53 protein-coding genes and 1 pseudogene (1 of these 54 cut by a window edge) are annotated in these 55996 nt (G+C 72.8%); 21 read left to right on the forward strand and 33 right to left on the reverse strand.

Going from position 1 to position 55996, the window contains the following annotated elements; all coding sequences use genetic code 11:
* Positions 1–276 (forward strand): annotated as a pseudogene (locus BM314_RS15780) (porin family protein); the annotation flags it as partial.
* A 166-nt stretch (positions 277–442) separates the two neighbouring features.
* Here BM314_RS15780 and BM314_RS15785 read toward each other — a convergent pair.
* The 4 genes from BM314_RS15785 to BM314_RS15800 all read right to left on the reverse strand — a co-directional run bounded on the left by BM314_RS15785 (position 443) and on the right by BM314_RS15800 (position 4837).
* A complete protein-coding gene (locus BM314_RS15785) occupies positions 443–856 on the reverse strand; it encodes a VOC family protein (RefSeq protein ID WP_020094093.1) in 414 nt (137 codons plus the stop codon).
* Between the two features lie 138 nt (positions 857–994).
* Positions 995–2329 (reverse strand): MFS transporter, encoded by a 1335-nt coding sequence (locus tag BM314_RS15790; protein WP_091978903.1) that lies wholly within the window; start codon positions 2327–2329, stop codon positions 995–997.
* A gap of 534 nt (positions 2330–2863) precedes the next feature.
* Positions 2864–4435 (reverse strand): ABC transporter substrate-binding protein, encoded by a 1572-nt coding sequence (locus tag BM314_RS15795; RefSeq protein ID WP_091680902.1) that lies wholly within the window; start codon positions 4433–4435, stop codon positions 2864–2866.
* 96 nt (positions 4436–4531) lie between these two features.
* A complete protein-coding gene (locus BM314_RS15800) occupies positions 4532–4837 on the reverse strand; it encodes a hypothetical protein (protein WP_091978905.1) in 306 nt (101 codons plus the stop codon).
* Positions 4838–5007: 170 nt separating this feature from the next.
* Here BM314_RS15800 and BM314_RS15805 point away from each other — a divergent pair, with 170 nt between their 5' ends.
* The 3 genes from BM314_RS15805 (at position 5008) to BM314_RS15815 (ending at position 6965) form a co-directional block, all read left to right on the forward strand.
* Positions 5008–5616, forward strand: coding sequence for a PAS domain-containing protein (locus BM314_RS15805; protein WP_091978907.1), 609 nt, complete (start codon positions 5008–5010; stop codon positions 5614–5616).
* Positions 5617–5845: 229 nt separating this feature from the next.
* Positions 5846–6085, forward strand: a complete 240-nt coding sequence (locus tag BM314_RS15810; RefSeq protein ID WP_091926932.1) for a hypothetical protein — start codon at positions 5846–5848, stop codon at positions 6083–6085.
* Between the two features lie 283 nt (positions 6086–6368).
* On the forward strand, positions 6369–6965 hold the full coding sequence (locus BM314_RS15815; protein ID WP_091978909.1) for a hypothetical protein: 597 nt from the start codon (positions 6369–6371) through the stop codon (positions 6963–6965).
* A gap of 41 nt (positions 6966–7006) precedes the next feature.
* Here the strand turns inward: BM314_RS15815 and BM314_RS15820 are convergent, their stop codons facing one another.
* Together BM314_RS15820 and BM314_RS15825 are read right to left on the reverse strand one after the other, a co-directional pair.
* Positions 7007–7255, reverse strand: a complete 249-nt coding sequence (locus tag BM314_RS15820; protein ID WP_020094086.1) for a hypothetical protein — start codon at positions 7253–7255, stop codon at positions 7007–7009.
* Between the two features lie 89 nt (positions 7256–7344).
* The gene (locus BM314_RS15825; protein ID WP_056533583.1) at positions 7345–7818 is read right to left on the reverse strand and encodes a CYTH domain-containing protein; all 474 of its coding nucleotides are present in this window, start codon (positions 7816–7818) and stop codon (positions 7345–7347) included.
* A gap of 245 nt (positions 7819–8063) precedes the next feature.
* Here BM314_RS15825 and BM314_RS15830 point away from each other — a divergent pair, with 245 nt between their 5' ends.
* From BM314_RS15830 to paoC, 6 genes are all read left to right on the forward strand, one after another.
* On the forward strand, positions 8064–8534 hold the full coding sequence (locus BM314_RS15830) for an NUDIX hydrolase (RefSeq protein WP_020094084.1): 471 nt from the start codon (positions 8064–8066) through the stop codon (positions 8532–8534).
* 203 nt (positions 8535–8737) lie between these two features.
* Positions 8738–11197, forward strand: a complete 2460-nt coding sequence (locus BM314_RS15835) for a bifunctional diguanylate cyclase/phosphodiesterase (RefSeq protein ID WP_091978911.1) — start codon at positions 8738–8740, stop codon at positions 11195–11197.
* A 138-nt stretch (positions 11198–11335) separates the two neighbouring features.
* Entirely contained in the window at positions 11336–11533 is a 198-nt protein-coding gene (locus BM314_RS15840; protein ID WP_012321181.1) for a hypothetical protein, read from the forward strand.
* 280 nt (positions 11534–11813) lie between these two features.
* Positions 11814–12389, forward strand: a complete 576-nt coding sequence (gene paoA, locus BM314_RS15845; protein ID WP_091978913.1) for an aldehyde dehydrogenase iron-sulfur subunit PaoA — start codon at positions 11814–11816, stop codon at positions 12387–12389.
* Entirely contained in the window at positions 12386–13336 is a 951-nt protein-coding gene (locus tag BM314_RS15850; protein ID WP_091978915.1) for an FAD binding domain-containing protein, read from the forward strand. Before paoA ends, BM314_RS15850 begins: the two co-directional genes overlap by 4 nt.
* Positions 13337–13339: 3 nt before the next feature.
* Complete coding sequence (gene paoC / locus BM314_RS15855; RefSeq protein ID WP_091978917.1) at positions 13340–15559, forward strand: aldehyde oxidoreductase molybdenum-binding subunit PaoC; 2220 nt, start codon at positions 13340–13342, stop codon at positions 15557–15559.
* Between the two features lie 32 nt (positions 15560–15591).
* Here paoC and BM314_RS15860 read toward each other — a convergent pair whose 3' ends face one another.
* The 8 genes from BM314_RS15860 to BM314_RS15895 form a co-directional block, all read right to left on the reverse strand.
* A complete protein-coding gene (locus BM314_RS15860; RefSeq protein ID WP_020094079.1) occupies positions 15592–15822 on the reverse strand; it encodes a DUF6894 family protein in 231 nt (76 codons plus the stop codon).
* A 205-nt stretch (positions 15823–16027) separates the two neighbouring features.
* Complete coding sequence (locus tag BM314_RS15865; RefSeq protein WP_091978919.1) at positions 16028–18634, reverse strand: TonB-dependent receptor; 2607 nt, start codon at positions 18632–18634, stop codon at positions 16028–16030.
* Between the two features lie 291 nt (positions 18635–18925).
* Positions 18926–19543 carry an SOUL family heme-binding protein gene (locus BM314_RS15870; protein WP_091978921.1) on the reverse strand — a complete coding sequence of 206 codons (618 nt, stop codon included), beginning with the start codon at positions 19541–19543 and terminating at the stop codon, positions 18926–18928.
* A gap of 162 nt (positions 19544–19705) precedes the next feature.
* Entirely contained in the window at positions 19706–22945 is a 3240-nt protein-coding gene (locus tag BM314_RS15875) for a PAS domain-containing protein (RefSeq protein ID WP_091978923.1), read from the reverse strand.
* Between the two features lie 210 nt (positions 22946–23155).
* Positions 23156–24883, reverse strand: a complete 1728-nt coding sequence (locus BM314_RS15880) for a hybrid sensor histidine kinase/response regulator (RefSeq protein ID WP_091978925.1) — start codon at positions 24881–24883, stop codon at positions 23156–23158.
* Positions 24880–25341: a response regulator gene (locus BM314_RS15885; protein WP_020094074.1), complete on the reverse strand. Its 462-nt coding sequence runs from the start codon at positions 25339–25341 to the stop codon at positions 24880–24882. Before BM314_RS15885 ends, BM314_RS15880 begins: the two co-directional genes overlap by 4 nt.
* Positions 25341–27596 (reverse strand): ATP-binding protein, encoded by a 2256-nt coding sequence (locus tag BM314_RS15890; protein WP_091978927.1) that lies wholly within the window; start codon positions 27594–27596, stop codon positions 25341–25343. Before BM314_RS15890 ends, BM314_RS15885 begins: the two co-directional genes overlap by 1 nt.
* A gap of 305 nt (positions 27597–27901) precedes the next feature.
* Positions 27902–28480, reverse strand: coding sequence for a peroxidase-related enzyme (locus BM314_RS15895; protein WP_020094072.1), 579 nt, complete (start codon positions 28478–28480; stop codon positions 27902–27904).
* A 486-nt stretch (positions 28481–28966) separates the two neighbouring features.
* On the opposite strand from BM314_RS15895, the gene BM314_RS15900 reads away from it, so the two are divergent.
* Both BM314_RS15900 and BM314_RS15905 read left to right on the forward strand, forming a co-directional pair.
* Positions 28967–30037, forward strand: coding sequence for a DUF4424 domain-containing protein (locus tag BM314_RS15900; protein ID WP_091978929.1), 1071 nt, complete (start codon positions 28967–28969; stop codon positions 30035–30037).
* 77 nt (positions 30038–30114) lie between these two features.
* Positions 30115–30951 (forward strand): lysozyme inhibitor LprI family protein, encoded by an 837-nt coding sequence (locus tag BM314_RS15905; protein ID WP_091978931.1) that lies wholly within the window; start codon positions 30115–30117, stop codon positions 30949–30951.
* Positions 30952–30982: 31 nt separating this feature from the next.
* On the opposite strand, the gene BM314_RS15910 is transcribed toward BM314_RS15905, so the two are convergent.
* Positions 30983–31948, reverse strand: a complete 966-nt coding sequence (locus BM314_RS15910) for a YiiG family protein (RefSeq protein ID WP_091978933.1) — start codon at positions 31946–31948, stop codon at positions 30983–30985.
* 289 nt (positions 31949–32237) lie between these two features.
* On the opposite strand from BM314_RS15910, the gene BM314_RS15915 reads away from it, so the two are divergent.
* Entirely contained in the window at positions 32238–32834 is a 597-nt protein-coding gene (locus tag BM314_RS15915) for an HD domain-containing protein (protein ID WP_091978935.1), read from the forward strand.
* 22 nt (positions 32835–32856) lie between these two features.
* Here the strand turns inward: BM314_RS15915 and BM314_RS15920 are convergent, their stop codons facing one another.
* The 12 genes from BM314_RS15920 to rho all read right to left on the reverse strand — a co-directional run bounded on the left by BM314_RS15920 (position 32857) and on the right by rho (position 43705).
* A complete protein-coding gene (locus BM314_RS15920; RefSeq protein WP_091978937.1) occupies positions 32857–34017 on the reverse strand; it encodes a glutathionylspermidine synthase family protein in 1161 nt (386 codons plus the stop codon).
* Positions 34017–34739: a DUF1190 domain-containing protein gene (locus tag BM314_RS15925; RefSeq protein WP_091978939.1), complete on the reverse strand. Its 723-nt coding sequence runs from the start codon at positions 34737–34739 to the stop codon at positions 34017–34019. The genes BM314_RS15920 and BM314_RS15925 overlap by 1 nt, the downstream gene beginning before the upstream one ends.
* Before the next feature lie 7 nt (positions 34740–34746).
* Positions 34747–35145, reverse strand: a complete 399-nt coding sequence (locus BM314_RS15930; RefSeq protein WP_020094066.1) for a DUF350 domain-containing protein — start codon at positions 35143–35145, stop codon at positions 34747–34749.
* 244 nt (positions 35146–35389) lie between these two features.
* Positions 35390–36295, reverse strand: a complete 906-nt coding sequence (locus BM314_RS15935) for a TIGR01459 family HAD-type hydrolase (RefSeq protein ID WP_091978940.1) — start codon at positions 36293–36295, stop codon at positions 35390–35392.
* Positions 36296–36422: 127 nt separating this feature from the next.
* Complete coding sequence (locus BM314_RS15940) at positions 36423–37655, reverse strand: extracellular catalytic domain type 1 short-chain-length polyhydroxyalkanoate depolymerase (RefSeq protein WP_056533617.1); 1233 nt, start codon at positions 37653–37655, stop codon at positions 36423–36425.
* A gap of 223 nt (positions 37656–37878) precedes the next feature.
* Complete coding sequence (gene dnaQ, locus BM314_RS15945) at positions 37879–38604, reverse strand: DNA polymerase III subunit epsilon (RefSeq protein ID WP_056533619.1); 726 nt, start codon at positions 38602–38604, stop codon at positions 37879–37881.
* A gap of 73 nt (positions 38605–38677) precedes the next feature.
* Positions 38678–38902: a hypothetical protein gene (locus BM314_RS15950; protein ID WP_244539956.1), complete on the reverse strand. Its 225-nt coding sequence runs from the start codon at positions 38900–38902 to the stop codon at positions 38678–38680.
* Between the two features lie 57 nt (positions 38903–38959).
* Positions 38960–39598 (reverse strand): dephospho-CoA kinase, encoded by a 639-nt coding sequence (gene coaE, locus BM314_RS15955; RefSeq protein ID WP_091978942.1) that lies wholly within the window; start codon positions 39596–39598, stop codon positions 38960–38962.
* On the reverse strand, positions 39595–40443 hold the full coding sequence (locus tag BM314_RS15960) for a shikimate dehydrogenase (RefSeq protein WP_091979061.1): 849 nt from the start codon (positions 40441–40443) through the stop codon (positions 39595–39597). Before BM314_RS15960 ends, coaE begins: the two co-directional genes overlap by 4 nt.
* Positions 40440–41435, reverse strand: coding sequence for a cation diffusion facilitator family transporter (locus tag BM314_RS15965; RefSeq protein WP_091978944.1), 996 nt, complete (start codon positions 41433–41435; stop codon positions 40440–40442). Before BM314_RS15965 ends, BM314_RS15960 begins: the two co-directional genes overlap by 4 nt.
* Before the next feature lie 12 nt (positions 41436–41447).
* Complete coding sequence (locus BM314_RS15970; protein WP_091978946.1) at positions 41448–42059, reverse strand: Maf family protein; 612 nt, start codon at positions 42057–42059, stop codon at positions 41448–41450.
* Between the two features lie 359 nt (positions 42060–42418).
* Positions 42419–43705: a transcription termination factor Rho gene (gene rho / locus BM314_RS15975; protein ID WP_085986776.1), complete on the reverse strand. Its 1287-nt coding sequence runs from the start codon at positions 43703–43705 to the stop codon at positions 42419–42421.
* A gap of 502 nt (positions 43706–44207) precedes the next feature.
* Between rho and BM314_RS15980 the strand changes: the two genes are divergently transcribed.
* The 7 genes from BM314_RS15980 to BM314_RS16010 all read left to right on the forward strand — a co-directional run bounded on the left by BM314_RS15980 (position 44208) and on the right by BM314_RS16010 (position 51007).
* Positions 44208–44711 (forward strand): DUF3429 domain-containing protein, encoded by a 504-nt coding sequence (locus BM314_RS15980; protein WP_091978948.1) that lies wholly within the window; start codon positions 44208–44210, stop codon positions 44709–44711.
* A 407-nt stretch (positions 44712–45118) separates the two neighbouring features.
* On the forward strand, positions 45119–46666 hold the full coding sequence (gene hisS, locus BM314_RS15985; RefSeq protein WP_056533631.1) for a histidine--tRNA ligase: 1548 nt from the start codon (positions 45119–45121) through the stop codon (positions 46664–46666).
* Between the two features lie 92 nt (positions 46667–46758).
* Positions 46759–47001, forward strand: coding sequence for a hypothetical protein (locus tag BM314_RS15990; RefSeq protein ID WP_091680942.1), 243 nt, complete (start codon positions 46759–46761; stop codon positions 46999–47001).
* A 174-nt stretch (positions 47002–47175) separates the two neighbouring features.
* A complete protein-coding gene (locus BM314_RS15995; protein ID WP_020094053.1) occupies positions 47176–48318 on the forward strand; it encodes an ATP phosphoribosyltransferase regulatory subunit in 1143 nt (380 codons plus the stop codon).
* Positions 48315–49307, forward strand: a complete 993-nt coding sequence (hisG, locus tag BM314_RS16000; RefSeq protein ID WP_091978950.1) for an ATP phosphoribosyltransferase — start codon at positions 48315–48317, stop codon at positions 49305–49307. Before BM314_RS15995 ends, hisG begins: the two co-directional genes overlap by 4 nt.
* Before the next feature lie 23 nt (positions 49308–49330).
* Positions 49331–50182, forward strand: coding sequence for a LysR family transcriptional regulator (locus BM314_RS16005; protein WP_091978952.1), 852 nt, complete (start codon positions 49331–49333; stop codon positions 50180–50182).
* 96 nt (positions 50183–50278) lie between these two features.
* The gene (locus BM314_RS16010) at positions 50279–51007 is read left to right on the forward strand and encodes a cysteate racemase (RefSeq protein WP_091978954.1); all 729 of its coding nucleotides are present in this window, start codon (positions 50279–50281) and stop codon (positions 51005–51007) included.
* Positions 51008–51017: 10 nt separating this feature from the next.
* Here the strand turns inward: BM314_RS16010 and BM314_RS16015 are convergent, their stop codons facing one another.
* From BM314_RS16015 to BM314_RS16025, 3 genes are all read right to left on the reverse strand, one after another.
* Positions 51018–51383 carry a lysozyme inhibitor LprI family protein gene (locus BM314_RS16015; RefSeq protein WP_020094049.1) on the reverse strand — a complete coding sequence of 122 codons (366 nt, stop codon included), beginning with the start codon at positions 51381–51383 and terminating at the stop codon, positions 51018–51020.
* Positions 51384–51448: 65 nt separating this feature from the next.
* Positions 51449–51880, reverse strand: coding sequence for a protoporphyrinogen oxidase HemJ (gene hemJ / locus BM314_RS16020; RefSeq protein ID WP_020094048.1), 432 nt, complete (start codon positions 51878–51880; stop codon positions 51449–51451).
* An 8-nt stretch (positions 51881–51888) separates the two neighbouring features.
* On the reverse strand, positions 51889–53079 hold the full coding sequence (locus tag BM314_RS16025) for a uroporphyrinogen decarboxylase (protein WP_091978956.1): 1191 nt from the start codon (positions 53077–53079) through the stop codon (positions 51889–51891).
* 487 nt (positions 53080–53566) lie between these two features.
* On the opposite strand from BM314_RS16025, the gene BM314_RS16030 reads away from it, so the two are divergent.
* On the forward strand, positions 53567–54397 hold the full coding sequence (locus tag BM314_RS16030; protein WP_020094046.1) for a pyruvate, water dikinase regulatory protein: 831 nt from the start codon (positions 53567–53569) through the stop codon (positions 54395–54397).
* Between the two features lie 113 nt (positions 54398–54510).
* Here the strand turns inward: BM314_RS16030 and BM314_RS16035 are convergent, their stop codons facing one another.
* From BM314_RS16035 to BM314_RS16045, 3 genes are all read right to left on the reverse strand, one after another.
* Entirely contained in the window at positions 54511–55020 is a 510-nt protein-coding gene (locus BM314_RS16035) for a hypothetical protein (RefSeq protein WP_042672382.1), read from the reverse strand.
* Positions 55021–55199: 179 nt separating this feature from the next.
* Complete coding sequence (locus BM314_RS16040) at positions 55200–55670, reverse strand: EF-hand domain-containing protein (protein WP_170868125.1); 471 nt, start codon at positions 55668–55670, stop codon at positions 55200–55202.
* A 101-nt stretch (positions 55671–55771) separates the two neighbouring features.
* A protein-coding gene (locus BM314_RS16045; RefSeq protein WP_244539959.1) for a hypothetical protein crosses the window boundary here: on the reverse strand, positions 55772–55996 show its end. It continues 1029 nt past the right edge of the window; 225 of the gene's 1254 nt are visible here — the last part of the coding sequence; its start codon lies off the right edge, out of view; its stop codon occupies positions 55772–55774.

Raw genomic sequence — 55996 nt, forward strand, 5'->3', positions numbered from 1 at the left:
GCCGGCAACGACAGCTTCCGCACCGGCTGGGCCGTCGGCGGCGGCATCGAGTACGCCCTGCCCACCGACTCGTTCCTGAACTTCTTCCGCTCCTCGGCCGTGACGCTCAAGGTCGAAGGCCTGTACGTCAACCTCGACCGCAACACCCGCAACCAGGGCGCGTTCGTCATCAACGCCGCCAACAACTTCCCGGTCGTCTACAGCGGCATCGGTCGCCGCTCCGACGAGTTCGCCGTCGTCCGCGCCGGCCTGAACTACAAGTTCGGCTCCTACTGAGATCGACCAGCGACGGTCGGGTGCGACGCTCGCATCCCGACCGTCGCACCCGACCCGAAACGCGAAGGGGCCGCTTCCCACAGGAGGCGGCCCCTTCGCCGTTCAGGCGGCCGGAATCCGGCCGGGCCTCGACCCGGACTTGACCCGGACTTGACCCGGCGCCGCCTCAGTAGCCCTTCCAGAGGCCGGGTGTGGCCAGCTCGAGCAGGTGTCCGTCCGGGTCGCGGAAGTAGACGCTGACGCCGCCCCGCGGCCAGCGGGTGCGCCCCTCGACGGCCACGCCGGCGGCCGCGAGATGGTCCTCCCAGGGCGCGAGGGCGTCGGCGTCGATCGAGAACGCGATATGGGCCGGGCCGCGGCCGTCATGGGGCGGTATGAGACCGCCCGGCGTCTCGATCGGCTGCAGGGACCCGCCCTCCGGAAAGAGCAGGAGGACGCCGCGGCCGCCGACGTCGAAGGCGCGCATGCGGAAGTCGGTGAAGAGGCAGCGCAACCCCATCGTGTCGCGATAGAAGGCCTCGGCGCGGTCGAGGTCCGCGACGTACAGCGCCGTCTCCAGGATGGCGTTGAGCTCGGGCACGGCGATCTCCTGGCGGCGGCGCGGTCACGGCCCGCGGGACCCCGTCCGGTCCGGTCCGGGCCAGTCCGGGCCGGCGCAGTGCCGGGCAGCGGCCGCACCGGGCCAACCGGCCGGTCCCGGACTCGGTTCGCCGCGGGCTCAGACGGCCGACGGCCGCGGCGCGCCCGAGTCGCGGCGCGGGGCGCGGCCCGGCACCAGCGACAGGGCGGCCGAGAGCAGGGCGAAGACCACGAGCGGCAGGAGGCTCAGGGTGAAGCTGCCGGTCCCGTCCTTGATCGCGCCGATCAGGTAGGGGCCGAGGAAGCCGCCGAGATTGCCGACCGCGTTGATGGCCGCGATGCTCGCCGCCGCCGTGGCGGGCGGCATCTGCTCGGTCGCGAGCGCCCAGAACGGGCCCTTGAGCATGTAGACGCCCATGGCGGCGATCGTCAGTGCCGCCACGACCGGGCCGAGCCCCGACAGGACCGTGCCGCCCGCGAGCCCCAGCGCCAGGATCAGGAACGAGAGCGCGAGGTGCCAGCGCCGCTCGGCGGTCCGGTCGCTGTGCCGGCCCCAGAGGACCATCGCCAGGGACGCGAAGCCGTACGGGATGCTGTTCAGGAGCCCGGTCTCGACGTTGCCGAGGCCGAAGCTCTTGACGATCTGCGGCGTCCAGAACGACAGCCCGTAGCTGCTCGCCGTCGAGCCGAAATAGATCGCGGCGAAGAGGGCGAGCCGCCGGTCGCGCAGGATGTCCCAGAGCGGCGGCTTCGCGGGCTGGCCGCTGCGGGTGTTGCGCGCCGCCTCGGCCCGGAGCTGCCGCTCCAGCCAGTCCCGCTCGGCCGCCGGCAGCCACGCCGCGTCCCGCGGGCCGTCCGGCAGGAGCCACAGGACCGCGACGGCCAGGAACACCGCCGGCAGGCCCTCGAGGATGAACAGCCACTGCCAGCCGGCGAGGCCGAACCCCGTCACGTTGAGCAGCGCGCCGGAGATCGGCGAGCCCAGGAACGACGAGATCGGGATCGAGATCATGAAGACCCCGATGATCCGCGCCCGGTAGGCGGAGGGGAACCAGTAGGTGAGGTAGAGGATCACGCCGGGGAAGAAGCCGGCCTCGGCGAGCCCCAGCAGGAAGCGCAGGCCGATGAACGACCACGGCCCCTGCACCAGGGCCATGGCGGCGGAGATGAGCCCCCAGGTCGCCATGATCCGGGCGATCCACAGCCGCGCCCCGAAGCGCTCCAGCATCAGGTTGCTGGGGATCTCCATCAGGAAGTAGCCGAGGAAGAAGATGCCGGCGCCCCAGCCGAACACGGTCGCCGAGAGGCCGACATCGTGGTTCATCTGGATCGCCGCGAAGCCGACATTCACGCGGTCCAGGAAGGAGACGAAGTAGGCGAGGATCAGGAACGGCACGAGCCGCCAGCCGATCCTGCGCATCGCCGAGCGTTCCAGGGCGGCCTCGTCCGGGGAGCCTGTCGCCAAGCCTGTCATCGAGCGTGTCCTCGTCGCGTCATGGAATCCGCGCGGCGTCGAGGGCGTCGATGCACCGCCGCGATGGCGGTGAGACGGATATCTCGGGCTTCCTCGCGGGCCGGTCATCTCTGGCGGTGACCTGTGCCGAATCTGCTTACCCCGTTCCCGATGCGGCTGGGAAGCGCTCGCGCGGCTTCGATCGATCGGACTTGTTGGAGGGAACGGCGTATTCGTGTGGCAGGATACCGTTGAACTACGCCGTGCCGGCGACACAGTAGGCTCGTGCAGCGGGGCTGTAGGGGTGCCGATGGCCTGTTCGTCTTTGCGAGCGCAGCGAAGCAACCCAGGGATGCGAGACATCGGTCAAGCTTGGCGCAGCTGGATTGCTTCGCTGCGCTCGCAAAGGCACGGAGCCAGTTCTGCGCGATCTCTGTCGCCGGACCGCGACCCTCTCCGCGTTCGGGTACCCGGAAAAGGCGCGCACGCACGGACCTGGAGCCGCTGAACCCGCGCCCACGTCCCGAGGTCTTGAAAGAGGGCGACCCTTGCGCCTCAGCCCTTCTTGACGTTCCAGAACACCGGCACGCCGTCGAGGACGCCGGTCAGGGACGGCTTGTACGAGGTCTGGTTGAAGTACTGCCCGAGGGGCAGGTAGGGCAGGTCGACGAAGGCCTGCTGCTGGAGTTCGCCGGCGAGCCGCTTGCGCGCGGCGGTGTCCGGGGCGTCCAGCCACTGGTCCCGCAGCGCCTCGATCCTCGCGCTGGTGGGCCAGCCGATCGCGGCGCTCTGTCCGGTCCCGCGCAGGAAGGCGCTGACCGCGGGATTCGCCTGGTCGAGCCCCGCCCAGAAGGTGCAGAAGGCGCTCCAGCCGCCCTGGGCGACCGGCTCCTTCTTGGCGCGCCGCTGCACCACCGAGCCCCAGTCCATGACCTGATAGTCGACGTTGAAGCCGGCGCGCGTGAGCATGTCGGCCGCCACGTCGGCGAGCGCCTTCAGGCTCGGGAAGTCCGAGGCGCCCATCAGCACCACCTTCTCGCCCTTGTAGCCGGCCGCCGCCAGCGCCGCCTTGGCGCCCGCGTAGTCGCGCTTGCTGGTCAGGGCGTCGAGGCCGACGTCGCTCGCCATGGGCAGGCCCGGGCAGAAGAAGCCCGTCGGCACGTGGATCAGCTTGGGATCGGTGCCGGTCACCGCCTGCATGAAGTCGGTCTGGTCGACGACCTTCAGCAGCACCTGCCGGATCGCCGGATTGTCGAAGGGCGGCTGGAGCTGGTTCATCCGCAGGCAGCCGATCAGGCCGGTCGGGTCGGTGATCCGCGTCGTCAGCCCGCGGAGGGTGGGCACGAGGTCGGCCGGCGGCTGCTCCCACCAGTCCATCTCGCCCGTCTGCATGGCCGAGGCGGCGGTGGCCTGATCGGGGATGACGTTCCACTCGACCCGGTCGACGTGGACGCGCTTCGGGCCCGAGGTCCATTGCGGCTCGCCGCCCTCGCGGGGGACGTAGCCGGCAAAGCGCTCGTAGACCACCCGGGCGCCGACCACGCGCTCGTCCGCCTTGAAGCGGAACGGGCCGCTGCCGACCATCTCGGTCACCTGCGTGAACGGGTCGGTCTTGGCGAGACGCTCCGGCATGATCGCGCAGATCGAGGAGCCGACCTTGCCGAGCGCGTCCGGCAGGAGCGCGAAGGGCTTCTTCAGGCGGAACTGGATCGTCCGGTCATCCGGGGCCGAGAGCTCGTCCGTGTAGGCCATGAGCGTCTGGCCCATGGCGTCGCGCTTGCCCCAGCGCGCGACGCTCGCCACGCAGTCGCGGGCCAGGACCGGGCTGCCGTCGTGGAAGGTCAGCCCGGGCCGCAGGGTGAGGCGCCACAGCGTGCCGTCGTTCTCCACCGTGTGGCCCGCCACCATCTGCGGCTGGGCGGCGTAGGCGGCATCGGTGCCGTAGAGCGTGTCGAAGACGGCGAGCCCGTGATTCCGGGTGACGTAGGCGGTCGTCCAGATCGGATCGAGCACCGTCAGGTCGGCCTGCGGGATGAACTTGAGCGTCCGGGCGGCACTGCCCTGCGCCAGCGCCGGGGTCGCGAGGGCGGCCCCCGACAGGGCCATGAAGGATCGTCTGTTCAGCATGCCGACTCGCCCGAGCGTTGCAATCGCGCTCAGGTTAGCACGCGGCGGGCCAAGCGCATCACAAGCGCATCACGGGCGCACCGGTCAGCGTGCCGGTCAGCGTGCGGCCGCCAGATCCTGCACGAGGGTCAGGACGCGGCGGCGGATCTCGGGATCGTCGATGCGCCGGTAGGCATGCAGCAGGGCGTCGGCCTCGTCGGCACGCCCGCCCGCGACGCCGGCGCCCCGCTCCGCACCCGGCGGGCCGTACAGGGAGGTGGCCGGAACCTGCAGCGCGTCGGCGATCCGCTGCAGCAGCCGCCCGGCACCCGGCGCGTGCGGCGGTGCGGAGCGCTCGAACAGGTCGTCCTCGGGCGCCGCAGCCCCGGAGGATCCGCTCCGGACAGGTGACTTCGATCCCATCGGCGGTCAGGCTCTGGCGCGCGGGCTGGCTCGAGCATTCATAATACAGAAGACCGGCAGGACGCGAGTGGCCAGCACGCAACAGTTGCATGAATGCGTCAAAGAAGTCTTGAGGTTGCAGCTACCGAACCCGTAGATCGACCGGACCGGAGCCGCACACGTACACCGCCATGCCCAAGACCAACGCGTCCGTCGGTCAGACCTGTCCCGAAGCCTTTCAGATCGCGCTCGATTCCGCCGACATGATCGGGCACTGGGCGTGGGAGCCCGCGACGGACCGGGTGCGGGTCGACGCCCTGGTGGCCCTCCTGTTCAAGGTCGATCCGACCGCGGCGGAATCCGGCATCCCGCTGGCCGTCTACGAGGAGGCCATCCACGTCGACGACCGCGACCGGGTCGACACCCTGATCCGCCGCAGCGTCGCGGCGGGGAGTTCCTACGTCGCCGAGTACCGGGTGATCTCCGTCGATGGCCGGATGCGCTGGGTCCTGGCGCGCGGCCGCTTCACCAGCGACCGTCGCGGCCGGCCGACGGGCGGGCGCGGGATCCTCGTGGACATCACGGCGCTGCGCGCGCGCGAGGCGATCGGCGGCGCGACCGCGCCCGACCTCGGCGACACGCCCCTGGACCGGGCGGTCGAGCACGCCCTCGCCGCGCAGGACGCCGTCGCGGCGCTGGGCGATCCGGCCCTGAAGGCCGAGGCGGACGCGCTGCTGATGGCGTTGGGGCGACGGCTGGCCCGACGGCAGGTCGCGGAGCGGCGGCGCCGCCTGAACTGAAGCGTGACGGCAGCGGCGCGGCGGCAATCACTAAATCCCGCCGCTAATTGTGCGCCTTGTTCGTGCAAAGCGGGGATGAACAAGCTTTCGTCAAGATAACGACTTTATTGACCGCGAGCAGGTGCGGGACCGGCAGCGGCGTTGCCGGAGCCCCGTTCTCACCCGAGCGCGTCGCGCGCGCGCCGTTGCCGTCCGGACCCGGCGGGTCCGGCTTCCCGGGATCGTCGTCATGCACTTCACCGTCACCGCACGCCTGTCCGCGCGCCGGTTCGCCTACCAGCACGCCTCGGTCCTGACCGCCCTGGATCAGGGCATGAGCCTGATCGCGGCCGGCATGGCCGAGGTGACGATCACGGACGGCAGCGGCGAGGCGCGGACGCCGGCCGCGCTGTACCAGTCCCTGTTCGGGGCGCCCGGTCCCCTGCGGCGCCGCCCGGCGCCCGCGCAGGCGCAGGCGCAGGCCGCCTGATCCCGGACGACCCGATCGCGCGCGACGCCCGCCCCGCAACAGATCGCCCCGCAGCGGATCGCCCCCTCGCCGGGCGGCGACGGGGCAGTGTCCGCAGGTGCTCGGGCGATCACGCCTTCGGTTTCACGACCCGAGGCCTGGAAACGACCGCGGCCCATCTCGACTAAAGAGAAATTTGACCAGTACGACGTCGTCTTTCTGGACAACGGCCGAGATCAGGCTTAACCTCGGTGTGTTCGTGCCGCCGACATGCGTGCTCGAATGCTTCCAAGGATCATCTTACATGAAGCGCCGCAGCGCGCGACCGTTCATGGTCGAAGTCAAGCAGACCCGTTCGGCCCGCACAACGCTGACTGCCACCGAGGCGCGGCCGCGCCCGGACAAGATCCTGTGGCCGGAACTGGCGCAGGCCGCCCTCGCGCCGCCCGCACCCGCGCCCGCCCCTCAGGCGGCACCGGCGCCGCGCCCGGAACGGAAGGTGCCGGACGCACCGGTGCGCCGCGTCCTGCCGAGCCTCATGCCGATGTTCGAGGCCCCGGCCGAGCCGGTCCTCGAAGCCGCCGACGAGGCCGCGACGGACCCCGCCGCCGAGACCGTCCCGGCGCCGCGGGCGCGGCGCGGGCGGCCGCGGGCGGCCGCGCGGGACGCGCTCCCGCAGGTGCAGACGGTGCCGTCGCGCCCGGCCGCGCCGACCGCCCCGCCGTCGGCCCCGCCCGTCGACGAGGCGCCCGCCCGCGTCCCGCCGCTGGCCGCGTCCGGTCCCACGTCCGGTCCCACGTCGGGTCAGGGCCCGTCGCCCCGGTCGACGGCAGGGCGGCGGACGAACGAGCTGCGGCTCGGCGAGCGCTGGAAGCGGCGCCTGCCGCACTTCATGCGCTGATCCCGCGCCGACGGCCGGCCGCGCCCTCGCGGCCGGCCGCGTCAGGTGAAGAACGGCCTGAAGTTCTCGAGCCATCCGCGCAGCCAGGCCTCGCAGCCCTGCCGGGCGCCCTCGGCGTCCTGGCCGTGGCCCCAGATGTCCTCGGCCAGCGGGCTCCACCAGGTCCAGAACCGGCTCGATCCGTCGTAGGCGCAGATCCCCACGACGACCGTCCCGACCCGGCCGACGAAGCGCGGGAGCGGCACGCCGGCGGTCTCGTCCTGCGTCCAGGTGATCAGGGTCCGGGGCATGCCGTGAGAACCGTGGCCGCCCCGGGATGTTCACGGGCCCGGATGTTCGAGATGTTCGACCGGACGGATCCGCCCGGCGCGTCGGGAACCTAGGCCGCCCACCGCTCCGGCACCGGTCCCGCGGCCAGCCGCGAGTTGCGGTAGCGCGCGTCGTCGGTGACCTCGCGCTCCACCCAGGGAGGGAGCACCACCGGCTGGTCTTCGCGCTCCAGTTCGATCTCGGCCAGGATCAGGCCCGCAAGGTTCCCGCCGAACACGTCGACGTCCCAGACCGCCCCGGCATGCGCGACCCGGTAGCGGGTCTTCTCGAGCCGCCGGCCGGGCGGCACGGTGGCGAGGAGCGCCGCGCCGTCCTCCGGCGCGATGGCGAACTCGATCTCGTCCCGGCTGGCGCCGCGGCGCGGGCTCTTCCACGTGATCAGCGCGCGCTCACCGGCCCGGCGGATCCGGATCGTGTTGGCCGCGTCGGTGAAGAGGTATCCCTGAACCAGGGGCGTCCCCGCCCGGCACAGCGCCAGAACCGACGGGTTCGCGATGAACTTGCGCTCGATCTCGACAGCCATGCCGCGCCTCGTGGACGTTTGACGCGTCAGCCTTCGCCGACAAGCCGGCCCGCGACAAGCCGCCTGGCGGGGATGAGCACAGCGTTACAGGCATGGCTCGGTGCCAATGCGCGCGGGCTGCAATGGGATCGTGTTAAACTTATGTAAAAGCGTGAGGAGGCCGTCGATTGCAGAAGCATCATCAGAAATCCCGCCCCTCTCCGTCCGCGAGGTCAGCGCTGAAGACGGCATCCAAGCGGCCGAACTTGAAGAAGCTGCTCCGCAAGGCGCAGGTCAAACCGCTCAAGCAGGTGGCGGCCCTGCCGTTCCGCGTCGGCGCCGACGGCCGGATCGAGGTCCTGCTGATCACCTCGCGCGATACCGGGCGCTGGATCATCCCGAAGGGCTGGCCGATGACCGGCCGCAAGGCCCATCAGGCCGCCGCGCGGGAGGCCTACGAGGAGGCGGGGCTCGAGGGGCAGATCGCCGCGAACCCGGTCGGACGGTACCATTACCAGAAGCGCTTCGACCACGGCCGCGCCTTCCCCTGCATGGTCCGCGTCTACCCGCTGCGGGTCGAGGCCCAGCACGAGCGCTGGCCGGAACAGGCCCAGCGCACCCTGCAATGGTTCGCGCCCGAGGAGGCGGCGCGCCTCGTCCACGAGGACGAGCTCCAGGAACTCCTGACGGATTTCGCGGCGCGGCCGATCGAGATCCGCGGCGACGGGCGCGGCTGACGGGCGCCGCGACGGGCACGGGCGGGCGGACCGCCGCCGCGCCCGAACATACAACTCCTGATCTGCGGCCTGACCGGCGCGCGGCGGCGCCCGGAAGAGCCTCGTCCGCATGGCGGATCGGACCCGTGTCCGGGCGGAATGCAACTTCTGATTAGTATCCGCGGGTTAAGGTTCCCGCCGTCGCAGAAGGGCGGGGCACCTCGATGTATCGCGCGTTCGCTTGCCTGACCGAGGAACATACCGGCTGGGTGGTCGCCCTGGCCGCCTGCGTGTGCTGGATCTCCTGCGCGGTGGCCCTCAAGCTGGAGCAGCGCGTCCAGGTCCGCGCCGACGGGCACGGGCCGGTCTGGCTCCTGGCCTCGGGCTTCTCGATCGGGGCCGGGATCTGGAGCACCCACTTCATCGGCATGCTGGGCTACGATCCCGGCGTGGTGCTGGGCTACGAGCCGCGCACGACCCTGCTCTCGCTGATCGTCGCGATCGCGGCCGCCACCGTGGCCTTCCTGTTCGCCCGGGCCACGCCGTCGCGCTGGGCCGGGGCGGGGGCGGGCCTCGTGCTCGGGATCGGCATCGCCTGCATGCACTTCCTCGGCATCGCCGGCGTGCGGCTGCCGGGACACTTCACCTGGGACCCCGCCATGGCCGCCACGGCGATCGCGGCGGGCTGCGGGCTCGCGGCCGCCGGCATGGCCATCCATGTCGGCAGCGCGGGCGCGCGGGCCCGGCTCGCGGCCGCGACCGTCCTGACCCTCTCCATCGCGATCCTGCACTTCCTCGCCATGGCGGCCGCCCGCGTGGTGCCGGACCCGGCCCTGGCGGTCCCGCAGCTCGGCCTCGCCCGGGGCGTCCTGGCCGGCGGCATCGCCGGCGTGATGGCGGTGATCCTGGCCTTCGCGGCGCTGACGCTGATGCTGGACCACCTGCGCCGGATCAACATCGCCCTGGCCCGGCAGGGCCGCATGCTGCGGGAGAAGACCCTGCTGCTCGACGCCACCCTCGACAGCATGGACCAGGGCCTCATCATGGTCGACGCCGGCGGCGTGGTCCGGGTCTGCAACGAGCGGGCGCTGGCGCTCCTCGACCTGCCCCGGGCGATGATGCAGGCGCGGCCGAGCTACCGGGCTGTGCTGCGCCACGAGGCGAGCCGCCGCGAGCGCCGGCGCCCGGACCGCTCGATCCGGACCTGGATCGAGCGCGGCGAGGCCGGGCAGACGCAGGTTCACGAGCGGGCGCGGCCCAACGGCCTCGTGCTCGAGATCCGCACCGTCCCCCTGGCGGATGGCGGCTTCGTGCGCACCTTCACCGACATCACCAAGCGGAAGGCCGCGGAGGCCGAGGTGGCGCGCCTCGCCCGCCACGATGTCCTCACCGGCCTGCCGAACCGGGCGCTGTTCCACGAGACCCTCGCGCGCAGCCTCGTCGACATCGTCCAGCGCGGCGGCGCCTGCGCGGTCCTGTACCTCGACCTCGACGGCTTCAAGAGCGTGAACGACAGCCTCGGCCACCAGGCCGGGGACGAGCTCCTCCGGCGCGTGTCGGCCGGCCTGCGGGGCATCGCGGGGGACGGGGCGGTGGCCCGGCTCGGGGGCGACGAGTTCGCCGTGCTCTCCGCCGGCGGCGCGGCCGAGGCCGAGGTCCTGGCCGAGCGCCTCATCGCGCTGTTCCACAGCCCGTTCAGCGTGGGCGGGCACCGGGTCGGCGTCGGCCTGAGCGTCGGCATCGCGCTGGCCCCCGAGCACGGGACGGATGCCGAGCCGCTGTACCGCCGCGCCGACCTCGCCCTCTACCGGGCCAAGGCCGAGGGCCGCGGCACGTACCGGATCTTCACCCCCGCCATGGACGAGGAGGCCGAGGAGCGGCGGGTGCTCGAGCGCGACCTGCGCCAGGCCCTCGACGACAACACCCTGAGCCTGCACTACCAGCCGCAGGTCGAGGGCCACACGGGGGCGCTCGTCGGGTTCGAGGCGCTCCTGCGCTGGACCCACCCGGTCCGCGGCAGCGTGTCGCCCAACGTGTTCGTGCCCCTGGCCGAGGAGACCGGCCTGATCGTGGCGCTCGGCGACTGGGTGCTGCGCGAGGCCTGCCGCGAGGCGGCCCAGTGGGCGCAGCCCCTGAAGGTCGCCGTCAACCTCTCGCCCCGCCAGTTCCAGAAGCCCGGCCTGCCCGAGACCGTCCTGGCGATCCTGGCCGAGACCGGTCTCTCGCCGGACCGCCTGGAGCTGGAAGTCACCGAGAGCATCATCATCAACGACATGGCGCGGGCCGTGGGCATCCTCCGCCGCCTGAAGAGCTACGGCATCCGGATCAGCATGGACGATTTCGGGACCGGCTACGCGTCGCTCGCGACCCTCCAGGCCTTCCCGTTCGACAAGCTGAAGATCGACCGCTCCTTCGTGGCGCAGCTCGGAACCGGGCCGCAGGCCGCCGTGATCGTCCGGGCCGTGCTCAGCCTCGGCCGCAGCCTCGGCATGGGCGTCGTCGCGGAGGGCGTCGAGACCCACGCGCAGATGAAGTTCCTGACCGAGGAGGCCTGCGGCGAGATGCAGGGCTTCCTGTTCGGCAGGCCGCGCCCGATCACCGACTACGCCGCCGCGGTCGGCGGTCCCGCCGGCCCCGCCGAGGAATCCGCCCGGGCCGAGCCGGGCCTCGCCGCGGTCGGCTGAGCGGGATCGCCGATCCGCCGCCGGGAACCCGCCCGATCGCTCCGACGTTGGCCCCGCAGATTGGATCACTTCTAAGGTCCAAGCTCTCGTCCCCCGCCGGGACGGCCCCCGGGCCGCCGGCCTCACAGGAGCCCGACCATGAACGCCAAGTGCGAGACCTGCCGGTTCTTCGACGAGCACAAGGGCAACGGCGCCGTCGCGCAGAACGATGCCGGTCTGTGCCGCTTCAACCCGCCGGTCAGCCAGCCCGCGCCCGAGTCCAAGGGCCTCTGGCCGGTGGTCGCCGCCCAGGACTGGTGCGGCCACTACACCGCCGAGATGACCGCGGCCGAGTAGGGGCGTCCGCCACGCGACGATCGGGGCCGGCCTTCGGGTCGGCCCTTTCGTTTGGGCGGGTCCCGGCGCGGCCCGCCGCAACTTTCGCGTCCCCGGCCGCGCCGCCCCCCTGACCATCGCGGGAGCGGGCTCTACCTTGGAGCCGATCCAGGGTGCCGCCGCTTTGCGGGATGTCTTGCCGGGATGTCTGCCGGGATGTTCCGCCGGGATGTTCCGCCCGCGGGCCCCGGCGACCGGGATCCCGTCCGCGCCTTCGTGATCTGAACCGGAGAGAGACTTGATGGTGAGCGCCGAAACCGTGCCCCAGGACCCGGGCGCCAGACCTGCGCGGACCGACGCACCGGTCCTCGCCGCCGTCACGTTCACGGTGAACGGCGAGCGGCGCACGCTCGAACTCGACACCCGCACCAGCCTGCTCGACGCCGCGCGCGAGCACCTGCACCTGACCGGGTCCAAGAAGGGCTGCGATCACGGCCAGTGCGGCGCCTGCACGATGATCGTCGACGGGCGGCGCATCAACGCCTGCCTGACGCTGGCGATCATGCACCAGGGCGCCGAGATCGTGACCGTCGAGGGCCTGGGGCAGCCTGACAGCCTGCACCCGATGCAGGCGGCCTTCGTCAAGCACGACGGCTACCAGTGCGGCTACTGCACGCCCGGCCAGATCTGCTCGGGCGTGGCCGTCCTGGAGGAGATCCGGGCCGGCATCCCGAGCCACGTCACGGCCGATCTCGGCGCGGCGCCGCCGGTGACCGAGACGGAGATCCGCGAGCGGATGAGCGGCAACCTCTGCCGCTGCGGCGCCTATTCCAACATCGTCGAGGCGATCACCGAAGTCGCCGGGAGCCGCGCATGAAGTCCTTCACGTACGAGCGCCCGGGCACGCCCGCCGCGGCCGCCGCCGCCGTCGCCGCCACGCCCGACGCCAAGTTCATCGCCGGCGGCACCAACCTGCTCGACCTGATGAAGCTGCAGATCGAGACCCCGCGCCACCTCGTCGACGTGAACGGGCTCGGCCTCGACGCGGTCGAGCCGACCGAGGAGGGCGGCCTGCGCATCGGCGCCCTGGTGCGCAACACCGATCTCGCGGCCCATCCGCGGGTGCGCGCGGATTACGGGGTCCTCGCCCGCGCGCTGCTCGCCGGCGCCTCCGGCCAGCTGCGCAACAAGGCGACCACCGCCGGCAACCTGCTGCAGCGGACCCGCTGCCCGTACTTCTACGACACCGCCCAGCCCTGCAATAAGCGCCAGCCGGGCTCCGGCTGTTCGGCGCTCGACGGCGTGAGCCGCCAGCTGGCGGTGATCGGCGGCAGCGAGGCCTGCATCGCCACGCATCCGGGCGACATGGCGGTGGCCATGCGCGTCCTCGACGCCACCGTGGAGACGATCGACGCCGGGGGCGCCGCGCGGAAGATCCCGATCGCCGAGTTCCACCGCCTGCCGGGCGACGACCCGTCGCGCGACACGAACCTCGAGCCCGGCGAGCTCATCACCGCGGTGACGCTGCCGAAGCCCGTTCCCGGGACGCACATCTACCGCAAGGTCCGCGACCGCGCCTCCTACGCCTACGCGCTGGTCTCGGTGGCGGCGATCCTGGGCAAGGACGGCTCCGGCCACGTCGCCTTCGGGGGCGTCGCCCACAAGCCCTGGCGGGTCGAGGCGGCCGAGGCCGATCTCTCGAAGGGCGCCCGGGCCGTGACCGAGCGGGTCTTCGCCGACGCCAAGCCCACCCACGAGAACGCCTACAAGCTGAAGCTCGCCGAGCGGACCCTCGGCGCCGCGCTCAACCAAGCGAGGGCCTGAGCCATGAAGTTCGACACCGCCGCGGGCCCGAACCCGATCGACCGCCTCAAGGTCGTCGGCCTGCCCACCGACCGCATCGACGGCAAGTACAAGACCACCGGCACCGCGCCCTACGCGTACGAGCGCCACGACGCGGCCCCCGACGCCGCCTACGGCTACGTGCTGGGCTCCGCCATCGCCAAGGGCCGGGTGCGCAGCATCGACACGGCCTCGGCCCGGCAGGCGCCCGGCGTCATCGGGATCGTCACCACCCTCGACACGCCGCGGATCGAGCGCGGCGTGATGAACGTCGCCTACCTGTTCGGCGGCGACGTGATCCAGCACTACCATCAGGCGATCGCCGTCGTGGTGGCCGAGACCTTCGAGCAGGCCCGGGCGGCCGCCTTCCTGGTGACGGTCGATTACGCCCCCGAGGCCGGTGCGTTCGACCTCGCCGCCGCGGCGAAGACCGCCGAGCCGGTCCCGGCCGACAGCGGCGAGGGCAGCGGCGGCAACGGCGAGGAGCGGACCGGCGACTTCGAGGGCGCCTTCGCGCAGGCCCCCGTGACGCTCGACGCGACCTACACGACGTCCGACGAGAGCCACGCCATGATGGAGCCGCACGCCACGACGGCGGCCTGGGACGGCGACCGGGTCACGCTCTGGACCGCCAACCAGATGATCGGCTGGGGCCACGGCAGCCTCGCCAAGATGCTCGGCCTGCCGAAGGACAAGGTCCGGCTCGACGCGCCCTATGTCGGCGGCGGCTTCGGCGGCAAGCTGTTCGTGCGCGCCGACGCGGTGCTGGCGGCGCTCGCCGCGAAGGCCACCGGGCGGCCGGTCAAGGTGGCGCTGACCCGCCCGCTGATCGCCAACAACACTACGCACCGCCCGGCCACGATCCAGCGGGTCCGGATCGGCGCCCAGCGGGACGGCACCATCACGGCGATCGCGCACGAGAGCGTCTCGGGCAACCTGCCGGAGGGCGATCCCGAGACGGCCGTGAACCAGACCAAGTACCTCTACGCGGGGGCGAACCGCCTGACCGCCATGAAGCTCGCCCGGCTCGACCTGCCCGAGGGCAACGCCATGCGCGCCCCCGGCGAGGCCCCGGGCCTCGCGGTGCTGGAGGTCGCCATGGACGAGTTGGCCGAGAAGCTCGGCCTCGACCCGGTGGAGTTCCGCATCCGCAACGACACGCAGGTCGTCCCGACCCAGCCGGACCTGCGCTACTCTCACCGCGACCTCGTCGGCTGCCTCAAGCTCGGCGCCGAGCGGTTCGGCTGGGCCAGGCGCAACCCGAAGCCCGGACAGGTCCGGGAGGGGCAGTGGCTCGTCGGGCACGGCATGGCGGCGGCGTTCCGCGACAACATGGTGCTGAAGTCGGGCGCCCGGGTGCGGCTCTCCGCCGACGGCACGGTCACGGTCGAGACCGACATGACCGATATCGGCACCGGCAGCTACACGATCATCGCGCAGACCGCCGCCGAGATGATGGGCGTGCCCCTCGACCGGGTCGTGGCGCGGCTCGGCGACTCGGACTTCCCGGTCTCGTCGGGTTCGGGCGGCCAGTTCGGCGCCAACTCGTCGACCGCGGGCGTCTACGCGGCCTGCGTGAAGCTGCGGGAGGCGGTCGCGCAGAAGCTCGGCTTCAACGCCACCGACGCGGTGTTCGAGGAGGGCGAGGTCCGCGCCGGCAACCGCGCCATCCCGCTCGCCCGGGCCGCCGCCGACGGCGAGCTCGTGGCCGAGGACGCGATCGAGTTCGGTGAGTTCTCGAAGACCCAGCAGGTCTCGACCTTCGGCGCCCACTTCGTCGAGGTCGCGGTGGATGCCTATACGGCGGAGGTCCGGGTGCGGCGGATGCTGGCGGTCTGCGCGGCGGGGCGCATCCTCAACCCGAAATCCGCCCGCAGCCAGGTGATCGGCGGGATGGTGATGGGCACCGGGGCGGCCCTGATGGAGGAGCTGGTCGTCGACACCAAGCGCGGCTTCTTCGCCAACCACGACCTCGCCGGCTACGAGGTGCCGGTCCACGCCGACATCCCGCACCAGGAGGTGATCTTCCTCGACGAGGTCGACCCGATGTCCTCGCCCATGAAGGCCAAGGGCGTGGGCGAGCTCGGCATCTCGGGGGTCGGCGCCGCGGTCGCGAACGCGATCTACAACGCCACCGGCATCCGCGTGCGCGACTACCCGATCACCCTCGACAAGCTCCTCGACCGCATGCCGGACGCGGCCTGACAGGGGTGCGGGGACGTCCTGCCGGGCGTCCCCTACGGGTCCACGACGTGGAAGCTGGCCCGGGCCCGCATCACGAGGCGACCGTCCTCGTCGTAGGCGCGGGCGGTGAAGTCGTTCACCCCGGTCTCCTCGCCCTCGTCGTGCAGGAGCGCCGTCAGGGTCCGGCGCAGCAGGTCCCGCAGGGCGGCCCGGTCCGGGAGGACCGTGCCCTCGTCGTCCCGGACGGCGACGTGGTCGGCGGTGTCGATGAAGTAGCGCGGCATGGGTGTCTCCAGGATCGGGATGACCGGGACGGGAGCGCCCGCAAGCCTCGCCGGCGGCCGATCAGGGATACAGATCGGGTCGGCGGCCGCACTCATCTGGGTTTGAAAGACCGGGCTCATCGTCCGGGCGCGAAGGCGCGCGGGCTCGAACGGAAGAGGGGCCGCGGATCCCGCGGCCCCTCGCATCATCGTTCCGTGGACGGGCTCAGTACTTCCGGATGATCGGCTCCGGCGCCATCGGGACCGGATCCGCCCCGAACCGGTAGGTCAGGCCGGCGTAGATCGAGAGCGGCTGCGCCAGGGTCGTGGTCCGCGGGTCGTTGATCGACAGGTTGCCGGCGACCGCGCCCGTCTCGGCGAAGGTGCCGAACGTGGCGTAGCGGTTGTTGGTCAGGTTGGTGACCAGTCCGAAGATCTCCAGGTTCTTGCTGACCTGATACTTCGTCGTCAGGTTCATCACGTAGTAGGCCGGCAGCTTGCGGTTGAGGTTCGATTCGTCACCCCGGTAGTAGGACGACGAGAACGCCGAGACGTTGAGGCCGAAGCGCCAGTTCGGGGTGATGCTGTACTCGAAGCCCGCCTTGATCTGGTGATCGGGGATCAGCGGGATCTTGTCGCCCGGCCGGACGCGGATGCCGCCGTTCGGGATCACGTCGCCGCCCACGGCGCCGCCGGCCGCGCCGGTGCTCGCCAGCGGGTTGTTGGGCGACGAGAGGGTCGCGTTGAACTGGAAGGTCGCGTCGACCAGGGCGTAGTTGGCGTAGACCAGCAGGTCGGGCATGACCGCGTACTCGGCGCCGACCTCGATGCCCTGGCGCCGGGTCGCCGGTACGTTGATGTAGTAGGCGCGGGCGGCGTTGCCCGCGACGGCGACCTGGTAGAGGTCGTTGCTCAGGTCGGTGCGGTAGACGCCGGCCTTGTAGGTGAGGGCGCCGCCCGACAGGAAGGCCGGGATCACGCCGCGGAAACCGGCCTCGTAGGTCCGGCCGGTGACCTGCTTGAGCGGCGGATCGGCCACGAGCGAGTTCGGCAGCAGGCACGGCTGGGTCGGGCTGGAGCAGGACAGCTCCAGCGGGGTCGGGGCGCGGTTCGATTCCGAGTAGCCGCCGTAGAGGTTCAGCGCCGGGTCGAACTGGTAGGTCAGGCCCGCGAGCGGGTTGACCTTGGTGTACTCGTGCACGCCGGTGACGTCCGGCGAGAACCCGGTCTGGTCCCGGGTCTGGATGCGGGCGTAGTTGAGCCGGAAGCCGCCGGTCAGCGACAGCCGGTCGGTCACGTCCAGCGTGTCGGTGGCGTAGAGGCCGAGATACAGGGTCGAGCCGCTGACGTTGCCCGGCGCGAGGCCGATCGCCCCCAGCGTGCGGATGTCCGGCGTGCCGAGGCCCGGGATCGTGCCGTAGTACGGGTTGTTCGGATCGACGGTGATCGACAGGTTCGGGTTGATCACGCCCAGCTGGCTCGCCGACTTGAACGAGAAATTCGAGGCGTCGACGCTGCCGCCGACCACGAAGGCGTTGTTCAGGCCGAAGATCCGGTCGCGGTTGGCGGCCTGGAGCGAGCCGCCGTAGGATTCGGCCTCCGTCCGGGTCGTGTCGATCGTGCCGTACGGGATGTTCCGGACGAACGGGATCGTCTGGTTGTTCAGGCCGAGGATCGCGAACTGGTTGGCGTAGGCCCGGCGCGCCGCCACCTGGCTGGTGGGCGGCGCGTTCACGTTGAACGCGTCGTCCTGGTAGCAGAGCGAGCCCCGGAAGCTGCTGCGGCTGCTGCAGTTCTCGAAGTTGCCCTGGTTGCCGTCGACGTAGAACTCGCTGAAGCGCCGGTAATAGGCGTTGCCGGCGAGGTCCCAGGTCGGCGAGAGGTCGACCCGGCCGGTCAGCTGGAGCGTGCCCACCTGCGTCGTCTGGGTCTGCGGGTAGGTGAAGATCGCCCGCGGGTCGAGATGGGTGAAGTCCACCGGCGTGGCGGCGGCGGCGCCGTAGAAGCTGCGGGCGGCGAGCCCGATCAGGTGGAACTCCGAATCCTGCGAGCGGTAGCCGAGATCCGCGTAGAGGCGGCCGATCGTGCTCGGGCTCTCGTAGCGCCAGCCGCGGTCGTTCAGGCCGTCGCCGGTGAAGTAGACGCTCCACGGGCCGGAGACCTTGCCGTACTCCAGGTAGCCGGCGGTGCGCGCGTCCGAGCCGCCCCAGGCCGAGATCTCGGTGCCCTGCCAGGTGAAGCCGTTCTTCATCTGGATGTTGACCGCGCCGCCGATGGCGTTGAGGCCGAAGACCGGGTTGCCGGTGACCACGTCGATGCGCTGGATCGCCTGCGGCGGGATCAGGTCGAAATTGACGACGTCGCCGAAGGCCTCGTTGATGCGCACGCCGTTCTGGTAGACGGCGAGCCCCTGCGGCACGCCCTGCACCGACGAGGCCGTGAAGCCGCGGTAGCTGAGATCGACCCGGTTCGAATTGCCCTGCGAGTCGTTGAGGTTCACCCCGGGCGTGCGCCGCGCCAGCGTGGCGATCACGTTGTCGGAGCCCTGATCGACCTCGATCTGCCGGGCCGTGACGGTCTCGACGGTGCTGGGGATCTTGTTGAGCGGCTGCTCGGAGCCGCGCAGCCGCACCCCGCCGGCCGGGGCCGGCAAGGTCGGCGCGGCCTGGGCGAGCGTATCGAGATTCTGGGCGCCGCTGGAATTGCCGCCGCCCGCACCCACCGGCGACGTCGAGACGACGCTGATCTCGCCGAGGGTGACGGATTGTTGAGCCTGCGCGACACCCGGCAACAGAGCCACGGACGCGATCAAGCTGCCTCGCAGGGCCCGCATATCTTCCCCCAACCTGGATTCGAAGGCACGCGCCGCTTCGCGTCGGCTGCGTGCGCCTCACTGATCTCGGGTCGGGTCGCGACCTCAATTCACATTCTGTTTAATCCCTGCGGGGGACGACTTGCGGGCTCGAATGATCGGGCCTGTGGCGCAAAGACAACAAAAGAGGAAGATAGCGGCAAGTCTTCGGGATTATTATGAAGGACATCGCGGGATAATTGAGCAATCGGGCCGGTCCTCCGGGGCGGCGTCCGAGGCCGCCCACCGGGTCGTCAGGACCGGTCCCGGCTCTCACGGCGGCGGCAGGCGGACGGCGACCTCGTTCCGGCGCAGGAACGGAATCGCGAAGGGCGGGTCGTAGCCCATGACGAAGGGCACGCCCGCCGGTGCGCGGCCGGCCGCCGCCAGGACGGCGGCGAGGATGCCCGCCTGCGCGGCCCGCGCCTCCGGGGTGAGGCGGCCGGAGAAGCGCAGGGCCGCGACCCGCTCGGCCGGGACCTCGACCAGCCGGACCCCCGGCTCGGTCGGGGCCGGCGCCCCGGCCGCCGCCACCGCGCGGGGCAGGAAGAACCGCATCGTGCCGGTGCCGTCCCGCTCCACCGGGACGGTCATGGCGATGTGCTGGGCGATGCGCTGGCCGCCGCTCTCGACCGGCGCCGTCATGGCGATGCGGTTCCCGGCTCGGTTGGCGCCGGTGATGTAGCGGAACAGCCGCCCGAAGGCGTCGCCGTCGCCCTGGCCGCGCGCGTCGGTCTCGACCGCGAGGCGCGGCGCGTAGGACCGGATCTCGACCCCGCGCTCGAGGCGCTCGACGACCGCGTAGGCGGGCTGCTCGTAGAGCGCCCGCACGCCGAAGATCCCGAGCACCGCCTCCGCCAGGGTGACGAGCGCGTACATGACCCTGTCCATAGGACCTCCGGGGGCGGGCGCGGCGTCTCCCGCGCGCGGAACCTCCCGCGGGAACATGGCGCCGGGAGAGCCCGTCGCCGCCCGGCTGCGGCGTCAGGCCTCTGTCAGGCCTCTGTCAGGTCTCTGTCAGGTCTCCGCTGGTCCCGGCAGCGCCCCGCCGCGTCAGGGCTGCCCGCCCTGCTGCCCGCCCCTCGGCCGCCTCCGCCGCGCGCCGACGACCTTGCGCAGCACGCGCGAGACCTGGTCGGCGGAGTAGGGCTTGGGCAGCAGCTCGAAGTCGCGGATCCCCTCCTGGGCGAGGGCGTGGCTGTAGCCGGAGGCCAGAACCACCGGCAGGTGCGGCATCCGCTGCCGGAGGAGCCGGGCCAGCGCGATCCCGCCCATGCCGGGCATGACCACGTCGGAGAACACGGCGTCGAAGGCCGCGCCGTCGGCCCCGAGCTGGTCCAGCGCCTCCTCGGCGTTGGTCGCCCAGGTCGTCGCGTAGCCGAGATCCTCCAGGATCTGCGTGGCGAAGCGGCCGACCTCGATGTTGTCCTCCACCACCAGAACCCGCTGCCCCGCGCCGCCGGGGTCGAGGGCGGCGGCCTCCGCGGCGGCGGCGCAGGACGCCTCGGGCTCGACCTGCGGCAGGTAGAGCGTGAAGGTGGCGCCGCGGCCGGGCGCGCTCTCGACCGCGACGTCGCCGCCGGACTGCTTGGCGAAGCCGAAAACCTGGGACAGGCCGAGTCCGGTGCCCTTGCCCACCTCCTTGGTGGTGAAGAACGGCTCGAACACCCGCGCCAGCACGTCCGGCGCGATGCCGGTGCCGGTGTCGACGAGGTCGATCGCCGCGAACGGGCCGGGCGCGCCGGCATGGCCGCGGATCGGCGGCAGCGCCGCGCCGCAGCGCAGGCGCAGGGTCAGCGTTCCGGCGCCGTCCATGGCGTCCCGGGCGTTCACCGCCATGTTGACTAGCGCGGTCTCGAACTGGCTGAGATCGACCCGGATGAAGCAGGGCCGCTCCGGCAGCTCGGTCACGACCGCGATGCGGGCGCCCGTGACCGTGTCGAGGAGGTCGGCCACGCCGCGCAGCCGCGCGCCGACGTCGAGGATCTCGGGCTTCAGCGCCTGTCGCCGCGCGAAGGCGAGGAGCTGGCCGGTGAGCTTCGCCGCGCGGTCCACCGTCTCCGAGACGGCGTTGAGGTAGCGGGACCGGCGCTCCTCCGCCAGGTCCGGCCGGCGGAGGAAGTCGACCGACGAGCGGATGATCGTCAGGAGGTTGTTGAAGTCGTGGGCGACGCCGCCGGTGAGCTGGCCCACCGCCTCCAGCTTCTGCGACTGCCGCAGCGCCTCCTCGGCGTGCCGGAGCGCCTCGGCCTGGGCCTTCTCGGCGGTGACGTCGCGGCCGTAGGCGTAGACCTGCGCGCCCTCGACGGAGGTGCGCCACGAGATCAGCCGCAGGGTGCCGTCCCTGTGCCGGTAGCGGTTCTCGAAATCGGTCAGGTCGCGTGCCGCGGCGGCCGCTTCGAGCGCCTCCTGGGTCGCGCCCGCATCCTCGGGCCAGATGAAGTCCAGGAAGCTGCGCCCCACTACCGCGGCGGGCTCGTGCCCCAGGATCGTCTGCCAGGCCGGATTGACCGCGCGGAAGATGCCGTCGGCCCCGACCACGGCCAGCAGGTCGCGCGAGTTGCGCCAGACCCGGTCGTGCTCGGCCGTGCGCTCGGCCACGCGCTGCTCCAGGGTCAGGTTGAAGCGCACGAGCTCGGCCATGAGCCGCTTCTGGTCGTCGATGTCGGTGCTGGTGCCGACCCAGCGGGTGACCGCGCCGTCGGCGCCCAGGACCGGCTGCGCCCGGGCCAGGAACCAGCGATACGCGCCGTCAGCGCGGCGCAGGCGGTACTCGGACTGGTAGTCGGCCCGCGACCGGACGGCCGCCCGCCATTCCTCGTCGACCCGGTCCTGATCGTCGGGATGGATGATCCCCTGCCAGCCCGCGCCGTCGAGGGTGCCGGGCTCCCGGCCCGCGTAGGCATAGACGCGCGCGTTGAACCAGTTCGCCGCCCCGGCCGCGTCGGTCGCCCAGACGAAGTTCGGCAGCACCTGCGACAGGACCCGGAACTGCGCCTCGCTGGCGCGCAGGGCTTCCTCGGCCTGCTTGCGGGCGGTGATGTCGATCGCCGTGCCGATCACCCGCACGCAGCGCGCGCCCTCGAAGATCCCGCGCCCCTTGGCGGCGACCCAGCGCACGACGCCGTCCTCCTTGCCAACGGTGCGGTACTCCACGTCGTAGACGGCGCGCCGCGCGGGATCGAGGGCGGAGGCGTAGGCCGCGCTCGTGGCCTCCCGGTCCTCGGGATGCAGGCCGGCGTAGTAATCGGCCATCGTGACCGGCACGTCGGCCGAGATGCCGAACATCGCCTTGACCCGCGCGGGCCAGAACAGGGTGTCGGCGACGATGTCGACGTCCCAGAGGCCGATCTCGGCCGCCTCGGTCGCGAGCCGCAGGCGCCGCTCGCTCTCCCGCAGCTGCTCCTCGGTCCGGCGGCGCACCGTGTCGTCGAGATGCAGCCCGTCCCAGACCAGCGTGTCGCCGACGCGGCGGGGGGCCGAGACGATGCGCGTCCAGACGTGGGTGCCGTCCGGCCGGCGCATGGGCGCCGCGACGTCGAAATGCGCGAGGTCGCGGATCGCGGCGGCCTCCGCCTCGGCGACGGCGGCGCGGTATTCCGGCAGGATCAGGTCGTAGGCGACCGCCGGGTCGGCGAGCACGTCCCCGGCCGCCAGGCCGGTCATGCGCTCGAAGCCCTGCGACACGTAGAGGAAGCGCCGGTCGGCGCCGTCGGGCGCCATGGCGAGCTGGTAGACGTAGCCGCCCGGGAGGTGGTCGGCGAGGGCCCGGATCCGGGCCTCCGCCTCGCGCAGGCGCGCCTCGGCCTGGACGCGGCCGGTCGTCTCCGTGCAGGCGCAGTGCAGGCCGGCGACCCGGCCCGCCTCGTCGCGCACCGGCGCGTACGAGACGGTGAACCAGGTCGGCTCGTCGTAGCCGTGCCGGTTCATGGTCAGCGGCATGTTCTCGGACCACGTCGCCGCGCCGGCGAGCGCCCGGTCGATCAGGGGGCCGATCTCCGGCCAGATCTCCTTCCAGACGTCGCGGAAGCGCGCGCCGAGCGCCGCGGGATGCCTGTCGCCCAGGATCTCCGCGTAGGCGTCGTTGTAGAGGAAGACGAGGTCGGGCCCGAACGCCACGAACATCGGGAACCGCGATCCTAGGATCAGGCTCAGGGTCGCCCGCAGGCAGGGCGCCCAGCTGTCCGGCGGGCCGAGCGGCGAGCCGGACCAGTCGTGGGCGCGGATCCGGGCGCCCATCGCGCCGCCCTCCGCGAGGAAGGCCGGGGGCGCGGTCCCGACGGTCTCAGGCATCGGACCAGGCGCGTGACTCGGACATGGGGCGAGGAACCGGCGGGACAGGACAGCGCCATCGGTGCCCCAGCGGGCGGGTTCGCGCAACCGCGTCGGCGCGCACGCGCCGCCCGGGACGCCGTGCGGGGCCCGCACGCCGTGTGGAGAACGCCCGGGAGAGCCCCAGAGACGCCAGCGGGACGCCAGCGGGACGCCCGCGCGACGTCCCCCTCAGGCGCTCCTGTCGCGGCCCGAGATCAGCCGGAGCTGCGCCGGCGGGCGCGCCGCCAGGGCGGCGGCGACCTTGCCCTCGAGTTCCCCGACGCGGAACGGCTTCAGCACGATCGCGTCGGCGCCGACGGCGCCGGCCTCGGTCAGGGCGGTGGTGTCGGCGAAGCCGGTGACGAACAGGACCGGCAGCGCCGGCCAGCGCTTCCGCACCTCCAGGGCCGTCTCGGCCCCGTTCATGCCCGGCATGGCGAAGTCCATCACGACGAGGTCGACGCCCGGATCCGCCTCCAGGGCGGCCAGGGCCTGGAGGCCCGAGGCCGCCTCGCGCACCGCGTAGCCGGCCTCGATCAGGCGGGTCGTCGTCACCTCGCGCACCTCGGCGTCGTCGTCGACCACGAGGAGCCGGGGGCCACTCCCGGGCGGGTGCGTCCGCGCGGCCTCGGCCGCGGCCGGCAGGCGGGGCATGGCGCTCTCGGGCTCGGCGGCCCGGGGCAGGTAGACCTTGATCGAGGTGCCCTCGCCCGCGACCGTGTCGATCCGGATGCCGCCGCCGGACTGCTTGACGAAGCCGTAGACCTGGGCGAGCCCGAGACCCGACCCCTTGCCGACCTCCTTGGTGGTGAAGAACGGCTCGAACACCCGGGCCAGCACGTCCGGCGTCATTCCGGTGCCGGTGTCGCTCACCGCCACCATGACGTAGGCACCGGGCGCCGGCTGCTCGGGCCGGGTCGGCGCCCCGGTGACGCTGACATTGGCGGTCTCGATGGCGAGCCGGCCGCCCACCGCCATCGCGTCGCGGGCGTTGATGGCGAGGTTCAGGATCACCAGCTCGATCTGGGTGGCGTCGACCAGGGCGGGCCACAGGTCGGGCTGGAGGGTCGTCTCGATGCGGACCGCGCCGCCGATCGAGCTCTGCAGCAGGTCGCGCATCGACGCGACCGTCTGGTTGAGGCTGACCGGCGTCGGCTCCAGGCGCTGGCGCCGGGAGAAGGCGAGGAGCTGCGCGGTGAGCCGGGCGCCGCGCTCGGCGGCCCCGCGCATCATGGCGAGGCGGCGCTTCGAGCGGGTGTCGGACACGACCCTCTCGAGGAACTCGATGTTGCCGGCGATCACCGTCAGCAGGTTGTTGAAGTCGTGCGCGACGCCGCTCGTGAGCTGGCCGACCGCGTCCAGGCGCTGGGCGAGCCGCAGGGCGTCCTCCGCCCGCTCCCGCTCGACGATCTGGGCCTGGAGGGCCTCGTTCGCCGCGGCGAGTTCGCGGGTCCGCTCGGCGATGCGCACCTCCAGCGTCTCGTTGAGCGCCTGCAGGGCGGCCTCGGCCTCGCGCTTGTCGGCGCGGGCCCGCGCCTCGGCGAGCGCCCGGACGATCGTGCGCGGCATGCGGTCGAGGCGCTGCTTGACGACGTAGTCGGTGGCGCCGTTCTTCAGGGCCTCGACCGCGACGTCCTCGCCGAGCGTGCCCGAGCAGAAGATGAAGGGCGTGTCGGGGCACTGCGCCCGGGCGATGCCGAGGGCGCTCACGCCGTCGAAGGTCGGCAGGACGTAGTCGGCCAGGATCAGGTCGTGCCGGCCGGCGACCGCCGCGCGGGCGAAGGCGTCGCGGGTCATCACCCGCTCGATCGCGACCGGGTGCCCGAGGGTCTCCAGCTCGGCCTCGATCAGCTCGGCGTCGAGGTCGCTGTCCTCCAGGTGGAGGACCCGCAGCGGCCCCGCGGAAGGTCCGATCACGCGTTCGATGGCCAGCCTCCCCGGTACGGCGGCGGCTCGTTGAGGAGGGCCCAGAACACGCCGATCTCCTTGATCGCCGCGAAGAACTCCTCGAAGGCGACCGGCTTCACCACGAAGGCGTTCACCCCGAGATCGTAGGAGCGCACGAGGTCGGTCTCCTCGCGGGACGAGGTCAGCATCACCACCGGCACCTGGCGGGTGACCGGGTCGCCCTTGATCTTGGCGAGCACCTCCAGGCCGTCGACCTTCGGTAGCTTCAGGTCGAGCAGGACCACCGCGGGGTCCTGGGCCTGCCGCTTCTCGTGCGCGCCCCGCCGGTAGATGAAGTCGAGGGCCTCGGCGCCGTCGCGGCAGATGACGATCTCGTTGGCGAGCTGACTCGATTCGAGCGCCGCCAGCGTCAGCTCGATGTCGTTCGGGTTGTCCTCGACCAGGAGGATGGGCTTCAGTCCCGCCATCAGTGGGCCTCCTCCCGGATGGGCAGGGTGAAGTAGAAGGTGGCGCCCGCGCCGAGCTTGCCCTCGGCCCAGGTCCGGCCGCCGTGGCGCTCGACGATGCGCCGGACATTGGCGAGGCCGATGCCCGTGCCCTCGAACTCCTCGACCCGGTGCAGCCGCTGGAACACGCCGAACAGCTTGTCGACGTAGGCCATGTCGAACCCGGCGCCGTTGTCGCGCACGTAGTAGACCGCCTCGCCCTCCCGGGGCGGGAGGCTGCCCATCGCGATCACCGCCTCCGGGGTGCCGCGGGTGTACTTCACGGCGTTCGACAGCAGGTTCTCGATGACGAGCCGCAGCATCACCGGGTCGGCGTAGGCGCGGCCCAGGGGCGCGATCTCCCAGCGGAGGGTCCGGTCGGGGGTGACGTCGCGCAGGACCTTCCGGCGGACCTCCTCGACCAGGGCGTTCATGTCGCCCCAGACCTTGTTGAGGGCGTGCCGGCCCATCTGCGAGAAGCTCAGGAGGCTGTCGACCAGGGTGCCGGCCGAGAAGGCCGCCTCGATGATCGTCTCCACGTAGTGCCGGCCCTTGTCGGAGAGCTGGGCGCCCTCGCGGGTCTTGAGCAGGTTCGCGTAGCCGACGATGTGGCGGAACGGCGCGCGCAGGTCGTGGCTGACCGAGTACGAGAACGCCTCCAGCTCCTTGTTCGAGCGCTGCAGCTCCTCGCTCATGGCGGCGAGCTCCTCGGCCCGGCGGAGCACGATGCCGAGCACCGAGGCGCGCAGGTCCTTGGCGGCCTCCACCTCCGGGTCGGACCAGGGCAGGGAGCGGCCCTGCACGGTCTCCTTCCAGATCTCGAACGACTTGCGCGGGTGCAGCCGGTCCGGGCCGCCCTCCGGGTCGGGCCGGACGGCCTTCACGGGGTTGCCGCCCCACTTCACCGTCCGCACGACCTCGGGCCTGAACCAGAGGATGTAGCTCGCGTACTTCTTCGAGACCGAGATCGCCAGGAGGCCGCTCGCCCGGTCGGCGAAGGCGGCGGCGGCCGGGAACGCCTCCGACAGGGCCTCGGAGACGAAGACCTCCTCGGCATCCTCGCGCTCGGACAGCCACCGATAGAGGGCGCGGACCTCGCGCTCGGTCGGCGTCGCCCCGAGCAGCCGGCAGCGGTCCGCCGTGACCACCGCGGCGCCGGTCGCGTCCACCAGGGCCAGGACGTCGTCGGGGTGGTTGAGCAGGCCGTCGACGAAGCTGTCCTCCTCGGCCATGAAGGCGAGGAGGCGCGCCTGCACGGCGCCCAGCGCCAGCCGCTTCTCGGACTGGGCGCCGCGCTCGCGGGCCGAGAGCTGCAGGGCGAAGATCTGGGTGAGCACGTCGCAGGCGTTGCGCGCCTGGAGGGGCACGCGCCTGGGCGCGCGGTTGTGGCAGGAGATCAGGCCCCAGAGGGCGCCGTCGACGAGGATCGACACCGACATGGACGCCATCGTGCCCATGTTGCGCATGTACTCGACATGCACCGGCGAGACCGAGCGCAGCACCGACTGGCTGAGGTCCAGCGGCCGGCCGGAGGGCGTGGTGGCCGGCCGGATCGGCACGGGGACGTAGCCGGCATCCGGGATGATGCGCAGCCGGTTCCGGCGGTAGAGCTCGCGCGCCTGGGCGGGGATGTCGGAGGCGGGGAAGCGCAGGTCGAGGTAGGAGGGCAGGACGCCGTTGCCGGCCTCCGCCAGCACCGTGCCGTGCCAGTCGCGGTCGAACCGGTAGACCAGGGCCCGGTCGAGGCCGGTGATCTGGCGGATGTCCTCGGCGACGAACTGGCAGAGGTCCTCGACGGTGCGGGCGGTCTGCAGGCGCTCGACGAAGGCCCGCAGGCGCGGGGTGAGCACGTCGACGCCGATCTCGGCCGCGGCCGCGTCGATCTCCTCCAGCTCCAGCACGACGAGTTCGTCGACCCGGTGGGCCGCGACCTCGTAGGCCTGGCGCCCGCCGGCGGTCTCCAGCGTCACCGTCCGGAGATAGAGGGCGCCGTCCTGGGGCTCCGCCGCCTCCAGGTGGTGGCGGACGACGGCCGCGAGGTCGGGCAGGGCCGCGTCGAGGACGGTGCCGACGGAGGCCGCCGCGGGGGCGTTGGCGCTCGCCTGGACGATGGTGAGGGACCGGGCCTCGAGGCCGAGCAGGAACCCGTGCGGCTGGACGCTGCCGACGATGTGGATGGGCTCGCGATCGCACGCGGTCAGGTCGAGACGCTGGGCCGCGCCGCTTCGAAGGTTCAAGCCGGGATTCGCCCCCTCACCGGGTCGGCCACAAAATTTAACGCCTGTTAACAGCCGGACCGGGCGGCTCCTATAGGCTTAAAGCACTGGTAAGGACGGCGCGCCCCGTCCGCCCCCCGTGCCCGCGCGCGGTCGCCGCCGGGCTCAGAGGGCCGGAGCCGTTTCATCCGCTCCCCGCGCGCGACGCCAGGTCGCACGGCGGGGCTCCGGCGGTCCCGCGGGGGCGCCGAGCCTTCCGAAGGCGTGGTGGACGCCCGGAACCCGCTCCGGCGGTCCGGTAACCGGCGGCGAGGGACGCCGCGCCGTCAGCCGCGACCCAGCGCGTAGAATTCCGGGTTGGGCCGCATGTTGCTGACGTTCGCCAGCCGGTTCGACAGGCCGAAGAAGGCCGCGATGGCGGCGATGTCCCAGGCATCCGCGTCGTCGAAGCCGTGGGCCCTGAGCGCCGCGAACGCGGCCTCCCCGACCTGGTGGGCGGACTGGCTGACCAGCATGGCGAAGTCGAGCATCGCCTTCTGCCGGTCGGTGATGTCGGCCTTGCGGTAGTTGATCGCCACCTGGTCGGCGATCAGCGGGTCCTTGGCGCGGATCCGGAGGATCGCCCCGTGGGCGATCACGCAGTACTGGCACTGGTTGATGGCCGAGGTCGCCACCACGATCATCTCGCGCTCGGCCTTGGTCAGGTTGCCCGGCCTGTCCATGAGCGCGTCGTGGTAGGCGAAGAACGCCCGGAACTCGTCCGGACGGTGGGCGAGCACCAGGAACACGTTCGGGATGAAGCCGGACTTCTCCTGCACCGCCTCGATCCGCGCGCGGATGTCGTCCGGCAGCGTCTCCAGGCGGGGGATCGGGAAGCGGCCGATCGGGGCGTCTTCGGCTGGCACGGGGCGCTCCTCGCAGATCGTCGCGGATCGAGCCGGCGCCCGGGGCCGCCGGCCATCCCGGGCAGCCGATAGACCGAACGGTCGCGGCGGCGCAATCGCGCGCGGCCGCCGACGGCGGTGTCTTCTCACAGCCTCGACCTGACGCCTCGACCTGACGCCTCGACCTGACATGGCCCTCTCGGTCGGCCTCAACTCTGCCCGAAAGCTTCCATTCGGTCCGCCCGAGATTCGGCGGTGCGCGTGCGGGCGCGCCGCGGGGAGGATGGTGTGCCGCGACCGATGACGCCTTCGCCGAAGCGCTCACCGCCCTGGGGCGGCGGATCGAGGCCCGTCTCCCACCGGGACCGACGGTTGCCGAGCCCGCTCCGCGACTGAGCCGGAGGCGTGACCGGATCGTCCGAGACCCGCCCGCCGATCGCTGACCGGCGACGCGCCGGTTCTCACCCCGCCCCGCACCGACGGATCCAACCCGCGAGCCCGACAGCCGTGCGAATCCCATCCACGCCCCGCATCCCGCGCCTGACCCTGCTCCTGCCGGTGATCCTGTCGGTGATCCTGTCGGCGGCTCTGTCGTCGGCCCTGCCGCGTCCGGCCCGGGCCGACGACAGCGTCGCGACCCTCGCGACCGGCGGTCTCGTCCTGGAGAAGACGGACCGGATCGCCCTCGTCTCCGAGGACCTCTTCCTGTCCGAGAAGGCGGTGCGGATCGTCTACCGCTTTCGCAACCTGACCGACCGGGACGTCGAGACGACGATCGCGTTCCCGATGCCCGACATCTCCGGGGGTCCCGACGCGATGCTGAGCATCGCCGACCCGAAGCACGACAACTTCCTCCGCTTCACCACCGAGGTCGACGGCCGGCCGGTCGACTCGCAGGTCGAGCAGCGCGCCTTCGTCACGCCGGCCGGCAAGCCGGAGGTCGAGGTGACCGGGCGGCTGCGGAGCCTCGGCATCCCCCTCGTCCCGACGGCCGAGGCGACCGAGGCCGCGCTGGCCGCCCTGGGCGCCGATCAGCGCCGCGGCCTCGTGGCGGACGGCCTCCTGGAGCCCCAGGACATGGGCAAGGGCACGACGAGCCTGTTCCCGGTCTGGACCCTGCGGTCGAAGTTCTGGCGCCGGCAGGTCTTCCCGGCGGGCCGCGACGTCGTCGTCCGGCAGAGCTACGTTCCGGGCGTCGGCGGCCTCTCCAGCCTGTCGTTCGGGACCCCGACCGAGGGCGCCGACGAGAAGGCCGAGTACGCGCGGAAATACTGCACGGACGCGGCCTTCCTGAAGGCGGCCCAGGGGCTCGCCCGCAGGATCGCGGCGGCGGGCGGGCGGGGGGTGCAGGCCTTCGAGCAGTACCTGTCCTACGTGATCACCTCCGGCGGCAACTGGGCCGGGCCGATCGGCACGTTCAAGCTGACCGTGGACAAGGGCGATCCGACGACGCTCGTGTCGTTCTGCGCCACCGGGCTCCGCAAGACCGGCCCGACGACCTTCGAGAGCGTCGTGACGGATTACGTGCCCCGGCGCGACATCGACATCCTGATGCTCAAGACCACGACGGGCCGATGAGCGGCGGCGCGCCATCCTGCCCGGATCCGGGAGGCCCGACGGCCGATCGCGTCCAGACCGCCACAGGAGGGATATCCGTGCGTAGCCAAGCCCGTCCGGCGCGCCTGAGCCCGCGATCGTTCCCCCGATCGATCCTCCGAACAGGCCTCGTCGGCGCAGTCTGTGCGCTCGGCACCGTCGGCGCCCGGGCGGCGCCGGATTGCGCCGGGATCCGGGACAGGGTCGAGACGCTGATCTGTGCCGACCCCGCCCTGACGCGGCTGGACGAGGAACTCAGGCGCCTGTTCGACCGGATCGTGGGCGAGACGCGCGGGGTCGACGGCGAGACCGGCCAGGCGATCGACACCTTCGGCGAGGACCACGCGCGCTGGCGCGCGCGGGTCCGCGATGCCTGCCCGGACACGGCCTGCCTGACGCGGGCCTACACCGCGCGGATCGCGCAGGTCCGGCGCGACTGGAGCCGGGCGCTGCCGGACACGCCGGCGCTGCGCCACGTGGTCAACGCCCGTTTCGGCTTCTCCGTCGACGTGCCCGCCGACCTCGTCGCGGAGCCGCCGCCGGACAACGGCGACGGGCAGGCCTTCCGCTCGGCCGACGGCCACCTGCACCTGACGGTGTCGGGCCTGAACGACGTGCTCGACCAGGATCTCGACGCCGTCGTGGCCGCGGACCGGAAGACCTGCCTGCGGCAGCCGCCGGAATACGCGGCGCGCAAGCCCGGCTGGATCGTGCTCTCCTGCACGACGGCGGCCGGGATCCTGTATCGGAAGACCCTGCTGGCGGGCGGCCGCGGCGGCGCCTTCGTCACCCTGCGCGTCCGCTACCCCGCGGCCGAGCAGGCGCGCTGGCAGGCGGCCGTCACCGCGGCCGCGACCTCGCTGCGGCTGACGGAACCGGGCCGGAGCGCCCGCTGACGGGGGCCCGGACACCTCCGGACGCCCCCGGTCAGCGCGAGAAGGTCGTGGCCGTCTGCGCGGTCGACACCATCATGTTGTAGTCGTTCACGATCCAGGTCACGTCGCGCCCGGCGCCGCGCCGGGCGTCGCCCCTGGCCTTGCCGAGCTTGTCGTCGAACTCGCGCAGCTTGCCCAGGAGCGCGCGCGGCCGGCTCTCGAACACGTGGAAGGAGTTCGGGTTGGCGGCGCTGTACCCGTCCATGTCCTTCACGGCGACGGCGTAGCGCCCGAGCGCGGCGTCGAAGGCCGCCATGTCGACGACCGGCTTGGCGTCGGTGGGCAGCAGGTCCATGACCTTGCGGCAGGCGGTCATCACGTTCGCGACGTGCCAGCGCGCCTTGCGGCCCTCCCGCGCCTCGATGGCGGCGAGTTCCAGCGCGTCGCTCCTCTCCTTCTCGACCCGCAGCGCGGCGTCGACCTTGGCGCGCGCCGCCAGGAAGGCCGGCCCCGCGACGGCGAGCTTGGCGTGGAGCGCCTTGCCCTGCTCCATCTTGTCCGCGCGGTAATCCTGCCGCTCGTAGTAGCCCTCCGCCTCGGTGACCGTCGGGGCGAGCGCCTGATAGGCGGCGATGTAGGTCTTCACGGCGCCGTCGAGGTCCGGCATCGCGGGCGGCTGCGCCGTCGCGGCCTCCGCCTTCGCGATCTCGCCGCGCACGTCGTAGAGCCCGTAGAGGCCGTAGATGATCCGCTCGCGGCCGGTCGGACCGGTCTTCATGTTGACCCAGCTCTGATAGCGGCCGAGCGATTCCTGCGCCCGCAGGGTCCGGTTGAGGAGCCCGACATAGGCGTTGAGCTTGCGGATCGTCTCCTGAGCCGGATCGCTCTCGGGCTTGGTCGCCGGCCCCGCCGGTGCCGGGGCAGGGGCCTGCGCGGGGGCCTGCGCGTGGGCCGGGGCGGCGGCGAGCAGCGCCGTCAGCATCAACCAAGTCGTCGTTCTCAGGCTCGTCGCTCTCATGGGCGCTGGGGATCCTCCGGATGGTTCTGCCCCTGTAGCCGGCGTTCCGCGCGAAGACCAGACGCGGGATCGGGTCGATCGCGCCCAATAGATCTCTCGGGATCGACAGCGGCGCGTCTATCGGGGCGTTCGACGATCACATCCCCGATCATCGTCACGGGGACGATGATCTCGCGGGGCGTCGGAGCGCGAGGCCGGGAAGTCCATCGCGGGTGCCCGGAGCGTCTTCCCGGGCCTGCGGCGCGATCCGCCTCGTCCCGCGGCGGCGGATCGGGTAGAGCATCGGCCGATGCTCGACGGCCATCCCCGCATCCTGGCTGACCTGCGCGCCCGGCTGGCCGAGCCGCACCGGGTCTATCACGGCCAGGCGCATATCGACGCGCTGCTGGAGGCGTTCCGCGCCCGCCGCGGGACGGTCCGGGATCCCGACGCGGTGGAACTGGCGATCTGGTTCCACGACGCCGTCTACCGGCCGGGCGCCGCGGACAACGAGCGCCGCAGCGCCGCGCTCCTGCGGGCGCTGCCGGAGGGCGCGGTCCCGGCGCCCACGCTGGCGGCGGCCGAGACGATGATCCTGGCGACCGAGCGGCACGCCGTCCCGGACGGTCTCCCGGCCGCGCTCGCCGCGGACGTCGCGCTCTTCCTCGACCTGGACATGGCGATCCTGGGGGCGGCGCCCGCCGCCTACGATGGCTACGCCGCCGGCGTGGCGCGGGAATTCGTCCCGGTCGTGGGCGCGGCCGCCTACCGGCAGGGGCGCGCGGCCTTCCTGCGGGGGGCCCTCGCATCCGGCCGGCCGCTGTTCGTCACCGTCCGGGCCCGGGCGGAGCTGGAGGGGCCGGCGCGGTCGAACATGCGGCGGGAGCTCGCGGCGCTGGGCCGGTGAGCCGCGGCGGCGCGGGACTGGGTCACGGGTCGATGAGGTGCGGCACGAACCGGGCCCGGTCGGTCGTGATGAGGCCGTCCGACTCGCGCAGGCACAGGCCGGCGGGCCGGTCGCCGACCATCCAGCTGCCGACCAGCGCGCGGCGGCCCGCGAAGTCGGGCAGCTCCGCCAGGGCTTGCCGCACGTAGCCCTCGCCGCCGTAGGGCCCCTCGTCGCGCGCCGCGACGGCGCCGTCGCGCACGATCAGCACGTTGGCGCCCTCGCGCCCGTAGAGGGGCTTCTTCACGAAGCTCCGGCCCAGCGCGGCCTTGGCCGGGTCCTCCTCGAAATAGGTCGGCAGCAGGTTGGGATGGCCCGGCGCCATCGCCCAGAGATGGGCCAGCAGCCCCTTGTTGGAGAGCACCGCCTTCCAGGGCGGCTCCAGGAACCGGGTCGCGGCCGTGCCGACCGCGCGGCCGAACGGGTCGGCGAACATCCACTCCCACGGGTAGAGCTTGAACAGGCAGCCGATCGGGGCGCCGGCCGCGTCCACGAAGCGCCCGTCCGCGTCGAGCCCGATCGCCTCGACCGGCAGGAAGGGGGCGGGGCGGCCGGCCTGGAGCGCGCAGTCCTGGAGATAGGCCAGCGTGCCGCGATCCTCCGGCGCGTCGGGGAAACCCGCGAAGGCGACGCCCTCCGGCGGCGCTACGGCGGCGAGGCGCGCCACCAGCGCCTCGTGCAGGGTGTTGAACTGGTCGGCGCCGGCGGGGAGGCGCCCCCGCGCCAGCCCGTCCTCCAGCCAGAGCCACTGGAAGACCGCGCTCTCGTAGAGGGCGGTGGGCGTGTCGGCGTTGTACTCGAGGAGCTTGGCCGGCCCGTCGCCCCCGTAACTGAAGTCGAAGCGCCCGTAGAGGCTGGGATCGCGCCGCGCCCAGCTCGCCCGGATCGCGTCCCAGGCGTGCTCGGGGATCCGCAGCGAGGCGAGGATCGCCGCGTCCCGGACCGCCCGGTCCACGAAGGCGAGGCAGAGGTCGTGCAGCGCGGCGCTCGGCGCCTCGATGGCGTCCTCGATCTCCGCGAGGCTGAAGGCGTAGTAGGCGCTCTCGTCCCAGTAGGGGGCGCCGTCGAACGTGTGGAAGGTGAAGCCAGCCCGCGCGGCGTGCTGGCGCCAGTCGGGCCGCTCCGGGACCGGCACGCGGCGCATCAGCCGCCCCCGAACCCGCCTCCGAACCCGCCGGCGCGGCCGCCCGAGCCTCCGGAGAACGCCGTCGCCCGCCCGGTGCCGCCGAAGCCGCCGCGGCTGATCGTGCGCGGAGTCGCGCTCGCGGTGCGGGCGACCGAGGCGGGGACGTGGACCCGCGAGGCGCCGCCCGCGTAGGCGACCCGCCCGCCCGCACCGGTGCAGTAGCCGCCGCCGTGCCCGGCCGTCGCGGCCCCGGCCTCGTCGCGCTCCTCCTCGGGCGCGTGCGGGTAGAGCGGCTGGACCGGCAGGTCCTGCGCGTCCGTGCGCCCCATCATGAAGGCGGCCATCACCGGCAGGTAGCGGCCGCGTGCGGCCTCCGTGACCTGCGCGCCCGGGGTGCAGCCGCCGGTCCCGTGGTGGCGCTGGCAATCGGCCTCGGTCTCGTAGCGCGGCGCCGTCGCCGCGTAGGTCTCCTGCGCGGTCTTGTAGGCGGCGATGCAGGCCTCGGCGCCGCGCAGCTGCTGGGCGATGCAGGCGCCGAGCGTCCCGTAGACGAGCGCCTCCTCCTCGCGCTGGGACGGGTCGAGGCCGCCGAGCGTCAGGGCGGCCGCGCCGGCGCCCGCGACCAGGACCAGCGACACGGCGGCCGAGCGCTTGGAGCGGCGGGTGGCGGCGAAGCCGGCCCCGGGCCCGCCGGCGGCGTCGCCGGAGGCTGCGTCGGGACGTGGCGCGGTCTCCGTCACCGGCCCCTCAATAGGTCATCGAGGCGGCATTCACGACGCCGCCCGCCAGCGAGGCCGCGCCGAGGAGGATCGCGGCGGCGGCGCGGTCCTCCTCGATGCGCCGCGACAGGTCCGGCACCGCGAGGCGCACGAGCCAGTAGATCGCGATCTGGATCACCAGGGCGATCAGCCCCCAGATCAGGCAGTCGAGCAGCGACCGCGCGTTGTAGATCGCCACCGCCAGCGGCAGGGTGAAGCCGACCAGGCTCCCGCCCAGCGCGACGGCGGCGGCCGTCACGTCCCGGCGGATCAGCGCGAGCTCGTTGTGCGCGGTGGCGAGGGTGTAGATCAGCAGGTAGAGGCCGATCAGCCCGGTCGCGGTGCCGAGATAGAGCAGGAAATCGGGCAGTCCGGAGACGAGGGTCACGCAAGACCCGCCGTCTCGCCGGTTCCGATCGTCGCGAGCATCGGGGCCGGACAGGTCTCCCGGTCGAATCGCCCGACACGCGAAGCGGATGTCGGGGCTGATTGCTGCGCGCGGAACCGATTCACACGCGCGAATCCACGCAATTTCCCACGCGGTGTCAAGCTTGTCGGGGATTTCAGGGGGTTAGACTGGCGGCAATACGCGCAGGACCCACCTCGAAGGGCCCGCCTCGCAGGACCGGCCGCTACCAGACCAGCCGCTCGATCACCGCGTCCGGATGCACCGCCTGCCGGCCGAGCCATTCCGCCACGTCGCCCAGGCGGTGATGCGCGGCCGTGACGCCGAGTTCCTCCGCGTGGATGCCGCGGGCCACTAGCAGGCTGGCGATGCCGACGCCGCGGGCGCCGGCGATGTCGGTGCGGATCGCGTCGCCGATCGCCAGGACCCGCGCCGGGTCCACCGGGGCCCCGGCGAGCGCCGCCCCGGTGAGCGCCGCCCCCTTGGCGAGCGCCGCCTCGTAGACCGGGCGGTGGGGCTTGCCGGCGTAGACCACGGGGCCGCCGATCTCCGCGTAGGCCGCCGCGAGCAGGCCCGCGCAGGGGATCAGGCGGTTGCCGCTCTCCACGACGAGGTCGGGATTGGCGCAGATCATCGTCAGCCCGCGGGCGGCGAGGCGCTCCAGCTCCGGCCGGTAATCGTCGGGGGTCTCGCTGCGGTCGTCGAACAGGCCGGTGCAGACGACGAGGTCGGCCTCCGGCTCCGGGACGAGGCTGAGGTCGAGCCCCTGGAAGATGCCGAGGTCGCGCTCCGGCCCGAGATGCCGGATCCGCGCACCGGGGCGCGCGGCGATCAGGTCGTGGGTGAGGTCGCCCGAGGTCAGGATCGCGTCGTAGGCTTCCCGCGGCACGCCGAACCGGTCGAGGATGCGGCCGACGCCGTCGCCGGGCCGGGGCGCGTTCGAGACGAGGACGACCCGGCGCGGCCGCGCGCCCGGGAGGCCGCGGAAGCGGATCAGCGCCTCGCCGGCGGCCGTGTGGGCCGTCTGGCCGTCGTGCAGCACGCCCCAGACGTCGCAGAGGATCAGGTCGTACCGGTCGGCGACCTCGGCGAGGCCCTGGAGGGTCGGGATCGGCGCGGGGGTGGTGCTCATGGGAGGTCCTGGGGAGGTCCTGGATGCAAAAGGTCCGGGACCTTTTGTGGGAGCAGGGCAGCGCCCTGCGATATAGCAGGGCCGCGTCCTGACAACCCGCCAGAGCGCGCGGCCCTCCGGAAACCCCCTACGGGCGCCCGGCCGGGCCCAGCCGGTGCTCGGCGAAGAAGTCGAGCATCGCCCGGGACGCGTCGGGCCCCTCGGGATCCGTGTAGCTGCCGTCGGGGCGGCCCCCGGACCAGGCGTGGCCGGCGCCGCGCACCCGCCAATCCTCGACCACGACCCGGCCCGCCTCGTCCCGGTAGCGGGTGCGGGTGAAGGGGTGGCCGCGGCCCTCGAAGGTCTCCGACCGCGGCGTCAGCCCGGCGACCTTGGCCTGGGCCAGCACCTGGTCGGCGTTGCGCACGCTCACCGTGCCGTCGTCCTCGCCGTGGAAGATGATCGTCGGGACGCGGGTGGCGGGCGCCGGGGTGCCGAAGGCGGTCGGGGCGCCGAGGCCCGGGGCGCCGACCTGCATGGCCATCAGCGCCGAGCCGAGGTCCCGGGCGCAGCCGGCCGCGAGGCCCGAATGCACGCCGACGGCGGCGTAGAGATCCGGGTAGGCGCGGGCGATGTTGAGGGCGGCGGCGCCGCCGGCCGACAGGCCGGCGATGTAGACCCGGGCCGGGTCGATCGGGTGCTCCGCCATGATCGCGCGGGTGAGGCCCGCGATGATCGCCGGCTCGCCCGCGCCGCGGCCCTGGTCCCGGGGCTCGTACCAGTTCCAGCAGCGCTGGGCGTGGGCCTGGCGGCTCTGGGCCGGGTAGGCCACGAACACGCCGGCGCGCTCGGCGAGGGTGTTCATGCCGGTGCCGGCGGCGAAATCGTCCGGGTTCTGCGTGCAGCCGTGCAGCATCACGATCAGCGGCGCCGCCCGGTCCGGGTGGCTCGGGATGAACAGCTTGTACTCGCGGGTGCCGGCGGGCTCGGCATGGGTCAGGGACACGAAGCGGCCCCCGGTCCCGCCCGCCCGGTCGGCGGGCGGCGGGGCCGGCGACCGGAGCGGGTTGCCCAGGCCCTTCAGCACCGGCGCGAGCCCGCGCACGACCTGCCCCACCACCTCGCGCATCCGCGTCCCGGACTCCGCCGCGGGACTGCGCGTCTCGGCGGAAGGCGCGTCGCGGCGCGCGGGAGGCTGCGGCGCGGCCGGCGGATCGGCGGGCGGAGCCTTCTGCCCCCCGAGGCTGCGCTGGATGAGGGCGGTCGCCTCCTCGAGCCGGCCGAGGCCGGTCAGGCGGGTGGCCTCGATCATGTCGGCGAAGGGTGACGGGCCGGTCTTGTCGTCGCGCTGTCCGTCGCGACTGCCGAAATCCTCGGTCATGCGTGCGCGCCTCACTGCCTCAGCATCTCCGTCACGGCCGGATCCGGCGCGCCCGTGCCTCCCCCGAGGGAGCGCACCGGCACCGCGCGGGCCAGCCTCCGTCACCCCGCGAGAGGCTCCGTCGACGGCGTTTTGTGCATTGCAATAAACGCCCCTGTGCGATGCGGCAACAGCCGGCGGCGCGCGGCAGGCGTGCGGATCGGAGAGCGGGACGGACCAGCGATCAGGCCGGATCGTCCGCCCCGATATACTCGGCCCAGATCGCGGCAGGACCGAGGCTCGCGCGGAAGCTATCGTGCCGGGCGCGCTCTGCATCCGTGAGGCGAGACCGGTAGGGGCGGGGCGCCGCCGGAGCCGCCGACGCCAGGGCCGCCGAGCCGGCCACTGGGGCGGCCGTTGCGGCCTCCAGGAGGCCGAGGCTGGTCTGCTTGCCGCCGAGCAGCTCGACGTAGACCTCGGCCAGGATCTGCGCGTCGAGGAGTGCCCCGTGCTTGGTGCGCCGGGTGTTGTCGATGCCGTAGCGGCTGCAGAGGGCGTCGAGGTTGTTGGCCGCGCCCGGGTGCTTGCGCCGGGCCATCGGCAGGGTGTCGACGACGTCCTCCAGCTGGATCGGCGGCGGGGCGTTCGCGCCGAGCCGGGCGTATTCCATGTTGAGGAAGCCGACGTCGAAGGGCGCGTTGTGGATCACGAGCCGCCCGTCGGCCAGGAAGGCCAGCAACTCGCCGACGATCTCGGCGAAGAGCGGCTTGTCGGCGAGGAACGCGTCGGACAGGCCGTGGACGTTGAAGGCGCCCTCGGAGACCGGCCGCTGCGGGTTGCAGTAGCGGTGGAAGGTCCGGCCGGTGGGGATGTGGTTGAGGAGCTCCACCGCGCCGATCTCGATCAGCCGGTCGCCTCCCTTCGCCTCCGTGCCGGTGGTCTCGGTGTCGAGGACGATCTCGCGCAGCATGGGTCTCGCGACTCGCGGGGGGTGGGGGCGGACCCTAGCGGGATACGGCGGAGGGGTTAAGCTCCCGTGCCCCTCACCGGGACGTGTTGCGGTAGACGCAGACGGGTCCCCGGTCCTCGTAGCCGCCCGGGCAGGCGGTGACGCAGGCGCCGGCCGCGACCTTCTTCGGCGGCGGGCAGCTGGCGGCGTACTGGGCCTGCGCGGGCCCGGCCGCCAGCAGCGCGAGAAGGGTTGCGGCCCGGATGCCGCCCGACCGAATGCGATCAATCCCGCCCCAGCGCCGCGCCATCACGTCCATCCTGCCGTCCGTATTCCCCCCGGAACACAACCGCAGATATTCAATCCTCCGGGCGTTTCATCCGTCGCCGCGGTGCGGCGGCGCACGGTGCGCCGTCAGTCGCGCGACGATCCGCGCGACCGCGGCCTCGGCGGCGGCGAAACCCCGGCCCGTGTCGATGACGAAATCTGCCCGGGCGCGCTTCTCGGCGTCGGGCATCTGCTTGGCCAGGATCGCCGCGAAGGCCGCCTCGGTCATGCCGGGACGCGCGAGCACCCGGTCGCGCTGGATCTCGGGCGGGGCGCTCACCACCGCGACCGCGTCGCAGCGGCCCTCGCCGCCGGTCTCGTAGAGGAGCGGGACGTCGAGGACGACCAGCGGCGCCGCCGCGTGCCGCGCCAGGAAGTCCGTGCTGGCCGCCCGGACCAGGGGATGGACGATGGCCTCCAGCGCCGCCATCCGGTCGGGCGCGTCGAGCACCGCGGCGCGCAGACGCGACCGGTCGACGCCGCCGTCGTCGCCGAGCACGCCGGGAAAGGCCGCGCCGATCGCCGCGGCGGCCGCGCCGCCCGGCCCGTAGAGGGCGTGGACGGCGGCGTCGGCGTCGTGGACCGGGACGCCGCGCTCCGCGAACATCCGGGCCGTGGCCGACTTGCCCATGCCGATCGAGCCGGTGAGCCCGAGGATGACGGGTCCGGATCCGGCCTTCGGGGTCATCCGGCGAGGTCCGCCACGATCCGGTCGCGCAGCTTCGGGGTGACGGCGGGGCGCGGGCCGAACCACGCCGCGAAGCCCGGCACCGCCTGGTGCAGCAGCATGCCGAGCCCGTCCACGGCGGCGAGCCCCCGCCGCCGCGCCGCCGCCAGGAGCTCGGTCTCCAGGGGCGCGTAGACGATGTCGGCCACGGCCGCGTCCGCCGGCAGGGGCGACAGGTCGACGGCCAGCGGCGGCTGGCCCTTCATGCCCAGGGACGTGGTGTTGACGAGGAGGCCTGTTCCGGGAAGCGCCGCCGGCAGGTCGTCCCAGGCGAGCGCCGCGCCGACGCCCGGGGCGAGGGCCGCCACCGCCTCGGCCCGGGCCGCGGTGCGGTTGGCGACCCAGACGCGCCGCAGGCCGCGCTCGGCGAGCCCGACCACGATCGCCCGCGCCGCGCCGCCGGCGCCGAGCACCAGGGCGGTGCCGCCCGCCCGGTCCGGCCAGGCCGCGCCCAGGCTGTGGTCGAGATGGGCGCAGAAGCCCGGCGCGTCGGTGTTGTCGCCGCGGATCCGCCCGTCCGGCCCGACCACCAGGGTGTTGACCGCGCCGATGGTTTTCGCCCGCGGCGTGAGCGTGTCCACCAGCGCGAAGGCCGCCTCCTTGTGGGGGATGGTGACGTTGCCGCCCCGGTAGCCGGACGCGGGCAGGGCGCGGATGAAGTCCGGAAAGGCCTCCGGGGCCACGTCGAGCCGCTCGTAGGAGCCCGGGATCCCGTGCACGGCGAGCCAGTGGCCGTGGATCAGCGGCGAGCGCGAGTGGGCGATCGGGTGGCCGACCACGAAGGCGCGGGGCTGGGCGCCGCTCACGCCGCGCAATCCTGCGCGAGGCGGCAGGCCGGGCCGCCGGCCTCCTCAACCTGGAGGGTGGCGTGGCCGATGCCGAACCGGTCGCGCAGGCCCTCGGCGGTCTCGGCGAGGAAGCCGTTGCCGGGCTGACGGTGGGCCTGATGCCCCTCCTGCATCACGAGATGGACCGTCAGGGCGACGCTGATGGTGCTCATGGGCCAGATATGCAGGTCGTGGAGGCCGGCGACGCCCGGCCGCTCGAGGAGGAAGCCGGTCACCGCGTCCGGGGAGATCTCCGGCGGCACGGCGTCGAGGGACATGGCCACGCTGTCGCGCAGCAGGCCCCAGGTCGCCCAGACCACCAGGGCGGCGATGACGAGGCTGACCGCAGGGTCGAGCCAGGCGAGGCCGGTGAGCTGGATCACGAGGCCCGCCACCACGACCCCGGCCGAGACGGCGGCGTCGGCCACCATGTGGAGGAACGCCCCGCGGACGTTGATGTCGCCCTTGGCGCCGCTGGCGAAGAGCCACGCGGTCAGGCCGTTGACCAGGATTCCCACCGCCGCCACCACCATCACGGTCGTGCCCGCGACGGGCTCCGGGTGGACCAGCCGGACCAGCGCCTCCCAGATCACCGCCCCCATGGCGATGAGCAGGAACACGGCGTTGAACAGGGCGGCCAGGATCGAGGAGCCGCGGTAGCCGTAGGTGAAGCGCGCGCTGGCGCGGCGGCGCACCAGGATCGCGGCGATCCAGGCCGCCGCGAGGCCCAGCACGTCCGAGAGGTTGTGGCCGGCATCGGCCACCAGCGACATGGAGTTGCTGAGGTAGCCGTAGGCCGCCTCGATCACCACGAAGGCGGTGTTGAGCACGATGCCGATGGCGAAGGCCGTGCCGAAATCCTTCGGCGCGTGCGCGTGGCCGCCGAGGCCGCCATGGGCATGACCGCCCTGGGCGTGGCCGCCGTGGGAATGCCCCCCGTGGCCGCCGTGCGAATGGTCGTGTCCCGCCAAGGCGGTACTCCCTCAGAAAGCCAGAAGCCCGGCGGCGCGCAGCCGCGCGAGGAGCGGCAGAAGCGGCAGGCCCAGCACGGTGCTGTGATCGCCCGCGACCGATTCGAACAGGTGGATCCCCGGCCCCTCGAGCTGGTAGCCGCCGACGCTCGCCCGCACGCGCTCCGCGCCGGCGCAGTCCACATAGGCCGCGATCGCCCTTTCATCGAGGGGGCGCAGGGTCAGCCGCGCGGTCTCCACGAAGGCGTCCTCGACCACCCCGGCCAGGACCACGGCGGAATGAAGGGCGTGGGTGCGCCCGGACAGACGGGCGAGCTGCGCCCGGGCCGACGCGCCGTCGGCCGGCTTGTGGAACACGGTGCCGTCGAGGTCGAGCACCTGGTCGGCGCCGAGGACGAGCCGCCCGGGATGGCGCGCCGCCACCGACTCGGCCTTGGCGCGGGCGAGGTGCAGGGCGAGGTCGGGCGGGGACAGGCCGGCGCTCGCCGCCTCGAGGGCGCGCTCGTCGACGTCCGGGGCGGCGGTCTCGACCGGCAGGGCGGCGCTCTCCAGGAGGAGGCGCCGGGTCGGGCTGGTCGAGGCGAGGAGGAGCGGATCCGGACCGGTCCAGGGCGAGCGGGGCATCGCGCCAGTGTCACGGATCCGGGGATCGGTGCAAGCCGGCTGCGACGAGCCCCGCCGCCGGGATGGACCGGCCGGCGGGGCTGTCGCGGGGCCGATACGCTACCTGGCGCCCGGATGGAACCTTGGCAGAGGCCGGTTAGGAGACGGTCAACGGCCCGATCGGGCCGGAATCGCGTTTCGTGCCGCCGCGGGACAGGCGTCCCGCACGGCGGGCGCGACCCCCGTCCCATCCGCTTCCCGATCCTGAGGGACCGGAGCGCAGGGACGTGACCCAGGCCAGCGCGCGGCTTGCCGCCGTGGCGCTGCCTGGATCGCTCCGCTCGCGGGGACGGCGGCGATGCCCGCGGCCGGGGACGGCCTCAGGTATTCATCGAGTCGAAGAAGTCGCCGTTGCTCTTGGTCTGGCGCAGCTTGTCGAGCAGGAACTCGATCGCGTCGGTGACGCCCATCGGGTTGAGGATGCGGCGCAGCACGTAGGTCTTCTTGAGCGAATCCGGCGGGACCAGCAGCTCCTCCTTGCGGGTGCCCGAGCGGGTGATGTCGATCGCCGGGAAGATGCGCTTGTCGGAGACCTTGCGGTCCAGGATGATCTCGGAGTTGCCGGTGCCCTTGAACTCCTCGAAGATCACCTCGTCCATGCGCGAGCCGGTGTCGATCAGCGCCGTGGCGATGATCGAGAGCGAGCCGCCCTCCTCGATGTTGCGGGCGGCGCCGAAGAAGCGCTTGGGCCGCTGCAGGGCGTTGGCGTCGACGCCGCCGGTCAGCACCTTGCCGGAGGACGGCACCACGGTGTTGTAGGCGCGGCCGAGGCGCGTGATGGAATCCAGCAGGATCACCACATCGCGCCCGTGCTCCACGAGGCGCTTGGCCTTCTCGATCACCATCTCGGCGACCTGCACGTGGCGGGTGGCCGGCTCGTCGAAGGTCGAGGCGATGACCTCGCCCTTCACCGAGCGCTGCATGTCGGTGACCTCCTCGGGCCGCTCGTCGATGAGCAGCACGATCAGGTAGCACTCGGGGTGGTTGAGGGTGATCGACTGCGCGATGTTCTGCATCAGCACGGTCTTACCCGTGCGCGGCGGCGCCACGATCAGGGCGCGCTGGCCCTTGCCGATCGGCGCCACGATGTCGATGATCCGCGGCGAGAAATCCTTCTTGGTCGGGTTGTCCAGCTCGAGCTTGAACCGCTTCGTCGGGAAGAGCGGCGTCAGGTTGTCGAAGTGGACCTTGTGCTTGATCTTCTCCGGATTCTCGAAGTTGATCGTGTTGACCTTCAGGAGCGCGAAGTAGCGCTCGCCGTCCTTGGGGCCGCGGATCGGGCCCTCGACGGTGTCGCCGGTCCGCAGGCCGAAGCGGCGGATCTGGGTCGGCGAGATGTAGATGTCGTCCGGGCCGGGCAGGTAGTTCGAGTCGGAGGAGCGCAGGAAGCCGAAGCCGTCCTGCAGCACCTCGACGGTGCCCGAGCCGATGATCTCGACCTCCTTGGCAGCGAGCTGCTTCAGGATGGCGAACATCAACTCCTGCTTGCGCATGGTCGAGGCGTTCTCGACCTCGACCTCCTCGGCGAAGGCCGTCAGGTCGGTCGGCGTCTTCGACTTGAGGTCCTGGAGCTTGACCTCGCGGACGCCCTCGAGGGCGGCGGGCATGGTCGGCGCGTCGGCCGGCTCCGCGGTCTCGATATCGTCGGCGAGGGCGTCGGGATTTGGCGTCATGGGGGTATCTTGCAACCGACGGAGGTGGTGGGAGGGCCGGTTCAGTGCCAGGTGCCCGGGGGATGGGCACCGGAGAGCGGGCCGCGCTGCGGCGAGGGGCCCGGGGTCAGGTTGGCGAAACCGATGAGGCAGGACCCTCGCGGCTCACGGGCGCGCTGCGGCGCAGACCTTGTGATGAGGGCCCCACACAGATAACGCCTTTCTCGCCCGCACTCAAGGGCCCGGACATTGGCCCGGGACGCCGACGGGGACGCGGGCGACCGGGTGACGCGTTTACGGACCGGCGGGGCCTCGCCGGAGCGCCGCGGCGGCGCTACACGGGCCGCGTCGAACCGGGCCCGGACCCGGGTTTCGGAACCCGGCCGGTGCGCGGCCGTTCCCTGTCCCGGTGCTGCGGCGCAGCAGACCGTCGAATCGAGAGTTCCCCCAGACCGCCATGCGCGACGATGCCACCGGACGCACCCTCACCACGCACGAGCCGCGCCGGATCCCCTGGCTCGAGATCGTCTTCGGCTTCGGCCCGATGCTGCCGATCGCCGTCGGCGCCGCCGTGGCATGGTGGCTGAACGGCAAACCCCTCGACTACCTCGTGGCGCTGTTCACCCTGCTCTACGCCGCCTCGATCCTGCTGTTCCTGGCCGGCGTGCGCCGCGGCGTCAGCTTCCGGACCGAGGGCGGCCCGCAGGTGTCGCAGATCGTCACCATGCTGGTCCTCTACGGCCTCGGGCTGGGCAGCCTGTTCGCGGCGGTGATGGGCAAGGCGGTGCCGGCCCTCGCGATGCTGATCCTCGGCTACGCGGCCATCGGGATCCTCGACCCGATCGCGGCGCGCGCCGGCGAGGTGCCGCTGTCGCATGCCCGCCTGCGCCCGCTGCAGATGCCGATCGCCGTGGTGAGTCTCGCGGCGCTGCTCTGGCTCAAGCTGACGGCGCCGTACTGAGGTCTTTGGTCCGGGTGAACCGCGCCCTGTGCCGGACCGGGAGAGCGAAGCGGAACCCGATCCGGGAAAAGGCGCATGGGCGCGCGGAGTTCCGGCAGGGTTCCGCTTCACCGCTCCGGTCGATGCGCCCTTTCCGTCATCACCAGCGCAGCGACGTGACCCAGGGCGGCGCGACCTCGACAAGCGTGGCGCTGCCTGGATCGCTCGCTCCGCCCGCAAGGACGACATTGCTGGATGATCGGGCTGGATGATCGGGCTGGATGATCGGGCGGCCAGAGCGCCCGCAAACCGAATTCCCCTTTCGCCCGGCATGCTCTAGAGCCCGGCCGCAGGATCTCCGCCCGCCGGAGACGATCGAAGATTCGATGCGGGACCCGGATTCCGGGTCCGCGAGAGCGAATGCGCCCATGTCCAAGCCCGAGACCCCGAAGGCCGAGAAGGCCGAGACCCTGAAGCCCCGCCTGCCACGCGGCTTCGTCGACCGCCGCGCCGGCGAGATCGCCGCGCAGGGGCGGATGCTGGAGACGATCCGCAGGAGCTTCGAGCTCTACGGGTTCGAGGCCCTGGAGACGCCGTTCGTCGAGTACACCGAGGCCCTGGGCAAGTTCCTGCCCGACCTCGACCGTCCGAACGCCGGCGTGTTCTCGTTCCAGGACGACGACGAGGCGTGGCTGTCGCTCCGCTACGACCTGACGGCGCCGCTGGCCCGGTTTGTGGCCGAAAACTACGACGGGCTGCCCAAGCCCTATCGCAGCTACCGGGCCGGCTACGTGTTCCGCAACGAGAAACCGGGGCCGGGCCGCTTCCGCCAGTTCATGCAGTTCGACGCCGACATCGTCGGGGCCGGCAGCGTCGCGGCCGATGCCGAGACCTGCATGCTGATGGCCGACACGCTGAACCGCCTCGGGCTCGGCGGCCAGTACGTGGTCAAGGTCAACAACCGGAAGGTGCTCGACGGCGTCATGGAGGCGATCGGGCTCGCCGGTCCCGACAAGGCCGGCCAGCGCCTCACGGTCCTGCGGGCGATCGACAAGCTCGACCGGCTCGGCGTCGACGGGGTGCGCGACCTGCTCGGCGGCGGCCGCAAGGACGAGAGCGGCGACTTCACCAAGGGCGCCGGCCTCGACGCCACGGCGATCGGCCGGATCCTCGCCTACGTGTCGTTCCAGGCCGATGCCGGCGACGGCGCCGACAAGGTGGCGTTCTGGGAGAAGTTCTTCGCCGGCTGGCACGAGGCGGTCGGCGATTCGGAGACCGGCCGCGAGGGCATCGCCGAGCTGCACGCGATCATGCGCCTCTGCGCCGCCGCCGGCTACGGCCACGACGTGATCCGGGCCGATCCGAGCGTGGTGCGCGGCCTCGAGTACTATACCGGCCCGGTCTACGAGGCCGAGCTGACCTTCCCGGTCACCAACGAGGACGGCCAGACCGTGCGCTTCGGCTCGGTGGCGGGCGGCGGGCGCTACGACGGCCTCGTCGGGCGGTTCCGGGCCGAGCCGGTCCCGGCCACCGGCTTCTCGATCGGCGTCTCTCGGCTGTTCTCGGCGCTCCAGCTCGTGGGCAGCCCTCTGATCGCCGGCGCCGAGGCCCCCGGGCCGGTGGTGGTGCTGGTCCTCGACCGGGAGAACATGGCCGATTACCAGCGGCTCGTCGCGCTCCTGCGCGCCGACGGCATCCGGGCCGAGCTCTACCTCGGCGCCGCCGGCATGAAGGCGCAGATGAAGTACGCCGACCGCCGCCGCGCGCCCGTGGCGGTGATCCAGGGCTCGAACGAGCGCCTGGCCGGCGAGGTCCAGATCAAGGACCTGATCGAGGGCGCCCGGGCGGCCGAGTCCATCGCCAGCAACGCCGAGTGGAAGGCCGCGCGGCCCGCGCAATTCTCGTGTCCCGAGGCCGACCTGGTGGCGCAGGTCCGCGCCGTGCTGGCCCGGCATTTTCCGTCAACGGAGATCTGAGACACTCGCGCATCGAACCGTAAGTCGAACCGCACGTCGAACGCAGAGGCTCCGGCGGCGTTGTCGTCGGTCGGTGCCGCGGAGATGTCGGGATGCGCGCGAAGATCCTCGTCCTGTCCTTCGGCCTGGTCTGCGCCGGCGCGGGACCCGTCTGGGCCGCCCGGCCGGTCCTCGGCCGGCTGCCCAGCGCCGTCGCGCAGGCCACGCCCGGGACCGGCAGCGCGCCGATCCTGAGCGCCGGGATGGCGGGGGCGCCCGCCCTGACCGTGCTCGCCCGCCGCAAGCCGGTCCGGCGCCCGCGCGGCGCGCGCCTCGGCAGCCTCCGGCCGCTCTGAGCTGCTCTGAGCCGGTCCGATCACTGACGCCGTAGCGGAATCCGGCCGCGGCGCGGGGTCTGCGCAGTCCTGCGCGGCGCGCCGGCCCCACGCTTTCCGGGTGCGTGTCGCCAAGTCCGGTCGCGGTTGCTACAGAGCGCCCGCGAGGTGGATTGCCCCGCGAGGTGGATCGCGATGACACGACCGGAGGCGGGCGAGACGGGGGCGGGGGACGCGGCGCGCGCGCGGCTCTCCGCGCATCTGGCGGCGGCGGGCTACCGGCCGGTGACGCCGCCGGTGCTGCAGCCGCTGGAGCCGTTCCTCGAACTCTCGGGCGAGGATATCCGCCGGCGGATCTTCGTCACCCAGGATGCGGGCGGCGCCGAGCTGTGCCTGCGGCCCGAATTCACCATCCCGGTCTGCCGCCTGCACCGGGCGGAGGCCGACGGGCAGGCGGCCGATTACAGCTATTGCGGCCCGGTCTTCCGGCTCGCCGCCGACGAGCCCGACGAGTTCTTCCAGGCCGGCATCGAGTCGATCGGGCGGACCGACACGCCGGCGGCCGACGCCGAGGTGCTGGGCCTCGCCCTGGAGGGCCTCGCCCTGTTCGGCCGGACCGACCCGGCGGTGCGGCTCGGCGATATGGGCCTGACCGTGGCGCTCCTCGACGGGCTCGCGGTCCCGCCCGCCGCCAAGCGCCGGACGCTCCGGGCGCTGGCCGCCGGGCGCTCGCTGGACGCCGTCACCAACGGCGCCGAGGGCACCCGTCCCGAGGATCCCCACGCGGGCCTGCTGGCGGCGATCCAGGGCCAGGACCCGCGGGGCGTGCGCGCCTTCGTGGAGGACGTGCTGGCGATCGCCGGGATCTCGGCGGTGGGCGGGCGCAGCGCCGGCGAGATCGCCGAGCGCTTCCTCGCCAAGGCCGCCGCGCAGGCCCATGGCGGCGCCGGGCTCAACACCGAGAACCGCGCGCTCCTCGACCGCTACCGGGCGATCGCCGGCCATCCGGACGCCGCCGCCCGCGACCTGCGGGCGCTCGTCGCCGACGCGGGCCTGCGGCACGACGCCCTCGCGGCCGCCCTCGACCTGTTCGAGGAGCGCACCGGCTTCATCGCGGCCCGCGGCCTGCCGATCGAGCGCTTCCGCTTCCAGGGCGGCTTCGCCCGCAACCTCGACTACTACACCGGCTTCATCTTCGAGGTGACCGAGCGGGACGGCCCGACCCTGGTCGGCGGCGGCCGCTACGACGGCCTGCTCGGCCATCTCGGCAGCCCGGCGCCGTTGCCGGCGGTGGGATGCACCTTCTGGATCGAGCGCGTGGCGGGAGCCGGCCGATGAGTGCCTCGGACGCGGCCGCCATGCCGCTGATCCTCGCCGTCCCGTCCAAGGGCCGCCTGCAGGAGAATGCCAGCGCGTTCTTCGGCCGGGCCGGGCTGAAGCTCGCGCAGGGCGCGGGCGCCCGCGACTACCGGGGCAAGCTCATCGGCGTGCCCGACGTCGAGGTGCGCTACCTCTCGGCCTCCGAGATCGCCGCGCAGCTCGCCTCGGGCGCCGCCCATCTCGGCGTCACCGGCGAGGACCTGATCCGCGAGACCCTGCCGGACGTGCGCGACCAGGTCGAGCTGCTGACGCCGCTCGGCTTCGGCAACGCCACCGTGGTGGTGGCCGTGCCCCAGGCCTGGATCGACGTGCGCGACATGTCCGACCTCGACGAGGTCGCGGCCGGCATGCGGACCCGCCACGGCCGGCGCCTGCGGGTCGCCACCAAGTACGTGAACCTGACCCGCCGGTTCTTCGCCGAGAAGGGCGTCGCCGATTACCGGATCGTCGAGAGCCTGGGCGCCACTGAGGGAGCGCCGGCGGCGGGCTCGTCCGAGATCGTGGTCGACATCACCACCACGGGGGCGACGCTCTCGGCCAACGCCCTGAAGGTGCTGGACGACGGCATCATCCTGCGCTCGGAGGCGAACCTCGTCGCCTCGCTGAAGGCCCCCTGGGGCGAGGGCCAGCGGGCCGCGCTCCGCACGGTGCTCGGCCGCATCGCCGCCGAGGAGCGCGCCCGGACCACCCGCGAGGTGCGCGCCGCCCTGCCGGAGAGCGGTACGATCGACCTCGCCACCCTGGCGGGCCTGCACGAGGCCGAATTGCCCTACGGCGCGCCGCGGGGGCCGGAGGGCGAGATCGTCCTGCGCTGCCGCGAGGCCGCGGTGTTCGAGCTCGCCGGCGCCCTGGTCGAGGCCGGCGCGCGGGCCGTCACGGTGCGGCGGGTCGACTACGCCTTCGCGGCCGAGAACCCGCTGGCGGAGCGGCTCCTGGCGCGGCTCTGAGACCGCCGCGCGATGGAGCCGAGATGGAGCTGAAATGGCTCGAGGACTTCCTGAGCCTCGCGCGCACCGGCAGCTTCTCGCGCTCGGCGGTCGAGCGCCACGTCACCCAGCCGGCCTTCGGCCGCCGCATCCGGGCGCTCGAGGGCTGGCTCGGCGTCGCGCTGGTCGACCGCAGCACCTACCCGACGGCCCTGACGCCGGAGGGCCGGCTGTTCCTGGAGACCGCCGAGGAGACCGTGCGGCGGCTCCACGGCAGCCGCGACGCGCTCCGCGCCCGGATCCGGCCGCCGCCGCGGACCGTTTCGGTGGCGGCGCTCCACACCCTGGCGCTGACCGTCTTCCCGGGCTGGTTCCGCGACGTCGAGGCCCGCACCGGGCCGCTCGGCAGCCGGCTCCTGCCGGACGATTTCCACGCCTGCGTGCAGGCGCTGGCCGAGGGCGGCTACGACCTGCTGCTGACCTACCACCATCCCCTGGTGCCGATCCCCCTCGACCCGGCCGCCTTCCCGCACTTGACCATCGGCCGGGACAGCCTCGTGCCGGTGCACCGGCCGGGGCCGGCCGCGGACCGGCCCGGACTCGGCTACCCCCGGGACTCGTTCCTGGGCCGGGTCGCGGCGCTCGCCGGTGACGGGGCGGCGGCCGCCCACGTCAACGAGAACGCCATGGCAGAGGCCCTGAAGTTCATGGTCCTCGCGGGCCACGGCCGCGCGTGGCTGCCCGAGAGCCTCGTCGCCCGCGAGCTCGCCGACGGCAGCCTCGTGGCGGCCGGGCCGGGCACGCCGCTGGAGATCCGGCTCTATCGCAGGGCCGGGCGCGGCGGCGCGGTCGCGGCGGTCTGGGCCGCGGCCGCCGCCCTGGCGGCCGAACTCTAGGAACCGGTGCCAGATCGGCATGGCCGGTGCCGACACGGCATTGGATTCCTGCCCCGCCGCGGCCCATCACGGCGGCCGCGACGGTCGGAGGCGGCGATGCTCGGTGTACTCGGCGGGATGGGCCCGATGGCCACGGTGGATTTCCTGGCCAAGCTCGTGCGGGCGACGCCCGCGGGGCGCGATCAGGACCACATCCCGACCCTGGTCTGCTCGGCCGTCGACATCCCCGACCGCGCCGACGCGATCCTGGGCACCGGCCCGGACCCGCTGCCGGCGCTCCGCGCCGCCCTGGCGCGGCTCGAGGCCGGCGGCGCCACCCGGATCGCGATCCCCTGCAACACCGCCCATCACTGGCACGCGGCGCTGCAGGCCGCGACCGCCCTGCCGATCCTCCACATCGTCGACGCGGTGGCCGAGACCCTGGCCGAGACCCTGGCGCGGACCGGGAGCGGCGGCCGGATCGGCCTGCTCGCCACCGACGGCACCCTGCGGTCCGGGCTCTACCCGGAGCGGCTGGCGCGGCACGGGCTCGCGTGCCGCGCACCCGATGAGGCGGGTCAGGCCGCGGTGTCGGCGGCGATCCGGCTGGTGAAGGCGCACCGGGTGGCCGAGGCGACGCCGCTGCTGGAGGCGCAGGTCCGGGCGCTGGCCGAGGCCGGCTGCGACCGGGTGGTGATGGCCTGCACGGAGATCCCGCTCGCGCTCGCCGGGAGCGACCCGTCGGGCCTGCTGGTCGACGCCACCGAGGCGCTGGCGCGCGCCTGCGTGGCGGCGTGCCGGCCGGATTGCCGCGTCGACGCCGCGGCCCTGCCGCGCGCGGCCTGAGCGCGGGACCTCACGGGCCCTGCTTGGCGAATTCCGCCAGGACCCCGCGCAGGACCTTCAGCCGGGCGTCGTAGGCGGCCGTCAGGCAGCCGACGTCGCCGCCGCAGGCGCGACGCTCCGTCAGCCACGCCTCCTGGTCGTCGCGCAGCTTGGCCTGGCCGCCCATCGGAAGCACGCTCTTCAGGATCTCGAACCGGGTCGCCATCTCGACGTCCCGGTCGTTGAGGGGGAGATGGGCGCAGATCGCCTTCTCGTCGGGGGCCTCGGCCCTGTCGCACGGGAAGCTCGCGGCCCGGGCGGGGGACGCGGTGATCGCGCCGGCGACCGGGCCCGCGAGGGCGGCCAGCGCGAGGGCGAGGACGAGAGGCTTCGACATGGCCTCCCAACGGGCCGGCCGCGGAAAGGCTCCGGCCGGGATCACAGGATCGCGGGATCGCGGGATCAGAGGCCCGGCTTGACGATCGCCAGGATGACGATGCCGATCATCAGCAGCGTCGGCACCTCGTTGAGCACCCGGTAGAACTTGTGCCCGCGGGTGTTCCGGTCGGCGGCGAAATCCTTGACCATCCGGGCGAGCCAGCCGTGGATGCCCGACATCGCGAGCACCAGCGCGAACTTCGCCTGCAGCCAGACGCTCGCGTAGAAGCCGCTCATCCAGGCGAGCGCCAGCCCGAACACCCAGGTGGCGATCATGGCGGGGTTCATGATCGCCTTGAGCAGGCGGCGCTCCATCACCTTGAAGGTCGCTGACTGCGCCTCCGCGCCGGGCGGCAGGCTCGCGTGGTAGACGAACAGCCGGGGCAGGTAGAGCATCCCGGCCATCCAGGCGATCAGGCTGATGACGTGGAGGGCCTTGATCCAGTCGTACAGCACGCGCGGCCTCAGCTCTGGCCGCGCAGCCGCGCGAGCATCCGCTCGACATGGGCCACCGGCGTCTGCGGCGTGATGCCGTGGCCGAGGTTGAAGATGTGCGGCAGGCCGGCGGTCGCCTCGAGCACCGCGTCCACCGCCGCATCGAGGGCCACGCCGCCCGCGATCAGCGTGTCGGGATGCAGGTTGCCCTGCGTGACCGACGCGGCCGGCACCGTCTGCCGCAGGGCCTTCAGGTCCACGCCCCAGTCGACGCCGACCGCGTCGGCGCCGGTCTCCGGCACCACCCGGGCGTGGCCGTCGAGGCCCGAGCCGCGGGCGAACACGATGATCTTCGCCCCCGGCACCCGGGCGCGGACGCCCGCCACCATGCGGGCGATCGGCCGCAGCGACCAGCGGGTGAGGGCATCGGAGGCAGGTGCGCCCGGCAAGGCGCTCTCGGCGACGTCGCCGACGGGCTCGACCGTGCCGCCCGAGGCCGGAACGGCAGAGGGCACGGCGCGCGGCAGGGTGCCGGCGTGGGACTCGAAGATCTGCACCGCGTCGGCGCCGGCCTCGAGCTGGCGCACGAGGTACTCGGTCTGCACGGCGACGAGGCGGTCGATCAGGGTGTCGACCAGGGCGGTGTCGCCCTCGGCGAGCGCCCGCGCGGGGGCGAGGTCCGGCGTGCCGCGGCCGCCGATCATGTAGCTCGCCACCGTCCAGGGCGCGCCGCAGAAGCCGAGCAGCGTGGTCTCGCCCGGCAATTCGGCCCGCAGCCGCGTCACCGTCTCGAAGACCGGCGCGAGGTGGGTCATGATCGCCGGGTCGCCGGCCTCCCGCAGGCGCGCGAACGCGTCCCGACCGTCGAGCGGGTCGAGGCGCGGTCCCTCGCCCTCCACGAAGCGCACGTCCTGGCCGAGCGCGTGGGGGACGACCAGGATGTCGGAGAACAGGATCGCCGCGTCGAAGCCGAAGCGCCGGATCGGCTGGAGCGTCACCTCGACGGCGAAGTCCGGGCTGTAGCAGAGGTCGAGGAACGAGCCGGCCTCGGCCCGGGTCGCCCGGTATTCCGGCAGGTAGCGCCCGGCCTGGCGCATCATCCAGGCGGGGGGCGGCCCGATCGCCTCGCCCTCGAGGACCCGCAGCACCTTGCGCTCGGACGTCGTCCCCGACGTCGTCTGCCCGGGCTCGCGCTCCGTCCCCGTCATGGTCGCTCCCATCCCGTATCCCTCACCCCGCATGCCCGTCGGCGGGCGTCCTGTCGAGTCGAGGCGCGCCGATCCCCACACAGGCCCCTTCGAAAAGATAAGAGAGAATCTTGGAGTCTGTTTTTTCTTCTGGGGGGCCGAATCTCGGGGGCACAAAAGCGTCCACAGGCGGTCCCCGCCGCCGCGCCGTTAACGGGGCTTTAAAGGATTTCCGCCAACTTGCGAGAACCGGATGGTCCGACAGCGCCTTGGCAACGCCGAGTCGTGTACGGGCGCCGGATTCGCGGCCGATTCGTCCAGAGAGCCGGATTCGGCGCGTCCCGATCATCTGCCTGTGAACGGCGGAGTCGACAGCGCGCACCGGGATCGCCCTGGACCGGCCCGGCGGGGCATCCTATCCACACTCATCGACTCCCCTGGCGGCCGGCGGTGGACAACGTGGGCGCCGCGCGAGGCGACCGCAAAGTCGGCTGCGAGGTCGACCGCAGAGGCGATCGGAATGGGCCGCAGCTACTTCCACCTCCACCTCGTCTCCGACTCCACGGGCGAGACGCTGATCAATGTCGGGCGCGCGGCCGCCGCCCAGTACGAGGGCGTGTCGGCGATCGAGCACGTCTACCCGCTGGTGCGCTCGGCCGCGCAGCTCGACCGGGTGATCTCGGAGATCCGGGCCGCGCCGGGCCTCGTCCTCTACACGCTGGTGGGGGGCGACCTCGGCGAGCGGCTGGAGGAGGTCGCCCGGGAGACCGGCTCGCCGTGCCTGTCGGTGCTGCGGCCGGTCCACGACCTGCTGCGCGCGTATCTCGGCGCCGAGACCACGGCGCGGCCCGGCGCCCAGCACATGCTGAACGCCGAGTACTTCAAGCGCATCGACGCGATGAACTTCACGCTGGCCCACGACGACGGCAACCTGCCGGACAATCTGGAGGAGGCCGACGTGATCCTGCTCGGCGTCAGCCGGACGTCGAAGACGCCGACCTCGATCTACCTCGCCAATCGCGGGCTCAAGACCACCAACCTGCCGCTGGTGCCGGGCATGCCGCTGCCGCCGGCGATCGAGCGGGCCCGCAAGCCCCTCGTGGTCGGCCTGTTCGCGTCGCCAGAGCGCATCGTGCAGATCCGGCAGAACCGGCTGTCGAGCCTCAACGCCGACGAATCGTCCCTCTACGTCGACCGCTCAGCGGTGGCGGACGAGATCACCATGTCCCGCCGGCTGTTCACCAAGAACCGCTGGCCGACGATCGACGTCACCCGCCGGTCCATCGAGGAGACCGCCGCGGCGATCGTCGACCTCTACCGCGACCACCGGCTGAAGTTCATCGCCGACTGAGGCGGGGCCTCCGAAGGGCCCAGCCCTTCGGCGGGGTCCGGCCGTCCCCCCGAGGACGGGGGCGGGCCGGCGGATGCAGGCGGCGCGCGGATCGGTTCGCGCCGCCGCTGGCGTCAGCGCGCGTAGGCGAAGTGGCTGCGCTGCTCGATCTGGGCCGCGTAGAAGTCCTCGACGACCTCGCGGACCACCTCGGCCAGCTCGTCGCCCCGGTGCTCGTCGAGCTGGATGTCGCTGCCGACCGTCCGGCCGATGGAGCAGCTCGCCGCCCCCGGCACGAGGCGCTCGTTGTAGCGCTGGTTCAGGCCCGAGACCGAGATGTAGTTGCTGCCGCCGAGTTCCGGACCGTACTTGATCTTGATCTTCTGCTCGGACTCGGTGCCGCGCAGCTGCGCGCACAGGCTGATGAAGTTGTCCTGATCGATCTTCGCCTCGAGGCCGGTGATGCTGCCGTGGACGTTGTCCTCCTCGTTGAGGACCTCGGCCATCAGGTTCAGCACGCCCATGACGGGCTGGAGCGCCCGGGACCCGTCCTCGAGCAGCTTCCGCCGGAAGTCGTTGCTGCGCTCGTCGGCCGCCTGCAGCCGCGCGCGAAACCTGTCCTTGACCTCGTTGGCGCGTGCCATCGCGCTCCTCCCTGGTGGTTCACCCGATGCTTTACCGCTCGGATAACCGAAACCTACGAGGCCAATTCAGATGACGCAAGATAGTGCAAAATATTGATGCCTGCTCAGAACGTGAGCCGTTGCACAGGAATAATACTTGCTCATGAACTGTGCAACGGCGGCAGCTCCGGGAGGCGCGCTTACTTCAGGAGCTGAAGGAGGCTGCGCCCCGCCGGAGTCTTGAGCTCCTCGGCGTCGAGGGTGCCGTCGTTGTCGGGATCGGCCGCCTTGAAGCGCTGCTCGACCAGGGCGAGGTATTCCTTGCGGTCGAGGGTGCCGTCGGAATCGGTGTCGGCGGTCTTCAGGTCCTTCTTGCTGAGCCGGCCCTTCAGCTCCCTGGCGTCGACGGTGCCGTCCTTGTCGGTCTCGGCGGCGTCGAAGACCTTGCCGGCGGCGGCCTGGGCCTCGGCCAGGTCGATCGTGCCGTCGTGGTCGGTGTCGACCATCTTCAGCGCGCGCTCGGTGCCGGAGGACCGGGCGAGGGCCGCCGACGGCAGCGCGGCCGGCAGGACCAGGAGGGTCACGAGGGCGGTGGCGAGGGCGACGGTCGGGGCGCCCATGGTCGGGCGGCGCGTGGCGGCGCGGGCGGATCGGTGCGGGGTCGCGGGCATGGGGCTCTCCGGTGCCGGTCGGTTCCGGCAGCCCAAATCCCGGTCCCGGCTTGCGTTCCCGCGCCCGCCTTCACGAGATGCGGAGCCGCGCCGCGCCGCGCTCAGCGGACCGGGCCGTCGAGCGGTGCGAGCCGGTCCGCCGCGGGGGCCGCGGCTTCCCCAGGCGCGGCGCGCGACAGGGCTTGGGCCAGGGCCCGGAGATCCGGGACGGGCGCGCCCGCCGCGCCGAAGACCGCCCGGTCGAGGGCCGCGAAGGCGGCCGCGAGGTCGGGCCGCGCCCGCCAGGTCCGGGCGAGGTCGGGGGCGTCCCGCTGGGCCGCGTCGAG

This window comes from Methylobacterium sp. 13MFTsu3.1M2 (genome assembly GCF_900112625.1).
Classification (GTDB): domain Bacteria; phylum Pseudomonadota; class Alphaproteobacteria; order Rhizobiales; family Beijerinckiaceae; genus Methylobacterium.

Excerpts from the sequence above, each read along its gene's own strand:
- BM314_RS16030 (WP_020094046.1), top strand. The coding sequence starts at position 53,567 with ATGGGCCGCAGCTACTTCCACCTCCACCTCGTCTCCGACTCCACGGGC.
- BM314_RS15940 (WP_056533617.1), bottom strand. The coding sequence starts at position 37,655 with ATGACCGAGGATTTCGGCAGTCGCGACGGACAGCGCGACGACAAGACC.
- rho (WP_085986776.1), bottom strand. The coding sequence starts at position 43,705 with ATGCCCGCCGCCCTCGAGGGCGTCCGCGAGGTCAAGCTCCAGGACCTC.
- coaE (WP_091978942.1), bottom strand. The coding sequence starts at position 39,598 with ATGACCCCGAAGGCCGGATCCGGACCCGTCATCCTCGGGCTCACCGGC.
- BM314_RS15800 (WP_091978905.1), bottom strand. The coding sequence starts at position 4,837 with ATGGGATCGAAGTCACCTGTCCGGAGCGGATCCTCCGGGGCTGCGGCG.
- hisS (WP_056533631.1), top strand. The coding sequence starts at position 45,119 with ATGTCCAAGCCCGAGACCCCGAAGGCCGAGAAGGCCGAGACCCTGAAG.
- BM314_RS15885 (WP_020094074.1), bottom strand. The coding sequence starts at position 25,341 with ATGGCGGGACTGAAGCCCATCCTCCTGGTCGAGGACAACCCGAACGAC.
- BM314_RS15860 (WP_020094079.1), bottom strand. The coding sequence starts at position 15,822 with ATGCCGCGCTACTTCATCGACACCGCCGACCACGTCGCCGTCCGGGAC.
- BM314_RS16035 (WP_042672382.1), bottom strand. The coding sequence starts at position 55,020 with ATGGCACGCGCCAACGAGGTCAAGGACAGGTTTCGCGCGCGGCTGCAG.
- BM314_RS15790 (WP_091978903.1), bottom strand. The coding sequence starts at position 2,329 with ATGACAGGCTTGGCGACAGGCTCCCCGGACGAGGCCGCCCTGGAACGC.
- BM314_RS16005 (WP_091978952.1), top strand. The coding sequence starts at position 49,331 with ATGGAGCTGAAATGGCTCGAGGACTTCCTGAGCCTCGCGCGCACCGGC.
- BM314_RS15850 (WP_091978915.1), top strand. The coding sequence starts at position 12,386 with ATGAAGTCCTTCACGTACGAGCGCCCGGGCACGCCCGCCGCGGCCGCC.
- BM314_RS16015 (WP_020094049.1), bottom strand. The coding sequence starts at position 51,383 with ATGTCGAAGCCTCTCGTCCTCGCCCTCGCGCTGGCCGCCCTCGCGGGC.
- BM314_RS16040 (WP_170868125.1), bottom strand. The coding sequence starts at position 55,670 with ATGCCCGCGACCCCGCACCGATCCGCCCGCGCCGCCACGCGCCGCCCG.
- BM314_RS15870 (WP_091978921.1), bottom strand. The coding sequence starts at position 19,543 with ATGGACAGGGTCATGTACGCGCTCGTCACCCTGGCGGAGGCGGTGCTC.
- BM314_RS15970 (WP_091978946.1), bottom strand. The coding sequence starts at position 42,059 with ATGCCCCGCTCGCCCTGGACCGGTCCGGATCCGCTCCTCCTCGCCTCG.
- hisG (WP_091978950.1), top strand. The coding sequence starts at position 48,315 with ATGAGTGCCTCGGACGCGGCCGCCATGCCGCTGATCCTCGCCGTCCCG.
- dnaQ (WP_056533619.1), bottom strand. The coding sequence starts at position 38,604 with ATGCTGCGCGAGATCGTCCTCGACACCGAGACCACCGGCACGGAGGCG.
- BM314_RS15990 (WP_091680942.1), top strand. The coding sequence starts at position 46,759 with ATGCGCGCGAAGATCCTCGTCCTGTCCTTCGGCCTGGTCTGCGCCGGC.
- BM314_RS16010 (WP_091978954.1), top strand. The coding sequence starts at position 50,279 with ATGCTCGGTGTACTCGGCGGGATGGGCCCGATGGCCACGGTGGATTTC.
- paoC (WP_091978917.1), top strand. The coding sequence starts at position 13,340 with ATGAAGTTCGACACCGCCGCGGGCCCGAACCCGATCGACCGCCTCAAG.
- paoA (WP_091978913.1), top strand. The coding sequence starts at position 11,814 with ATGGTGAGCGCCGAAACCGTGCCCCAGGACCCGGGCGCCAGACCTGCG.
- BM314_RS15875 (WP_091978923.1), bottom strand. The coding sequence starts at position 22,945 with ATGCCTGAGACCGTCGGGACCGCGCCCCCGGCCTTCCTCGCGGAGGGC.
- BM314_RS15865 (WP_091978919.1), bottom strand. The coding sequence starts at position 18,634 with ATGCGGGCCCTGCGAGGCAGCTTGATCGCGTCCGTGGCTCTGTTGCCG.
- BM314_RS15835 (WP_091978911.1), top strand. The coding sequence starts at position 8,738 with ATGTATCGCGCGTTCGCTTGCCTGACCGAGGAACATACCGGCTGGGTG.
- BM314_RS15935 (WP_091978940.1), bottom strand. The coding sequence starts at position 36,295 with ATGAGCACCACCCCCGCGCCGATCCCGACCCTCCAGGGCCTCGCCGAG.
- BM314_RS15950 (WP_244539956.1), bottom strand. The coding sequence starts at position 38,902 with ATGGACGTGATGGCGCGGCGCTGGGGCGGGATTGATCGCATTCGGTCG.
- BM314_RS15910 (WP_091978933.1), bottom strand. The coding sequence starts at position 31,948 with ATGAGAGCGACGAGCCTGAGAACGACGACTTGGTTGATGCTGACGGCG.
- BM314_RS15820 (WP_020094086.1), bottom strand. The coding sequence starts at position 7,255 with ATGCCCCGGACCCTGATCACCTGGACGCAGGACGAGACCGCCGGCGTG.
- BM314_RS15915 (WP_091978935.1), top strand. The coding sequence starts at position 32,238 with ATGCTCGACGGCCATCCCCGCATCCTGGCTGACCTGCGCGCCCGGCTG.
- BM314_RS16025 (WP_091978956.1), bottom strand. The coding sequence starts at position 53,079 with ATGGGAGCGACCATGACGGGGACGGAGCGCGAGCCCGGGCAGACGACG.
- BM314_RS15995 (WP_020094053.1), top strand. The coding sequence starts at position 47,176 with ATGACACGACCGGAGGCGGGCGAGACGGGGGCGGGGGACGCGGCGCGC.
- BM314_RS15815 (WP_091978909.1), top strand. The coding sequence starts at position 6,369 with ATGAAGCGCCGCAGCGCGCGACCGTTCATGGTCGAAGTCAAGCAGACC.
- BM314_RS15795 (WP_091680902.1), bottom strand. The coding sequence starts at position 4,435 with ATGCTGAACAGACGATCCTTCATGGCCCTGTCGGGGGCCGCCCTCGCG.
- BM314_RS15920 (WP_091978937.1), bottom strand. The coding sequence starts at position 34,017 with ATGCGCCGCGTGCCGGTCCCGGAGCGGCCCGACTGGCGCCAGCACGCC.
- BM314_RS15980 (WP_091978948.1), top strand. The coding sequence starts at position 44,208 with ATGCGCGACGATGCCACCGGACGCACCCTCACCACGCACGAGCCGCGC.
- BM314_RS15810 (WP_091926932.1), top strand. The coding sequence starts at position 5,846 with ATGCACTTCACCGTCACCGCACGCCTGTCCGCGCGCCGGTTCGCCTAC.
- BM314_RS15805 (WP_091978907.1), top strand. The coding sequence starts at position 5,008 with ATGCCCAAGACCAACGCGTCCGTCGGTCAGACCTGTCCCGAAGCCTTT.
- BM314_RS15840 (WP_012321181.1), top strand. The coding sequence starts at position 11,336 with ATGAACGCCAAGTGCGAGACCTGCCGGTTCTTCGACGAGCACAAGGGC.
- BM314_RS15825 (WP_056533583.1), bottom strand. The coding sequence starts at position 7,818 with ATGGCTGTCGAGATCGAGCGCAAGTTCATCGCGAACCCGTCGGTTCTG.